Genomic DNA, 57,018 nt, shown 5'->3' with positions numbered 1-57,018 from the left:
AAAGGTAGCCTCGAATCCCGCGCCGTCTGGTTGGGTCAGGACTGCGGCACGGTGAAGCCAAGAGCCTAAAAGCTTCGTCGGATCGTCTTCGCGAGCAAGCCCACACATTGGTTTTGTGAACACCACAGATCCAGTGTGGGAGCGGGCTTGCTCCGGGCGGCGATCCGACGAAAGCGTCCATCCAGCCTCCCTAGATCCCCGGCCGACTCAACCATTCACACGCCGCCTCGACGGCCATCCGGCCAAAATCCTCCCCCGTACGACTGCGCACACTGACAAACCCCCCGGCCTGTTCTTTTTCGCCAACCACCACCAGGTACGGCACGGTCTGGCTGTGCTGGCGAATCTTGTAGCGGACTTTTTCGTTACGCAGGTCGGCCTTGGCACGCACACCCCGTTGGCGCAAGGATTCGGTCACCGCTTGTGCATAAGTCGCCTGGCGGTCATCCATGCTCACGACGACCACGTGGGGTGGAACGCGCCAGTGCTGCAGTTCCTGGTGGCTGGACCAGCATGTGCCGTAGATCCGTTGTTGCAACGTTCCGCTGATGTGATCGAGGGCAAACGCCTGCAAGACTTTGGTGGTGGGGACATGCGGTCCATGGCTCTGGTATTCGGTGTCCCCCAGGCGGTATAGCGGCACCTCTTCGCGCGGCGGCCGACGGCGGATCGAGTGATTGGTCGCTGCCAGTGACTGCATGCGCGTTTCGATGAGGGGCAGGTCTGCCGGGGTCAGCGGTCGCTCGACTGAAAACTCGTAAAAGAAACCGTCGCCCAATTCCTTTCCCGCGCGCATTTGCGCATGGGGGTGGAGTTGCTTGACCGCCATGGCCAGCATCAATGCACAGGAGCGCCGCAGGATCTCCAGGCCGTCCGGCTCCCGGGGGGTGACAATGCTGACCCGGGCATCCGCCTCGATCATGTATTCGCAGTCCACCAGTACACCATCGACTCGGCCCGCTACGGCTGCGCTGGCCAGTTCGGGGCCGATGCTGGCGGCCACCTCGTGCACGGACAGCGGCTGGTCGTACTCACGCAATGAACCATCGGGCAGGGTGATCTGGATCATGGTCGGCGTACTCTGGTGCTTCTAACGAGCGTTATCGCATAAACCGTAGGGGTGCTGTCATTAAGACGTTTGTCATGCCAGGCAATTTGTCCTGACACGATGGCTGGTTTTGGCCACCAGTGTGGTGATCGGCAAAATCTGTTCCGCGACCAACTCCAGCAACACGGGCATTGCGAATCAGTACGTTGCTCATGGTCAGAACTCGTTTTGCAGGGCTTTGTAGCCGCGCACCAGATCGACGTTGGTGCGCGCCACGTCTTCGGAAAACTCCGAGGCACTGACGCTCACCGGCGGATATTGCGAGAGGTCGGTGTTGGGACCGATCCGCGTGGTGGAAGGCACGTAGAAGGCCGCAGGCAGGTCACGCCCGTCGACCACCGAGTTGTGCCGTACCACGCAACCGTCACCGACCACGCAGTTGAACAGCACGCTGTTGAAGCCTATGAACACTCGATTGCCGACGGTGCAGGGGCCATGCACGATCGAGCGGTGGGCGATGGAACTGAATTCGCCAATGGTCACCGCCGCACCGGATTTTGAATGGATCACCACGCCGTCCTGGATGTTCGAATTGGCGCCGATGGTGATCGGCTGCATGTCGCCCGAGTCATCGACTTCGTCAGCGCGTATCACCGCGTAGGGGCCGACGAACACGTTCTCGCCGATCACCACTTTGCCGCAGATGATTGCCGTCTTGTCGACGTAGGCAGACTCGGCAATCAGCGGTAAATCGCCGGAAGGGTTCTTGCGGATCATGGCTTGCTCAACGCGTTGTACAGGGTGTTGAGGTTGTACTCGAACAACCCGGTGAAGGTGCTGGCCGGGCCGCTCGCCGCAAGGGCATCGGAGTACAGCGTGCCGCCGATCTGCGCACCGCTTTCATCGGCGATCTGCTTGAGCAGGCGGGCGTCCTTGATGTTTTCCATGAACACCGCCTTGACCTTGGCCTGACGAATCTGGGTGATCAGTGCGGCCACCTCGGCGGCCGAAGGTTCGCGCTCGGTGGACAGGCCTTGAGGTGCCATGAACTCGATGCCGTAGGCTTGGCCGAGATAACCGAAGGCGTCATGGGACGTCACGATCTTGCGGTTGCCCGCTGGCAATGAACCGAGTTTGGCCTTGGCTTCGGCGAGCAGGGCGTAGACCTGTTTCAGATACGCCTGGCTGTTGCGCTCATAGTCGGCGCTGTTCGCCGGGTCAGCGTCAATCAGCGCCTTGGTGATGTTGGCGATGTACAGCTCGGTGTTCGCCAGGTTATGCCAGGCATGCGGGTCGGGAACGGTTTCGCCGTCTTCATCCAGGCTCCGCGGTATGACTCCGTGGCTCGCGCTGATGACCGGCGCCTGGGTCTCGGTACTGGTCACCAGGCGATCCAGCCAGGGTTCGAAACCCAGGCCGTTCTTGATGATGAGCCTGGCCTTGAGCAGCGCTTTGGCGTCGTCCGGTGTCGGCTCGTACGTGTGGGCATCCGCGTCCGGGCCGACCATGTTGGTGATCTGAATGTGATCCTTGCCGATCTGACGGGTCATGTCGGCAAGGATGCTGAAGCTGGTGACCACCTGAAGTTTTTCAGCAGCAGACAGCGACATCGACACCATCAAACTGAGCAGCACGAGTAAAGCGCGCATCGGATAACACCTCATTGGGATGTGAGCAAAGGCGGGCGGCGCAGCAAGCCGTGCACCGGTCCGAATACCACGGACAACAGATACCCAGCGCCTGCGACCAACACGATTGCCGGGCCACTGGGCAGCGAGTAGTAGAACGAGATCAACAGGCCGAGCCACACCGAGAGGCTGCCGAGCAAAGCGGCGACGACGATCAGTACCGGCAAACGGCGACTCCAGAAACGCGCTGCAGCGGCAGGCAACATCATCAAGCCGACCACCATCAATGCGCCGATCGCCTGAAAACCAATGACCAGATTCAACACCACCAGTGTCAGGAACACGCCGTGGGCCAGTGGGCCAAGTCGGCTGACGGTTTGCAGAAAAAGTGGGTCGAGGGTGTCGAGCAGCAGCGGTCTGTAGATCAATGCCATGGCCATCAGACTCAGGCCCGAGACCCAAAGCATGCCGGTCAAAGTGGGGCCATCGACCGCCAGCGCCGAGCCAAACAGCAGGTGCAACAGGTCCAGGCGTTTGCCGGCAATGCCGAGAATCAACACGCCACTGGCCAGGGAAATCGGGTAAATCGCCGCGAGGCTGGCATCCTCTCGCAGGCCGGTGCGTCGGGTAATCCAGGCAGCGAGGCCCGCCATACTCAGGCCGGCACCGAGGCCACCGATGGTCAACGCCGGGAGGCTCAATCCGGCAAACCAGAAGCCCAGTGCCGCACCGGGAAGGATGCCGTGGGCGACGGCATCGCCGATCAGGCTCATGCGTCTGAGGATCAGAAACACGCCCAAGGGCGCCGTGCTGCACGCCAGGAGCAAACCACCGAGCAACGCCCGACGCATGAAGACGAACTCGTGGAACGGTTGCCAGAGATGCGTTGCAGCGATCATCAGGCCACCTGCGATTGAGGTTGTTGGCGGATCAGTTCGGAGCTCGGGCCGAATACACAACCGCTGCCTTTGATCAGCAATGTGTGTGGGATGTGCTCGCGGACAGCGGCGAGGTCGTGGCACACAACCACCAGCGTCCGGCCTTCGAAGTGCCACTGATGTATGTGCTTCCAGAGCAATGCCTGGCCGCGTTCATCGAGGGCCGCGTGGGGTTCGTCGAGCAACAGCAAGGGCGCTTCGGTCAGGCTCAATCGGGCGAGCAGGGCGCGTTGCAACTCACCGCCGGAAAGGGCCATCAGGGGGCGATCTTCGAGGCCGTTCAGGCACCAGTTTTCGAGGGCGGCTTTCAGTCGTTGGCTGCGGATTTCCGCTGATTGTCTGTTGCCCCAGAAACCGGCAGCGACCAATGCCTGAAGGCTGATCGGGAATTGTCTGTCCAGGTGTTGTTGCTGAGGCAGGAACGACACACCGCCCCTGCGTGGAACACCCAGCCGTACTTTTCCAGCCAAGGGTTTCTGCAGGCCGGCGATGACCTTCAACAGGCTGCTTTTACCGGACCCGTTCGCACCGATGATGGCGGTCAGGCTGCCCTTCGGCAGTTCGAAGTCCAGCGCCGGCGTGAGTGGCTGTCCCGGTGCGCCCCAACGCAAGGATTGGCAACCAATCATGCTGCCTCCCAGTTGAATCGGCTTTCCGCTACGGCGTCATGGGCGTGCAGGCTTTCGGCGTGGATCACGCGAATGTGGAAGGCGTTAATGCCCGTGGAACGCTTCAGGGCCAGATTCAAACGGCGTGCGGCGTCTTCGCAGAACATCAGGTTCTGACCGTTGGCCAGGGCGAAGGCCTGTTCGTCGGCGCGTTTTACCGCTGTTTGAACGGCTGTGCCGAGTGCGGCTTCGGCGTCGTTGATGACGGCGATCAGAGGCAACTCATCCAGAAAATCAGCCAGCCGTACGCGTAACTTTGCGCTGCTGCGTTGGCTGTGAGGTGTGGCGACGATGCCGTTGGTGGAGCCGAGCCACGCCAAAACGTCAGCGTGTTGCAGCGGTTTGTTGGCGAAATCATCGACGAATTGCTGCTGAATCAGCTGTCGAGAAAGGGCCGCAGAACACGGACAGGTTGAGGAATAAAGCAGGTCGATTTTTAGTTCCACGTGGAACATCGCATTTTTCAAACGCGCTTCGATGCTCACCGGATAACTTTTCCAGCCCGCCAGTGGGCTGATCAGCGCCGGTCTTTTCAGCAGCACATCGGCGTGAATGGTTAAGTGAGCGCTGCTGGACAGCCCTTCATGACTCTCAAGAAAGCGCTGCAAAACCCGGCGCAATAAGGCCGGTGAAAGGCTTTCCTGCTCCAACAGTTCAAGTGCCAGATAGAGCCGTGACATGTGAATGCCGCGCGCATTGCCGTCGTCGAGACTCACGCCGGCATCGGCCTTTGCATTCAATCGTTGGCCATCAAACAAAACAGGAAGAGCAATGCCGCACATGCCCACCCACTCCAGTGGCAGGGCTTGGCGTGAGGCCTGCGTGGCGATATCCGGCAGAGTCAGCGCATTCATGAGCAGGTCCATCGTGGGAGTTGATTTGACATGTTATAGTATAACAATTAAATCGACGATGCCTTTTTCATGAACAGGTCTTCATCGACCACCGTGGCACCAGCCTCAGCGGTGATCTCAGTCGTTGGCCCAGGGCAGTACCGTACTTGGCAGCCTGGCGGGTATCACCACGTTGCATCAGAGGCGCGTGGAGCAGGCTGGCCTAACACCCAGCGATCCGGCTGCAGGTGAACTTGGCGCTGCTGCCGCCGGAGCTGGAAAACCGGTTGATCGTGGTCCAGCCGACGCGCTGGTTGTAGCCAACCCACGCCTCGCCATCGGAAGCGATACCGGTGAAGAACGTGAACTGGCCGTAGCGGCTGTTGGTCTGCACCCAATAGCGTTTGCCGGCCGTTTCGAACCCACGCAGATAGATCGTGCTTCCGGCGGTGTTGACGCTGTAGGCGTTGCCATCCGCATCCACGCAGGCCAACAGGTTGGCGCTACGAGTGCACCTGGCCAGGCTCGGGACCTGGGCCATCGCGTCGGCAGCCACCAGCAGGGACAGCGTTATCAATGCGGGTTTAAGGGCGTTGCGCATGAGCTTTCTCACGAGGGGAGCGGCGTTCAGCATCCTGTCCTTTGCCCTACTGAGCAAGAGGGGATGGTCTATTTGAATTGTTACAGTATAACATTATGTAAGCCCGGCACAGCGACCGGGCATCCCTGTGAGGAATATGCAGATGTCCAATCGACTCCCCGTGACCGTTCTCTCCGGCTTTCTTGGTGCCGGAAAAAGTACACTTCTTAATTACATACTACGTAATCGCGATGGTTTGCGGGTTGCAGTCATCGTCAACGATATGAGCGAAATCAACGTCGATGGCACCGAAGTCCAGCGTGATGTCAGTCTTAATCGGGCTGAAGAACGGTTGGTGGAAATGAGTAACGGGTGTATTTGCTGTACGTTACGTGAAGATTTGCTGGAGGAAGTGAGTCAGCTCGCCAGGGAAGGTCGCTTCGACTATCTGCTGATCGAGTCCACCGGTATTTCAGAACCGCTGCCGGTGGCGGAAACCTTCACCTTCCGCGATGAAAGCGGCCAGAGCCTCAACGACATCGCACGTCTGGACACCATGGTCACGGTGGTCGATGGCATGAACTTCCTGCTCGATTACCAGGCTGCCGAAAGCCTGGCTTCCCGAGGCGAAACACTTGGGGAAGAAGACGAGCGTTCGATCACCGATCTGTTGATTGAGCAGGTCGAGTTCGCCGATGTGATTTTGCTCAGCAAGGTCGACTTGATCAGCAGCCACGAACGCGAGGAACTGATCGCCATACTTCAACGGCTCAACGCCCAAGCGGAAATCATTCCGATGGCAATGGGCGAAATCCCTTTGAATAAGATTCTAAACACTGGTCGTTTTGACTTCGAAAAGGCGGCCCAGGCACCGGGATGGTTGCAGGAACTGCGCGGCGAACACGTGCCGGAAACCGAAGAATACGGCATTGCTTCCAGCGCTTACCGGGCTCGCCGGCCGTTCCACCCGCAGCGTTTCTTCAACTTCATCGACGGGTCTTGGGACAACGGCAAGCTGCTGCGCTCCAAGGGCTTCTTCTGGCTGGCGAGCAAGCACATGGACGCCGGCAGTTGGTCCCAGGCCGGTGGTTTGATGCGCTATGGTTTTGCCGGGCGCTGGTGGCGTTTCGTACCGAAAAACCAATGGCCGCAGGACGCGGAAAGTACCGCCGGGATCATGAAAAACTGGTCCGCCGACAGCGGGGACTGTCGCCAGGAGCTGGTATTCATCGGCCAGAACATCGACTTTACGCAGCTCACGGCCGAACTGGACGCATGCCTGCTGACCGATGAAGAAATGGCGTTGGGCGAAGAGGGCTGGCGTTTGCTGCCTGATCCATTCGGCCCCTGGTACGAAGAGGTTGCCTGATCCTCTATGGGTGCTTCAAGGCTTGAGCCAGGTGCCTTGGCTGCGAGTCTCGCAGTACGGCTGTAAATACGCCGTGTCAGTGGCAACGCCGTAATAGTGAATATCCTGTCGGTAGGGCATATTGGCGACTCGGGCGTTGCTGCAGATACCAAATGCGCCGCCGGGGCACTGATCGACATACCGGACCTCGACTTTCTGCCCCGCCAGGTTCGGCTGGCAGAAGCCATCGGCGAAGAGTTTTGGCGGGATGTTGCGGTTCTGCTGGCAAACCTGGACATCAAGCCGCTCGGCCTGGCTGTGAACCACGCAAGCCTGGGCCTGTGCCTCGCCTGAAACGAGTGCCAGGAGCAATGACAAGCCAATCAACCGCATCCATCACCTCCTCAGAAATCATCGACCATGCTGCAGAATATCCCCACTCATGTCATTGCCGGCCCGTTGGGCGCCGGCAAGACCAGCCTGATCAAACACCTGCTGGCCCAGCGCCCGGCTGGCGAGCGCTGGGCGGTGTTGATCAACGAGTTCGGCCAGATCGGTCTCGATGCTGCGCTCCTGACCCGGGATGCAGATGGTATCGCACTGGGCGAAGTGGCCGGAGGCTGCTTGTGTTGCGTCAACGGCGCACCGTTCCAGATTGGTCTTGGGCGTTTGTTGCGCAAGGCACAGCCGGATCGGCTGTTCATCGAGCCCTCAGGGCTGGGGCATCCGGCACAGTTGCTCAGGCAATTGAGCGAAGCGCCGTGGCAAGGCGTGTTGGCTGTTCAGCCTTGTGTACTGGTGTTGGACGCCCAGGCGCTTGCTGCAGGCAAACCGCTGCCGCAGGCGCAACAGCAAGCGCTGAGCCATGCGGGATTGTTACTGCTGAACAAATCTGAAGGTCTCGAAGAAGAAAGTCGCCAGCGAATCGCCAGGCAATTGCCGCCGACTCCTCTGCACTGGACGCAACAGGCGGTTTTACCCTTGAGCGAGTTGCCGGGGCTGAAAGCCAAGGCGCTGGAGGGTGTGGACAACTTCGTTGTGCCCAAGGGATTGGCGCAGATGCCGGCTGTCTGGACTGATCCCGCGTTGCCCATCTGCTTGAGTCAGGAACAGGACGGTGGCTGGAGCATCGGTTGGCGCTGGCATTCGAGCCAGGTGTTTGATGCCGCCCTGGTCTGCCGCTGGCTGGAAAGCCATGGCTGGCAGCGGGCGAAGCTGGTTATCCACAGTGTGCAAGGGTGGGTCTCGGTGAATGCGGTGGATAACTCGGTGCTGGACTGGCGGCCCAGTGAATGGCGGCAGGATTCGCGTATCGAGCTGATTTTCAGTGAGCCGCAGAATGCAGAACGACTGCAGAGTGAGCTTGCAGCGTGTCGATCCGAACCGGGTTAATGGCTCAAGGTCGCCACTTGGTATGTTCCTGACGCCACTGGCTCAGCTCGATCACTTCTGCGCGAGGCTTCACCACCTCGACCGGAGGTTCGGTTTCGTCGAATGGAACCGGGTAGGGCGCCAGTTCAATCTGTGCGCTGTGAGCGCCGAACTGGGTGATGGTGCCGTTGTGGCGGGTTTCGCCGGTCACGGTGAATTCGAAGTTGTACACGCGGGCCAGGCGCCGCCGACCACTGGCATCCCGGATGAACGCTATTCTTTTCAAGGCCACGTTGCCGTCCAGCAATTCGATCCCGAGTTTGCTGCAGTGCTGTTTGACCCGCTCCAGCGCGCGTTCGCGCAAGCCGTGATTGTGCCAAAGCCATGCGCCGGCAGTGGCGAAAAGCATCAGCACGAATATATTTCCAAGGGTCAGCATCAACAGGGTGCTCCAACAAGATAGTGTCAGCTTAACTGCGTCGCTGGTCTGTCGTACAGGCTGCGTTTAGTCGCATACTGCGCGGCTAGAATTTCAATCGTTTTACGGAAATCCACCGCATGAAACGTACTCCGCATTTGCTCGCTATCCAGTCCCACGTGGTATTCGGTCACGCCGGCAACAGTGCCGCGGTTTTCCCGATGCAACGGGTCGGGGTGAATGTCTGGCCGCTCAACACCGTGCAATTCTCCAACCACACCCAGTACGGTCAGTGGGCCGGTGAAGTGCTGGCACCGCAGCAGATACCGGACCTGGTCGAAGGCATCGCGGCGATTGGCGAATTGGGCAACTGCGATGCGGTGCTCTCCGGTTACCTCGGCAGTGCGGCCCAGGGCCGGGCGATCCTGACGGGAGTGGCGCGGATCAAGTCGATGAACCCCAAGGCGCTTTACCTGTGTGACCCGGTCATGGGGCATCCGGAGAAGGGTTGCAGTGTTCCGGCGGAAGTCGGTGATTTTCTGTTGGAAGAGGCCGCCGCCGTGGCGGACTTCATGTGCCCGAACCAGCTGGAGCTGGACAGCTTCTCCGGACGCAAGCCGCAATCGCTGTTCGATTGCCTGGCCATGGCGCGCGTTTTGTTGGCGCGCGGCCCAAAAGCGGTCCTGGTCAAGCATCTGGACTACCCCGGTAAACCGGCAGAGGTCTTCGAGATGCTGCTGGTGACGACCGAAGGCAGCTGGCATTTGCAGCGCCCGTTGCTGGCGTTTCCGCGTCAGCCGGTGGGTGTGGGCGATCTGACGTCCGGGTTGTTCCTGGCGCGTGTGCTGCTGGGAGACAGTCTGGTAGCCGCGTTCGAGTTCGCGGCATCGGCGGTGCATGAAGTGCTGCTGGAAACCCAGGCGTGTGCCAGCTACGAGTTGGAACTGGTTCGGGCTCAGGACCGGATTGCCCATCCGCGGGTGCGGTTCGAAGCGAGCTCGATCAGCCTCTGATTCAGCGTTGCCACCATTCGTCGGATCGCCGCCCGGAGCAAGCCCGCTCCCACACAGGACAACTGTGGGAGCGGGCTTGCTCGCGAAGGCTATCTAAAGAACACCATCAGCCCGCCAGGCACACTCAGGCGTCGCCCTTGATTTCCTGATAGCGCTTTTCCAGCTCCTGACGAATCTGCCGACGCTGCTGGGCCTGCATATAGCGGCGCTTGTCTTCGCTGTTCTGCGGTTGCAGCGGCGGTACCGATGCAGGTTTACGCTGGTCATCCACCGCAACCATGGTGAAGAAGCAACTGTTGGTGTGACGCACCGAGCGCTCGCGGATGTTCTCGGTCACCACTTTGATACCCACCTCCATGGAGGTGTTGCCGGTGTAGTTGACCGAGGCGAGAAAGGTCACCAGTTCGCCGACATGGATCGGCTCACGGAAAATGACCTGGTCCACCGACAGGGTCACCACATAGCGGCCGGCATAACGGCTGGCGCAGGCGTAGGCCACTTCGTCGAGGTATTTGAGCAGGGTGCCGCCGTGAACATTGCCAGAGAAGTTGGCCATGTCTGGGGTCATCAATACCGTCATCGACAGCTGGGCGTTTCCGGGTTCCATAGCATTCTCACGGGTCAAGACCAGGTTTGAGGGATGCACCTCTGCGGGTGCCTCAGCGGTTTTTTCAAACCAACAGTTATCGGGACGCCGGGTGCGGAGTCGCCGTCACGCCGGATCGATCTGTTTCCATATATTGCACCGCCTTTCTGCCAGAAGTCGCGGTGTTACCCTGCAAAAAAGCTCTGCTTCAAGGGCATTTCCTACACGCAATCCAGATTTTTGTTCTGTTCGATCAGACTTTTCCTGCGTCCGGGGATCGAGCAATGCCATCCAGGGAGTCTCACACCATGCATGCCATCAGTTTCATTCAGGATCTGGCAGTGATCATGTTGATCGCAGGTGTGGTCACCGTGGTTTTCCACCGCCTGAAACAACCGGTGGTGCTGGGATATATCGTCGCCGGCTTCATCATTGGCCCGCACACCCCGCCATTCGGCCTGATCCATGACGAACAAACCATCAAGACCCTGGCCGAACTCGGCGTGATATTCCTGATGTTCTGCCTGGGCCTGGAGTTCAGCCTGCGCAAGTTGTTCAAGGTCGGCGCCACGGCATTCATCGCGGCGTTCCTGGAAATCGTGTTGATGATCTGGATCGGCTACGAGATTGGTCGCTGGTTCGACTGGAACACCATGGATTCACTGTTCCTCGGTGCGATCCTGGCGATTTCCTCGACCACCATCATCGTCAAGGCACTCAACGATCTGAAGTTGAAGAACGAGCGATTTGCACAGCTGATATTCGGGGTGCTGATCGTCGAAGACATTCTGGGTATCGGCATTATCGCATTGCTGTCCAGCATCGCCGTCAGCGGTACGGTCAGCTCCGGCGAAGTGTTTTCTACCGTCGGCAAACTGTCGCTGTTCATGATCGTCGCATTGGTCATCGGCATTCTGATGGTGCCGCGGTTGCTGGCCTACGTGGCCAGATTCGAGAGCAACGAAATGCTGCTGATTACCGTGCTGGGCCTGTGTTTTGGCTTTTGCCTGCTGGTGGTCAAGCTTGAATACAGCATGGTCCTCGGGGCGTTCCTGATCGGCGCGATCATGGCTGAATCCCGACAACTGCTGAAAATCGAGCGCTTGATTGAACCGGTTCGCGATCTTTTCAGTGCGATTTTCTTTGTAGCCATCGGGCTGATGCTCGATCCGGCGATCCTGCTTCAGTACGCCTGGCCGATCGCCGTAATCACCGTAGCCGTGGTGCTCGGCAAGATGTTGTCCTGTGGCCTTGGTGCGTTTATCGCCGGTAATGACGGACGCACCTCGCTGCGAGTCGGGATGGGTCTTTCACAGATTGGCGAGTTCTCTTTCATCATTGCGGCACTCGGCATGACGTTGCAGGTCACCAGTAACTTTCTATACCCCGTGGCTGTGGCGGTTTCGGTGATCACGACCTTACTGACGCCTTATCTGATCCGCGCGGCTGATCCATTGTCTATCAAGCTCGCCGGCGCCATGCCGGAACGCCTGGGACGGGTGTTGGGGATGTACGGCGAATGGCTGCGCAGCATCCAGCCTCAGGGTGAGGGCGCGTTACTGGCATCCATGATTCGGAGGATTTTGCTGCAGGTGGGAGTCAATCTGGCGCTGGTAATCGCGATCTTCTTATCAGGTGCGTTCTTCGCCGAGCGTATGTCGGCTTACCTGCAAGGCTGGATCAGCGACCCGAGCTGGCAGAAGGCATTGATCTGGGGCGGGGCGCTGTTGTTGTCGCTGCCTTTTTTGATTGCGGCGTACCGCAAGCTCAAAGCACTGTCGATGTTGCTGGCGGAAATGGGCGTTAAGCCAGAGATGGCCGGGCGCCACACGCAGCGAGTGCGCCGGGTGATCTCCGAAGTGATCCCGATCCTGTCGCTGCTGGTGATCTTTTTGCTGCTGGCAGCCTTGTCGGCCAGTATTCTGCCGACCAACAAGTTGCTGGTACTGATCGCCGTGGTCGCGGCCGCCGTGGCGGCGCTGCTGTGGCGCTGGTTCATTCGTGTGCACACGCGGATGCAGGTGGCGTTGCTGGAAACCCTCGACAATCACAAGGAGTCGTCCAGGCATTGACCACCTTGCGGCGTTGGTGGGATCAGCTTTCCAGCCAGACGTCCCGCGCCCAGTGCCACACGGACTCCCAGGTTTCTTCGGCGATCAGCTCTTCTTCGGCCTGCCAAAGCACCACGGTGCCGTCCTCTTCGACCAGGTAGTAGTCATCACCGACTTGGCAGATAGGAATCATGCTGCGATCAACGCCAGCGTCCCAGGCGTTGGCGGCAACGTCGGGCAGGTAGGTGTGGGATTGCGGGTCGGTCACGGTGACCGGTTCCAGGCTACCGTAGACCACGTCGCTGACGGTCAGCAGAAACTCTCTGAAGACGAACGGAATGTCGATGAACAGTTGTTCTTCGATTTCGACCAGCAGGTCTTCGTCGGGCAGTTCCAAGGGGACCGGTACCGGTTCGTTGGCTTCACGCAGTTGTTCGATGATTTCTTCCACGTCCGGGATCCTCTTGCTTGTATGGCGCGGTTTATATGGGGCGGTTTATACAGTAGCTCGCTATAGATGCAACCGTGAAATAGAAAACCCCGGCCGAAGCCGGGGTTTTGTTTACAGCAGCTGAAGTTCTGCGCGGGATCAGCCGTTCTGGCGGATACCGGCCACCAGCCAAGGCTGGTTTTCGCCTTGGGCGCGTTCCATGTTCCAGCTTTCGCTGAAGACTTCGCCCTGGTCGAAACGCGAGGTTTTCGACACGCCAGTGAAGGTCAGGGTGGCGATGGTCTTGTCGGCGCGATCGTCCACACCGTCCAGTTGTACATTGAGGTTATCAATGTAGGTGGACTGGAAACCGTCGCCCAGGTCGGCACGTTCGCGCTTGAGGAATTCCAGCATTTGCGGAGTGACAAATTCGGCGATCTTGTCCATTTCGTTGGCGTCCCAGTGCTGTTGCAGGGACTGGAAGTGATTGCGTGCCGCTTCGACGAAGTTCCTTTCGTTGAACCAGGCTGGAGCATTGATCACTGGACGGGCGGCAACAGGCGCTGCCGAACCACCGAAGATGGAACCGCCGGCCGGCTTTTGTTCGAACGCTTCACGCTGCATCGGCGCATGGCCGGCCGGAGCGTAATGCTCCTGCTGCTTGCGACGACGGGCGGCGATAAAGCGGAAGACCAGGAACGCGATGACGGCCATGATCAGGATGTCGAAGATCTGCATGCCCTGGAAGCCGCCACCCATGAACATGGATGCCAGCAGGCCACCGGCGGCGATACCGGCCAGAGGGCCGAGCCAGCGCGAAGCGCCACCGGCCTTGGCAGCGGCGCCAGCGGCACCGGCAGCACCAGCGGTCGCCGCGGCGCCGCCCATGCCTGGAGAAGAAGGAGCCATCTGGCTGGTCTGGTGCGTCGGCGCAGCGCCTGCGCTTTTGCCACCACCGAAGCGCTTGGCGGCATTGACGTCGAGACTCATCGTCAGGCCGATGCACAACGCCATGGCGATGCTAAGAAAACGTTTCATAAAGGGAATTCCCATTTGTGGAAGGCACGCGCGCCATGTTGCACAGCTGAAGTGTTACTGGCTAGCGGCAGAGTGTTTCGGGCTTTTGCCTGACAGGTCGTGTTCAGCTTCAGTCAGCGCAATAAGGCCTTTTGATTTTGATATGTCAGATGAGTGGAAAAGTTTTGTAGGACGTTCGCCTAGCGTCGTAGGGCCAGCATGACGACCCCGGCCGTGATCAGACCGATTCCGCCCCATTGGCGCAGGTCGAGTTTTTCTCCCAGCAGAACCACGCCCAGTATGGCGACCAGCACCACGCTGAGTTTGTCCACTGGAGCGACCAGTGAGGCCGGACCGACCTTGAGTGCGCGGAAATAGCAGATCCACGACGCCCCGGTGGCCAGGCCCGACAACAACAGGAACAGATAACTCTTCGCAGAGATCGATCCCAATGACTGATATTGGCCCGTGGCGTACAAAATCAAGGCCAGGCTGACCAATACCACGATCGTACGCAGCAGGGTGGCGAAGTCGGAATTGACGTTTTCGATGCCGACTTTCGCGAAAATGGCGGTCATCGCCGCGAAAGCCGCGGATAACAGGGCCCAGAATGTCCAGGAAGAAAAAAAGCCCGAGCCCATGACGGTTCCTTGATTGCTTACATGAAACTGGAGACTACACAGAACCTTGTGGGAGCGGGCTTGCTCGCGAAAGCGGAGTGTCAGGCAACCTCAATAGAGACTGACCCACCGTATTCGCGAGCAAGCCCGCTCCCACATTGATCCTTCTGCGAGCTTTAGATCGCTTCCAGCTTGGCATAACCCAGCATCAGCCACTTGCTGCCTTCGCTGAAGTTCACCTGTACCCGGGCCTGGGCCCCGGCGCCTTCGAAGTTGAGGATCACGCCGTCACCGAATATCGAGTGGCGCACAGTCTGGCCCAGGCTGAAGCCGGTCTGCGGAATCTCGCTGCCGCTGAACAGGTTGCTGCCACTCATCGACTGGTTGCCACCGAACGGACGGCTGACGCTATTGGACAACCGCACTTCCTGGATCAGGCCTTTCGGAACTTCGCGTACGAAGCGCGACACCTTGTTGTAGGTCTCGCTGCCATACAGGCGGCGGGTTTCGGCGTAGGTCATCACCAGATTCTGCATGGCCCGAGTGATGCCGACATAGGCCAGACGACGCTCTTCCTCAAGGCGGCCGGGTTCTTCCAGGCTCATCTTGTGCGGGAACAGGCCTTCCTCCATGCCCACCAGGAACACGTAAGGGAATTCCAGGCCCTTGGCGCTGTGCAGGGTCATCAATTGAATACTGTCTTCGTGCTCGTCGGCCTGGGTGTCGCCGGCTTCCAGCGACGCATGACCGAGGAAGGCCGCGAGCGGCGTCAGGTCTTCGTCTTCTTCGCTGTTTTCGAAGTTGCGCGCGGCGCTGACCAGTTCCTCAAGGTTTTCTACCCGGGCCTGGCCTTTCTCGCCTTTTTCCGCTTCGTGATAGGCGATCAGCCCCGACTGCTCGATGACGGTCTGGGTCATCAGATGCAGCGGCATTTCCATGCACTTGGCAGCGAGGTTCTCGATCAGCTCGATAAACGCGCCGAGGGCACCGGCTGCACGACCGGTCAGGCCTTTGTTGGCTACCAGTTGGCGCATCGCTTCCCACATCGACACGTCGCTGTGGCGCGCATGGTCGCGGATCGCTTCGACGGTTTTCTCGCCGATGCCGCGGGCTGGCACGTTGATGACCCGTTCCAGTGCCGCGTCGTTGCCCCGTCCTTCAAGTAACCGCAGGTAAGCCATGGCGTTCTTGATTTCGGCGCGTTCGAAGAAGCGCTGACCGCCATAGATACGGTAGGGAATGCGCTCGCGCAGCAAGGCCTCTTCCAGAACCCGCGACTGGGCGTTGGAGCGGTACAGAATCGCGATATCGCTGCGAGACAAGCCGGTTTTCAGCGCGCTTTCGATGGTTTCGACAACGTAGCGTGCTTCGTCGTGTTCGTTGAAGGCGGCGTACAGGTTGATCGCTTCGCCGTCGCCGCCGTCTGTCCACAGCTCCTTGCCCAGGCGCCCGGTGTTGTTGGCGATCAAGGCGTTGGCTGCCTTCAGGATGCCGGCGGTGGAGCGATAGTTTTGCTCCAGGCGAATGGTTTCGGCGTCCGGGAAGTCTTCGGAGTACTGGTAGATGTTCTCGATTTTCGCGCCGCGCCAGCCGTAGATCGACTGGTCGTCGTCGCCCACCACCATCAGGCTGTCGCCACCCTTGGCCAGCAGGCGCAACCAGGCGTACTGCACGGCGTTGGTGTCCTGGAACTCGTCCACCAGGATGTGCCGGAAGCGCTTTTGATAGTGAGCGAGCAGGCCTGGGTGATCGCGCCACAGATCGAGGGCGCGCAGCAGCAATTCGGAGAAGTCGATGACACCCGCACGCAGGCAGGCGGCCTCGTAGGCTTCATAGATGCCGCGCATGGTCGCCAGGAACAGGTCACCGCTGGCTTGAATGTGTTGCGGACGCAGGCCTTCGTCTTTCTGCCCGTTGATGAACCACTGGGCCTGACGGGCCGGCCAGCGTTGCTCATCCAGGCCGAGCTCGCGGATCACCCGCTTGACCAGCCGTTGCTGGTCGTCGCTGTCGAGAATCTGGAAAGTCTGGCTTAAGCCCGCTTCCTGCCAGTGCGCCCGCAACAAGCGGTGCGCCAGGCCGTGGAAGGTGCCGACCCACATGCCGGCCGGGTTGATACCCATCAACTGCTCGATGCGCTGGCGCATCTCGGCAGCAGCCTTGTTGGTGAAGGTCACCGACAGGATGGAGTGGGGCGAGGCGTTTTCGACCTGGATCAGCCAGGCGATACGGTGCACCAGCACTCGGGTTTTACCGGAACCAGCACCGGCCAGGACCAACTGACGACCCACGGGGGCCGCTACGGCCTGGCGTTGGGCATCGTTGAGGGAGTTCAGCAGAAGGGAGAGATCATCGCGCATCAGGGCATTCTAGGGGGACGCGACACACCGGGCAAACTCCGCTTCGCTTTAGCCGATGAAAGTTATGCGAAGGACGACCGGTCGGTCATCGGCTGCAGGCGTTGGCGGGGCGAGTCTTCAGCGTTTTCAGGGGGCGTCGGCGACTGAAAAATTTGGCGATTTATTGATCAGCAGCAGTTTGGTCCGGGCAATTGCTTGTGTATGCTCCGAGCAGTTTCGGGCTCATGCTCATCATTATAAGAACAAGAACATCGCCTATGACCCTCAGCTTCGACCTGTCGGGCCCCATTGTGGAACCCCGGGAGATCCGTAAACAGTACGCCATGGAAATGGCGGTCGAACGCACGCGCCTGTTGTATCAGGGCTCGCTGCTGCCCACGTTGTTCATGCTGATCAATGGCCTGGTCTGCGCCGGTTTGCTCTGGAGTCCGCAGCGCTACTTCCTGGTCAGTGTCTGGCTGGTGTGGTTGTTGTCACTGGTGGCATTACGGGTGATTCAGGTCGCAGCCTTCGACTCGGCAATTCCCAATCGACAGGCCCATCCCATTTGGCGAAGGATGTTCTGGCTGGGCTCCGGCCTCACCGGCCTGACCCTGGCCGGTGCCGGCATCGCCCTGGCTCCCGCCGACAACTTCATTCAGCAAGCCTGGGTCTTCGGCCTCATCGGCGCCGCAGCGCTTTCGGCCAGCGTGGCTTATGCGGTCAGTTTGCCGGCCTTTCTGTCTTTTACCTTGCCCTGCCTGTTGCCGGCCATCGCCTATATGTTTTTTGGGGGGGGCGAGCAGCAGCAAGGTTGGGGCTGGTTCGGGCTGATTCTGCTCGGTGCATTGAGCGTGGTTGCCTGGCAGGTCAATCGATTGATCGATCGGGGCTTGATGCGACGCTTTCAGAATCAGGCACTGATCGAGCATTTGCAGCAGGCGCAAAGCTGCAGTGATCAGCTCAATCAGAAGCTGGCCAAGGAGATCGAACAGCGCCGACGGGCCGAGGACGAGTTGCGGGAGATTCAGATCGACCTGGAAAACCGTGTCGCTCAGCGCAGCCTGGAGCTGGACGCTGCCAACCAGGCGCTGAGCAAGAGTGAGGCGCGTCTGGCGCTGGCATTGAAGGCCAGCGAGTTGGGGTTGTGGGACTGGAATCTGCAAACCGACGAAGTCCATCACACGCAGATTCAGGAATTGTTCGGCCTGGAGCCGGAGCAGGTCACCGCATTACTGCGTCACCTCAAGCCGCGCCTGCATCCCGAGGATCTTCCTGCGCTGAAAAGGGCGCTGGTCGAGCATATGAAGGGCCGCACCGAGGACTATCAGATCGAGTATCGCGTACGGCATGGCGACGGCCACTGGGTCTGGATCGAGGACCGTGGGCGGGCGGTCGAGCGCGCCAAAAACGGCCGGGTGATTCGCATGGTTGGCACTCGCCGCGACATCAGCGTCAGCAAAGGCCTGGAAGAACAGCGGCAACTGGCGGCGACCGTTTTCGAGGCGGCCAGCGAAGGGATCGTGATTTTCGATCCGAACTACGCCCTGATCGCGGTCAATCAAGCCTTCAGTCGAGTGACCGGCTATGACATCGAAGACATGATCGGCCGCAATGTCGTTGAGTTGCCCTGCAGCCGCGATGCGCGTCGGCATTACGCCGCAATACATCAGGCGCTGGAACAGCAAGGCAGCTGGCAGGGCGAATTGGTGGAAACCCGCAAGAACGGCGAGATGTATCCGCAATGGCTGCAACTGAATGCTGTGCGCGATACCCGGGGAAATGTCAGCCATATTGTGGGCTTCTTCGCTGATCTCTCCGCCCGCCGGGAATCCGAAGAGCGGATGCGCTATCTGACCCATTACGACGAACTTACCGGTCTGGCCAACCGCTCGATGTTCCGCGAACGACTCAGCGAGGCTCACCAACGAGTGCGACAGGGCGGTTATCGCAGCCTGGCGTTGCTGCACATCAATCTCGATCGGTTCAAGCAACTCAACGACAGCCTTGGGCATGAAGTCGCCGACCAGTTATTGCAGAAAATGGCCCGGCGACTGGTGAATGCATTGCCTGAGGCAGACACCATCGCGCGCCTTTCCGGTGACGAATTTGCCGTGCTGTTCAATTCCTATGGCAACCTTTCGAGCCTGGCCCGGGTGGCGACTCGTCTGGCGAGCAAGTTGCGTTTGCCCGTCACCATCGACGGCCATGAGCTGGTGGTCAGTGCGTCGATGGGTATCAGCCTGTTGCCGGACAGCGCCCGGGAAATATCTGCATTGGTCAGTCAGTCGAACATGGCCATGCAACACGCCAAACACCTGGGTGGTAATAACTTCCAGTTTTACACCGACAGTCTGCAAGCCAGCACGCTGGAGCGCTTGCAGCTGGAAAACCATTTGCGCAAGGCCGTCGAAGAGCAACAGCTGAAGGTGTTTTACCAACCCAAGCTGTGCCTTGCCACGGGCAAGCTCAATGCCGCCGAAGCCTTGGTGCGCTGGGATCATCCGACCATGGGCCGTGTGCCGCCGGGGGATTTCATCGGCCTGGCTGAAGAGACTGGATTGATCGGCCCGATCGGTGAGTTCGTGTTGCGTCAGGCCTGCTGGCAAGCCTGTGAGTGGCAGCGGCAGGGGCTTGAGCCGATCCGGGTGTCGGTCAATTTGTCGGTACACCAGTTGCGCCAAGGCAAGCTGGTCAGTCTGGTGCGACAGGTCCTGGAGGAAACCGCGCTGGCACCGCACCTCCTGGAGCTGGAACTCACTGAAAGCCAGTTGCTCGACAGCGTCGAACATATCATCGCTACTTTCCAGCAATTGCGAGATCTAGGGGTGAAGCTGGCCATCGATGATTTCGGCACGGGGTATTCGTCCCTGAGTTACCTCAAGCGGATTCCGGTGGATTACGTGAAGATCGACCAGGCGTTTATCCGCGGATTGGGTGAGGGCACTGAAGACGCGGCGATTACCCGGGCAATCATTGCCATGGCACACGGCTTGTCGTTGAAGGTCGTGGCGGAAGGGGTCGAACGACGCGAGCAGCTTGAGTTTCTCAAGAATGAGCTCTGTGACGAGGTGCAAGGCTATCTCATCAGCCGGCCGGTCGAGGCGGATGGGCTTGCGGCGCTGCTGCGCGAACAATCCATGGATTGAAAAGGTGCTTCCCGCCGGTTGTTTTCCAGAGCCGACGGGAAGTCGATGTGTACTTAGCTGGAAATCATGACTTCATCGATATGGTGCAGCAACTCTCCTTCGTAGAAGATACTAACGCCACTGACGTTAGAGTCTCCCATTGTTTTATATTCGATGAATTTGTCAGTTAAGACATGCAGTGTAATATCCTGAGGTATTGCAAGTACCAGATCCAGTCGCAGATCAAAGGACTTATCCTGAATATCGCTGAGTTCCAGTTTTGGTATAACGCGGGGATCGGCAACGGTTACGGTGCCATTGACGCGGAAAGACTGGCTCCCAGGCATTCGGTCGATTTGTGCGGTCCAGTCTTTGGTTTTAATACTCATGGTTTGTAACTCCAGTAATTAGTTATATTGCTTCCTGCCGAATTAATATATCCATCTGAAGTTGCGAGCGATAAGTTTTTTAGTTTGGCTTTGTAAGGTTGTGTGTTCCGGTATTTATCATCTGAATATCGATATGCAAGCATTAATGGTGGGGGCGCTGCCCGTCCAGTGATGTCGCGATGGTGCGCCTGAGCGTCGAGCGCGAGTGCTACATGAGGCGCGGGCACCTGAAATCGAGGGATCCGGTTACGCATTGAGCAGGCAAAAAGCCGATTCATGTAGTATAACTACAAGCGTGCTACATCCCCGGCACCTGCCAATAACAAAGAGTCCAGCCCTTTGAATCTGCTGCAACACATCGCCCAGTCTCGCCACCTGTTACGCAAGTCGGAGCTCAAGGTCGCCGACCATGTGCTGCTTGATCCTGCGGCCGTGATGCACAGCTCCATGGCCGACCTGGCCCACAGCGTGGGCATCAGTGAGCCGACCATCGTGCGTTTTTGCCGTGCCATCGGTTGTTCCGGCTTTCAGGACCTGAAGCTGAAGCTGGCCCAGAGCCTGGCGGCAGGTGCGAGTTTCGGCCAGTTTGCGATCCATGAGGATGATTCGGTCGCCGACTACAGCCTGAAAATCTTCGACACCACCCTGCATACGTTGATGGAGGTTCGCGAGAAACTCGATCCGCTGGAATTGCAGAGGGCCGTGACGCTCATGTCCCAGGCCCAGCGTGTCGAGTTCTATGGCTTCGGCGCCTCCGGTGCGGTCGCAGCGGACGCCCAGCACAAGTTCTTCCGCTTGCTGCTGACGGCAGCGGCGTATTCTGACCCGCACATGCAGGCGATGTCGGCCGTGACGCTCAAGCCAACCGACGTGGCGATCTGCATTTCCCAGTCCGGGCGCTCCAAGGACCTGCTGATCACCGCCAACCTGGTGCGCGAAAGCGGTGCTTCGCTGATCACCTTGTGCCCGAGCCAGACACCATTGGCCGAGCTGTCGACGGTCAATCTGGCGATCGATGTGCATGAAGACACTGAAATCTATACGCCGCTGACGTCGCGTATCGCCCACCTGGTGGTGATCGACGTGCTGGCAATGGGCGTGGCCATGGCGCGTGGTCCGAGCCTGGTCAACCACCTCAAGAGCGTCAAGCGCAGCCTGCGCAGCTTGCGGTTGTCGCCCAAGTCGGTGAAAGCGCTGGACGACTGATGTCGTCGTAAGGTCGTTCCGACCTTATTCGCGAGCAAGCCCGCTCCCACATTCGACCGAGTTCTGCCAGATGGATACGGTCAAATGTGGGAGCGGGCTTGCTCGCGAAGGCGTCCTCGAATACGCCGCACGTTTCATCAGTCTGTAACGCCCGAGCCGCCAAACCGTCATCCTCGGCGCCTATCTTGAAACTCCCGTACTCGCCTTGGGAGACTCGAAATGGCCATGCCTTACGAAGAACGCAACAGCGCTGTCAAAACCCGTCGTCAGCAAGAAGATCAGCGCCGCATGGAATTCCGTCGCGCCATTGAAGATCGCTGCGAACGCCGTCAGCTTCTGGCCGAAATTGGCGATTTTCCGGAGTTGGAACTCAACTTCTGGCAGGCAACTCCCTCGACTTCCCGTCGAAACGCTCAACCAGCGCGCTGATTTGAATCCGTTCACTACGGATAAATGCCAGGAAGGCGTGAGCCACCGGTGACAGGCGTTTCGCCTTGGCCTGCACCAGGCACCAACTGCGAAACAGTGGCAGCTCTTCGACGGGTAGCTCGATCAGCCCACCGGTTGCCAGCTCAAGGTTCAGGGCGTGGCGCGTCAACAGCGCAACGCCCAGGCCTGCCAGTACACATTCACGCTGGGCTTCGGCAGACGAGACTTCCTGGGTCTGGTTGAAGTGCACGCGTTTCTCTTTGAAGTATTCTTCGCACGCCAGCCGCGTCCCGGAGCCTGGCTCACGCAACAGCAGTGTGTAGGGCTCGAGATCCTGCAGGCGCAGCGGCCCCATATGACACAGCGGGTGATCCGGTGGCGCCACGGCGACGATCGGGTTGTTCAGGAACGGCAGGAATTCCAGGCCCATGTCCTGAGGCACCATGGACATGATCACCAGGTCGTCGCGGTTGTCCGACAAACGCCGAATAACCTGGCCGCGATTGACCACCGTCAGTTGCAGGTTCACCTCCGGGTGTTGGCGTTTGAAGGCGGCAAACAAGTGCGGCACGAAATATTTGGCGCTGGATTCCACCGCCAGTTTCAGTTGCCCCTGCAGCGAGCCCTGCATGTCCGACAACTGCATGTCGAGGTTTTCCAGGCGTCCGAAAATATCCCGGCTGGCCCGCTGTAACGCTTCAGCCGCTTCGGTCATGTAGAGTTTTTTGCCGACGTAATCGAACAAAGGCTGGCCAATCAGCTCTTCAAGTTGACGAATCTGCAGGCTGACGGCAGGTTGTGTGAGCGACATTTCCTCGGCCGCGCGACTGTACGACCGCAAATCACAGACCTCGTTGAAGATCTGCAATTGCCGTAAAGTCATACGCATCAATGACTTACGCATTATCTGGTCACTCTCGCCGCTGGCTGGAGAATCAACTATAAGTCTTTACTTATGCGCGACCCAATAATTATTCATTTTTGTTAATCCCTTGTGGGCGCTAGTGTGGACCTGCGACCAAATTGAAACATTTGGTCACGCGTCGACCTGGTCTAGCAGGTCGTGGGTACCACCGGCTCAAGGGAATTTCCAAGTGATAACAAAGATCCTGATCGCCAACCGTGGTGAGATTGCCGTACGAATCGTGCGTGCCTGCGCCGAAATGGGCATTCGCTCGGTCGCGATCTATTCCGACGCCGACCGTCATGCCTTGCATGTGAAGCGTGCGGACGAGGCCCACAGTATTGGTGCCGAGCCCTTGGCCGGTTACCTGAACCCGCGCAAGCTGGTGAACCTGGCCGTGGAAACCGGCTGCGATGCATTGCATCCCGGTTACGGATTCCTTTCGGAAAACGCCGAACTGGCGGAGATCTGCGCTGAGCGCGGTATCAAATTCATCGGCCCGTCGGCGGAAGTCATTCGCCGCATGGGCGACAAGACTGAAGCGCGCCGCAGCATGATCAAGGCCGGCGTGCCGGTCACCCCGGGCACCGAAGGCAACGTGTCGGGCATCGAAGAAGCCCTGACCGAAGGCGACCGCATCGGTTACCCGGTGATGCTCAAGGCTACCTCCGGTGGCGGCGGTCGCGGCATTCGTCGTTGCAACAGCCGTGAAGAACTCGAACAGGCTTTCCCGCGAGTGATTTCCGAAGCCACCAAGGCGTTCGGTTCGGCGGAAGTGTTCCTGGAAAAATGCATCGTCAATCCGAAACACATCGAAGCGCAGATTCTCGGTGACAGCTTCGGCAACGTGGTGCACCTGTTCGAGCGTGACTGCTCGATCCAGCGCCGCAACCAGAAGCTGATCGAGATCGCCCCGAGCCCGCAACTGACCCCGGAACAGCGCGCCTACATCGGCGACCTGTCGGTACGCGCAGCCAAGGCCGTGGGCTACGAGAATGCCGGCACCGTGGAGTTCCTGCTCGCCGAGGGCGAGGTGTACTTCATGGAGATGAACACCCGGGTGCAGGTGGAACACACCATCACCGAAGAAATCACCGGCATCGACATTGTCCGTGAGCAGATCCGCATCGCCTCCGGCCTGCCGCTTTCGGTGAAACAGGAAGACATCCAGCACCGCGGTTTCGCGCTGCAATTCCGGATCAACGCCGAAGACCCGAAAAACAATTTCCTGCCGAGCTTCGGCAAGATCACCCGTTATTACGCGCCCGGCGGTCCTGGCGTGCGTACCGACACGGCGATCTACACCGGTTACACCATTCCACCGTTCTACGATTCCATGTGCCTGAAACTGGTGGTGTGGGCGCTGACCTGGGAAGAGGCGATGGACCGTGGCTTGCGCGCCCTCGACGACATGCGTCTGCAAGGGGTCAAGACCACCGCCGCGTATTACCAGGAAATCCTCCGCAATCCGGAATTCCGTAGCGGCCAGTTCAACACCAGCTTTGTTGAAAGCCACCCTGAACTGACCAACTACTCGATCAAGCGCAAACCCGAAGAGCTGGCCCTGGCCATCGCCGCCGCCATCGCCGCCCACGCAGGCCTGTGAGGAATAGAACAATGAGCAAGCAAATCCACGTTACCGACACGATCCTGCGCGACGCCCACCAATCGCTGCTCGCGACCCGCATGCGCACCGAAGACATGCTGCCGATCTGCGACAAGCTCGACAAAGTCGGCTACTGGTCGCTGGAGTGCTGGGGCGGCGCGACGTTCGACGCCTGCGTACGCTTCCTGAAAGAAGACCCGTGGGAGCGTCTGCGCCAATTGCGCGCCGCGCTGCCTAACACCCGTCTGCAAATGCTCCTGCGTGGCCAGAACCTGCTGGGCTACCGCCACTACAGCGACGACGTGGTCAAAGCCTTCGTTGCCAAGGCTGCAGTCAACGGTATCGACGTGTTCCGCATTTTCGACGCCATGAACGACGTGCGTAACCTGCGCGTGGCCATCGAAGCGGTGAAAGCGGCGGGCAAACACGCCCAAGGCACCATCGCCTACACCACCAGCCCGGTGCACACCATCGAGGCCTTCGTGAACCAGGCCAAGCAAATGGAAGCCATGGGTTGCGACTCGGTGGCGATCAAGGACATGGCTGGCCTGCTGACCCCGTACGCCACCGGTGAACTGGTCAAGGCACTGAAAGCCGAGCAATCGCTGCCCGTGTTCATCCACTCCCATGACACCGCTGGTCTGGCTGCAATGTGCCAGATGAAGGCTATCGAAAACGGCGCCGACCACATCGACACCGCGATCTCCAGCTTCGCCTGGGGCACCAGCCACCCGGGTACCGAGTCGATGGTCGCCGCCCTTAAAGGCAGCGAGTTCGACACCGGCCTGAACCTGGAGCTGCTGCAAGAGATCGGTCTGTATTTCTACGCCGTGCGCAAGAAGTACCACCAGTTCGAAAGCGAATTCACTGCCGTCGACACCCGTGTCCAAGTCAACCAGGTACCGGGCGGGATGATTTCCAACCTGGCCAACCAGTTGAAAGAGCAGGGCGCCCTCAACCGCATGAGCGAAGTGCTGGCCGAGATTCCGCGGGTTCGCGAAGACCTCGGCTTCCCGCCGCTGGTGACCCCGACGTCGCAGATCGTCGGCACCCAGGCGTTCTTCAACGTGCTGGCCGGCGAGCGCTACAAGACCATCACCAACGAAGTGAAGCTCTACCTGCAAGGTGGCTACGGCAAGGCGCCGGGCACGGTGAACGAGAAGCTGCGTCGCCAGGCCATCGGCAGCGAAGAGGTTATCGACGTTCGCCCGGCCGACCTGCTCAAGCCGGAAATGGCCAAGCTGCGCGCCGATATCGGTGCACTGGCCAAGTCTGAAGAAGACGTGCTGACCTACGCCATGTTCCCGGACATCGGCCGCAAGTTCCTCGAAGAGCGTGCGGCTGGAACCCTGACACCTGAAGTGCTGTTGCCGATTCCGGAAGCCGGCAAGGTGGCTTCGGCAGGCGGCGAAGGCGTGCCGACCGAGTTCGTCATCGACGTTCACGGCGAAACCTACCGCGTCGATATCACCGGTGTTGGCGTCAAGTCCGAAGGCAAGCGTCACTTCTACCTGTCCATCGACGGCATGCCGGAAGAGGTGGTGTTCGAGCCGCTCAACGAGTTCGTCGGCGGCGGCAGCAGCAAGCGCAAGCAGGCCAGCGCACCAGGCCATGTCAGCACCACCATGCCAGGCAACATCGTCGATGTGCTGGTCAAGGAAGGTGACACCGTCAAGGCAGGCCAGGCCGTGCTGATCACCGAAGCGATGAAGATGGAAACCGAAGTCCAGGCCGCCATCGCCGGCAAAGTCACCGCCATTCACGTGGCCAAGGGCGACCGGGTCAATCCGGGTGAAATCCTGATCGAGATCGAAGGCTGAGTTAACAGCCTCGATTCAACGCTTTAAACCTCGGGGGGGCATGTGCTCCCCTTTTTTTATGCCTGCAACTCCTTTCCTGGAAGCGCGCATTTTTTCTGATGTCTTCCCGACAGCACCTAAGCGTCACTGCTAAAACTGCATTATTTTGCAGTTTTACGGCAGGGGATTACCTTTCGTGTGCATTTTATTGCGTATGGCAATGCTGTTGATTTGCCTCTGATGCATTATATTGCGTTTATACTTGGTGGAGCTCTTCAAAAAGTGCATTTAAATGCAGGTGGAAAAGCATGTACAACCTGACATTGCAGATTTTTACGGCGGGTGAATGGTCCGACGCTATGGTCTTGAGCTTTGATAACCCTGAAAAGGGTTTCGAAAGCCGGTGCAATTTTGGTTACGAAACGGGTTATCTCGTCGATAACCATGAAGCCATCGGATCCCCGTTCTCCAAGGCTGTGAGTGCAAGAATCCCATTGGATTGGGAAGGTCGGCGATCCAACGCGCCAGCATTCGTGCATGACATTGCACCTGCCGGAGCTGCAAAACGATTTCTTCTCGCACGCGTAGGGCAAGACAAACCCGCTGACATCAGTGCCGACCTTTACCTGTTGGGCAGGAGTACACCGGCACCTATCGGCAACATGCGAATCAAAGAATCTGCCGAGGCGGTTGATGAGCGTGAGCCTATTGGGTTTGAGCGTCAGGATGTCATCAGTCGAGACAACCGTTTTCTCGAATACGCCTATGAGCTGGGCGCTGCGATTGGCGGTGCGACAGGCGCCGGAGGTGAGGCACCGAAGCTTTTGTTGGCCGAAAACAAGACCGGCCTCTTGTATCCGGACGCAGTGCTGGAAGACCGGGATGTCACCCAACATTGGTTTGTGAAGTTTGCCCGCAATAAAGGTAACCAGACTGATCAAGATATCCTGCGAAGCGAATACCACTACTACAAAGCTCTCCAGGCGCTGGGTATCGAAACAGTCGTTGAGGAAGGATTGGCGTTAGAGGAAGCGACCAAACCCAGCTTGTGGATGCAGCGTTTTGATCGTCAGGTAACAGTCCAGGGTGTAGAGCGTTTGGCGGTAGAGTCGATTTATTCGCTGGCGAATGTCACCAAGCCTGGAAGTGCGATGAACCACATGGAGGTTATCCGCATGCTTGCCGGGCTCTGGCGCGAAGTAGGGCAGGCGGATCGGATTCCGGATCTTGTTGCCGATTACCTGCGTCGGGATCTGCTCAACAAAATCCTCGGTAACTCGGATAACCATGGCCGCAACACCGCAATTATCCGGGATATGGACTCGTTTCGTTTGGCGCCGATTTATGATTTGGCGCCAATGGTGATGGATGACGAAGGTGTGACCCGCACGACCAAGTGGCCAAAAGAGTTGGAGAGGGCAGGCGAAGTCGATTGGCGCGGAGTCTGTCGAGCATTGGCGAATATCGCTGATCCGGAAGATCCATTGGCAGCGTTGGCTGACGCGCCAGACTCTTTCGAGCGCTTGCGGGAGGAGGCACAACGTTTGGTGGCACTTCCCGATATTTTGACCGCCAGTGGATTGCCCGCCACGACGATGAATCACCCGCGCATTGCATTGAAAAATCTGGAGCAACGTTTGAAAGAGTGGGATCTGAAATGAGCATGACCGTTGCCGAGCGCACGGTGCTCATAGAAAACATTCAAGAAGGACTCACCCAAGGCTCGATTGAAATAGGCGAAGCCGTCCGGCGCCTGCGAGTGGAAGTGACCGGCCTGCATCAGACTCAATTTGCCAAGATGTGCAAAATCTCGGTTCGCACTTTGGTGCATATCGAGCATGGGGAAGGAAATCAGACGCTGAAGTCACTTAATGCAGTATTCCGCCCGTTTGGATTGAAGATGGGAGTGGTACGCGTTCGACGTGATATCAGCTGAATCAGCACCGATCATTTGTAGGCGCCGGCTTGCCGGCTCCTACAGAGATCAGGTGTTGCTGATCCTCAATTGATTAGCCGCGGCACTCGGAAAGCGTTTTTACCTGTCCCGAATCACTCTGGTTCTCATCGCTCAGCCAGCGCTCAAACCCCGCCTCAATCGCCGGCCATTCCGAGTCCAGAATCGAATACCACGCCGTATCCCGATTTTGCCCCTTGACCACCATGTGCTGGCGGAACACCCCTTCGAAACTGAAGCCCAGTCGCTCAGCCGCGTATTTGGAGCGGGCGTTGCCGTTGTTGCACTTCCATTCCAGGCGACGGTAGCCGAGGGCGAAGGATTCCCTGGCCAGCAGATAAATCGCTTCGGTGCTTTTCGGCGAACGCTGCATCGGCGCGCCGAAGGTGACGTGGCCGATTTCGATGCGGCCCTGGGACGGGACGATCGACATCAGGCTGAGGATGCCTTGCACTTCACCACTGCTACGGTCGATCACGCTGAAGAAGTAGGGGTCACTATTGGCCGCATGGTTATTCAGCCAATCGTTGAACGCGCTGCGCTCCGGGAACGGCCCGTAGGGCAAGTAGTCCCAGAGTTTCGGGTCGGCGCCGGGGCCTTGCAGGGCTTTGAACAGGTCATCGCCATGGCGCGCCGGGTCGAGTTTTTCCAGGCGGATGAAACGCCCTTCGAGGGTTTGTACCGTGGGGGCCGGGACGCCTTTCCAGTCGCTGAGTGAAGTCGACATGTTGTTCTCCTTGAACCTTAAATGGCTTTACGAAACTGGATGAAACCGGGACGTTCGGCGATGCGCTCGTAGAGCCGGATCGCAGTGGCGTTGGTTTCGTGGGTCAGCCAATGGACCTTGCAGCAACCATCGGCCTTGGCGGTGGTGTAGACGAATTCGATCAACTGGCGACCGACACCGGTGCCACGGGTTTCGGGTGCCACCAGCAAGTCTTGCAGGTAGCAGGAGTTTTCGATGCTCCAGTTCGAACGATGGTAGATGAAATGCACCATGCCCACCGCTTTGCCGTCGGCCCAGGCGAGGGCTGCATGAGTCGTCTCGCTCGGGTCGAGCATGCGCTGCCAGGTACTTTGGGTGACCGCTTCAGGCAGTTCCGTATTGTAGAAGCGCAGGTAGGCCTGCCATAGCGGCAGCCACGCGGCGTAGTCGTCGGCGCTGACCTGGCGGATCTCGATCTGACTCATGTTCATTCCTTAACGCATCAAGTGGGCGAGGGCCTGATCGTGCACATCAGGGCTGGCACTCAGCCCCTCGCGCACGCCGGCAATGTCTGCGGGGCTACGGTTCTGGCTGAGCTTGCGTTTTCCTTCCAGGCGCTGGATCGGCAAGGCAAAACCGACGATGGCCTTGAGCATGCCGTCGATGTAGTCGGCGGGGGCGTCGGCGACTTTCCATGGCTGGGCGCGGCCGGCCTCATGGCGATCGGTGAGGGTGCTAACGATGTCGAGCAGCCGTCCGCCATCGCTGAATGTTTCGGCGCGGCCATAGGCGTGGACGGCGACGTAGTTCCATGTCGGCACGACTTTTCCGTGCTCGGCCTTGCTCGGATAAAAGCCAGGGCTGACGTAGGCATCGGCACCGGAGAAAATCAGCAGGGCTTCAGCACCGTCGCGCAGGTCTTTCCACTGCGGATTGGCCTTGGCCAGATGCCCGTACAGCGTGCCGTTCGGACCCTGTTCGCGATGGAGCAACACCGGTACGTGGCTGGCTTGCAAGCCGTGCTCGCCGTGAGTCACCAATATGGCGAGGCGAGTAGCGAGGATCAATTCGTGTAATTGGGACAAGTCATCAATGGCAAAGGCGCGTGGCGTGTACATGGAAATTTTCCTTGGCGAATGCCTGCATCCTAGGCAGGCTATTGGTCTGTTGTAAGAGCCATTAATGACCAATTTCATAGGTCCATTGCCATGTCGGATTCTCAGCCGCTGTCCATGTCGTTCAATCCTGCGGGGATTGAACTTGATCGCCGTCTGGGGCTGAGCCGCCAGCTCTATCAGGCGCTGCGCATCCGCGTGCTCGACGGTCGGCTCGCCAGTGGCATGCGTCTGCCGGCCAGTCGTGACCTGGCGGCGGCATTGGCGATTTCCCGCAACAGTGTGGTCCGTGCCTACGATCAGCTGTATGCGGAAGGCTTCATCGAGGGACGGGTGGGCGACGGGACTTATGTCGCCCAATTGCCGCAAAGTGCATTACCGGCAAAAAAACTATCCACAAAAGTATCCACAGGGTTGTCAACAGGCTTACCCACAACCTTATCCACAAATTGGCTGGATTTACCTGTGGATTCATCCAGCAAAGTTATCCACAGCGGTGCATTGGGGCGGGTTGAAAAGAACCATTTGGCACTGCCGCCAAGCGGTCCGCCCCGGGCATTTCGGGTCGGTGTTCCGGCCTTCGACCTGTTTCCGTTTGAGGTCTGGGCCAAGCTGAATGCGGCTTTCTGGCGCAAACCGGATCTGCAGCAGCTGTGTTATGGCGATCCGGCGGGCGATGCGCGCCTGCGCGGGATGATCGCCGCGTACTTGCGCAGTTCGCGGGGTATGCAGTGCACGGCTGAGCAAATTGTGATCACCAGTGGTGCACAGCAGGGGATCAGCCTTTGTGCACAGCTGCTGGTGGAGCCGGGCGACGGCGTGGCGATCGAAAATCCGGGCTACCGTGCGGCGGGTCATGCGTTTGCCGTAGCAGGGGCGTGCTTGCACGGGGTCGCGGTCGATAGTGAGGGCATCAATTGTGGCGAACTGACGCAGCTCAGTGATTGCCGCCTGACATACGTAACACCATCGCATCAGTATCCCACCGGTGTGGTCATGAGCCTGGCGCGACGTCTGGAGTTGCTGGCCTGGGCCGAGCGTACCCAAGGCTGGATCGTCGAGGACGATTACGACGGCGAGTATCGATACAGCGGCGCGCCGCTGGCACCCTTGGCGGCACTCGATCGGCACGGGCGGGTGTTGTATGTGGGGACGTTCGGCAAGGTCGCGTTTCCGGCATTGCGTCTGGGTTACCTGGTGTTGCCGCCAGGTTTGGTGAATGCGTTCGCGCAAAGGCGCGCAGTGGATGTGCGGCATTCGGAAGTGAGCACTCAGGCGGTAATGGCCGAGTTCATGGCTGCCGGGCATTTTCAGCGGCACATCCGGCGTATGCGCCGTGCCGCGTTGAGTCGGCGCAACTGCCTGCTGACGCATTGGCCGACAAACATCGAGGGTGTCGGCAATCTGCCCAATGTCATGGCCGGATTGCACCTGACAGTCCCGGTGAGCAGCGTTGCACGCGAGCGCGAGCTGATCGAAAGGGCCGAAACCGTCGGCGTTGAAGTCAATGGATTGAGCAGCTATTGGTTACCCGATTCGCAGACTCCGCTGGATCAGCGAGCCGGTCTGGTTCTCGGTTTTGCTGCCGTGCCAGAGCCGGCGATAAAAGCGGCTCTGACACGGTTGAGCAAGGTCTGGCGCGACTGAACTTTTTACTGTGCAGGCGGCATCTTCGGTTCGGGTTGCAGAAACAGATCCCGCACCTGTGGATCTACGATTCGGCGCAGTGCGTTGTCCACCGCATCGAAGACTTCCAGTTCCTGACGGGACGTGACTGGCAGTTCGCGCAAATACTCATCGGCAAACTTGAGGTGCGCGGCCGTGAACCCTTCATCAGGATCGGTCAGTCTGTCGTAGTGAAAGTGCGCTACCCACAATGGCTTATTGCGCGCCCGGTCGTGGATTTTGTATTCCTGAAAGTAGTCCTTGCGTTGTTTGGTCCTGATGCGCCCGCGCGGGTCTTTGATGATCTCAAGCAGCTCGTGTTCCTGTAACCATTTCAGGTAGGTTTCCCGGGGTTTGCGCTTCATGAGCATGCCACCGTATACGGCGATACCTTCGCGTCTGGCTTTCGCGGCGCCCTCTCTCAATTCAAGGCCGAGATTAGCCACCGGAAACTCGTTTCTTTTACGAGCCAAAACGTTATCAACTTCGTTGGCAGCCTGTTCGAGACGTGCCGCCTGTTGATCGAACAGGTCTTTCATGTCCGCCGGAACGCGCGAAGGGCGTTCGGCGTCTGCGCGTATACGGCGGATGAACTCGTTGATATCTACACTCAGGCTCAATCCGTTGGCCACGATGCTGGCGTCATCCCGTACAGCCGGTTTCACTGGACGACCGCTGGTCCTGTCGACGATGGGGATTTCTGCGCTGGCCTCCATGTCCGTTGACGGCGCCTTTTTCGTTTCCTGGACGCGTGGCCGAGCCTTGCTCACCTTGCCAATGGCTCTCGAAGTGGAAGGGCCGGTTTCGAGCCTGGCCATCGCTGCGACCGGGACCTCATCAGGCTCCGGCAGCAAGCTGAGCAAACGGTTACGCGCTGTTTGGTGGAACTGCGTGACCAACTGCTGTACCCGTATGAATCGTCCTGATTCCAGGTCATCAGACGAAGTGGCGAAGAGTACTTGCAGGCGTTTTTCGCAATCGGCCAGTCGATCGACCAGATGGGTGAGCTGATCGATGTTGGGCGGTGTAGCACTGCGCCGTTCAGCCAGAGCGTGGGCGGCTTCGGCTGCATTATCGAAAATGTCTTCGACCTGCCGGCGTACCTCACTGATGTCGCTACCCGCCCTGTCACGCAGGCAGAGCTCACTGGACATACTGACTTCATTGGCCTCCAGGTCGAAACGCGAGAGAGACGGGCTCAGTTTCGACAGGTCGATGGCAACTTTGCGGGTGATGCCGCTGTGGTTCGTCAACCTGTCCAGAGAAACCTGCAGTCGGTCGAGGCGGTCAATGATTTCGTTGCTCACTCCGATGGCTTTTTCCGCGGCCAGCACCTGCTCGGCACGTGGCATTCCCTCTGAACCTTCTGCCTGGTTGAGCAGGGGAGTGACGATTTTCGCGTACGCGAGCAACTTCATTCGCATCCATCCATTGAGAAAGCGATGCTGCTCAATGGTCAGGCGCATCAGTTGCGATTGATACACCACGCCGTTGCCACCTGCGATGCGCCACTTTTCAAGGTCTTGCAACGCCTGGCCATAGACGTTGGCCAGTTCATTGGTCTTTTCCGTGTAGGAAGCGATGGATTCTTCGGAGTCGGGGGCTGAGACCTCATTGCTCTCCATGGCGTTCAGAGCCTCATCCACGCTGGCTTTGAGAGTGGCTTCCCGGCTGAAGAATGATTTCAACGCGGTCCATGCCTCATCCTTTTGCGCAAGTTTTGCGCGACGCAGAGCCTCGATGCGACCTGTCGGACCGCCGCCGCGCAGGCGCAACTTGAGGTCCCAATGCCAGCGTCCCGCGCTTTCGTCGTATTGCACGCAAAAGCCGGAGCGCGTCGGGTCGTTCGGATCGACGATGAAAATCGGTGCATCGGTTTCGGCACTGACTTGAAACCATCGCGCGCCGACCTGTGCATACAGCTTTCCCGAGAATTCATAGAGGTGTTCGGCATTGGCCTGAGCGTCACCGTGCAAAGAGGGCGCCGGCACCTGGAAGCTATCGATGTTCTTTAAAAATGCTGCCTTTGCGTTGAGGCGGCCGAGGGTGGCGGTGGCGGGTACCAGAGCCGAAGAGTGGGTGTTGAGCTGTTGACCGCTGAGCGGGGTCGGGTCCTGCGTGACCGATACAGCCTTTTTTGCGGCAGGGTTGATCAGCGGCGGCTCACCCATGAGCTGGCTTCCTGGCTCGGGGACTTTATCGAGTATGCTTGAAGGTCGTATGCGTCGAGTGGCGATCCGATGGGTGAGCAGAATGCCGAGGGTCAGCAGGAGGTCGCCGGCCGACGTCAATTCGTCGACCTGGTCGCCGTGTTCATGGGCGTCTCGAACCTTCTGGATCTGATCGATAATTTGCCAGACCCAAACGGCGGCGGCTGCCGGGCCGCTGAAGAAGTTCGACGCGACACTGAAAATCGCCCAGCCGGTTTCGACCAGCAGTGCCCAGCGCCGCTCGGCATTGGAGGTGGATTGGCGGTCGGCGAGTTCGATCATGGCCTCGCTGTTATGGGCGAACAAGGTCGCAGGAATATCGCCGCTCAGAGGGGTATTCGTCAGTTCCACACCAGCACTCAGGTCGAGGTGTGCAAGCGGCTCGGTGGCCATGTCGACAAGGGTCCAGAGCGAAGGAATCCCGCTGGGAAATACATACTTGGCGTATTCCAGGCTCAGGTCTGAAGTCGGCAACCAGGCCAGTATCGAATCACGTAACTCACCCGGTTGGTAAAACGCGTACAACATGTTCTGCTCGGAGGGAAACTGCAGCAGTGGCAGGGCCAGCAAGGGGCGGTAAAGCAGGCACGGGCCACTGCGCCTGTCGCGCGGGCCGATGATGTACATGTTGGCGACAGTATCCGGCGTGGTACCCAGACGAAAATGAGGCACGAAAGCCAATGGACGGATCTGAATCGGCCATAGAGCGGCTGGCGAATTGCTTTTGATCGCAGCCATCAGTTGGCAGACCTGGCGATAGCCGATCTCATCGACCCCGCCCTGGCGCTTGAGTTTGTATTCCAGCGCCAGTAAGGGCAGGAGCAACGGCAGTTGCCGACAGTAGCGGATCCTGTGGCGCCGGGCCTGCTCCGGGTCGTCGATCAGTGTGCGCTTGACCAGTTGGGGATAGGTTTGACCAGCGTCGGTTTTGTTGGCCATTCGCGTCAGGTATGTGTCGGTCATCCAGTCGGGCACGGCTGTTCCGTCGCTATAGGTCACCGTCGCGAGGTAAGGCTGAGCGTTGTGCAGGGCGAATTCGGCCAGGGTTTCGACGCTACGGTGAAATGGATCCGGCGCCGTAATGAGGTTGGTTTCGTAGGCAGGAAAGAGGGTAATGCGAACGTCATCCAGGCGCAGGTTGTGGGTGTCGCTGCCCATTCGATCGGCAACGATGGCGGCCTGCATTTGCTGCAGGGCATACGTTTGAATAGGCGGAATATCCTTGGCGTCGAAGGCGTCACGGTCGGTTGCGTCTCGCAGGGTACCCAGTTCAGTCAGGTAATCGCTGTAAGCCTGGATATCGTTCAGCGAACCCGTCATAAGCCATTCGGGAAGGGCGTCTACCATTTGTTTGATTCGTGCGTTGTCCCCGGTGTTGGCGATGGCGTCTGTATTCTGCCTATAGGGGATGCCGGCCAGTGGTGAACGGCTTGTGGGGTCCAGTGCATCGATGACGTCGATCTGATAGCCCACCATTGCCCAGACCATGGCATCGAAAATGTTTCCCTCGGGCTCGTAGAGCCTCCACCTCAAGGTCTGGCCCCTGACATCGAGATCGATCCGTTCGGGGAGCACGGCACCCAATTGCGCCATGGACTCAAACGCTTCATAGCCACCGCTGATGGTGTACATCAGCAGCAGATCGCGGCTGCCCCGTTTTGCGCTCAACACCAGAGCGCCCGAGAGCATCAAATGCCGGGAACTGCTGCTTTCGGCCATCACAAAGTCGAGATCGAAATCAATCAGGCAGGCACGAACACCAGACAGCCCGCTGTCATCGACCAGGCGGGAATCCTTGTCGGGATATTGCGAAACAAGCCGCGCCAGTGTGCATTGGTCAGCGTCCCAGCCGCTGGCTGACTGGACGTTGAGCGCGTCTTTGAGGGCATCGGAGAGCATTTGCCAGCGAGGTATCCGGTCCACGGATCCGTTCCAGTAATCCAGCTGGCTTTGTGCGAAGGCCATGAACACCGAAGGGGCAAGTTCATTGAGCAGATGGGTGAGTGCGTCCATGCTGACGGGGAGGTGAATGGGGTCGCTGGCATGAGGGGTCTGGGTCAGGAAATGCTCACCTTCGATCAGGTCGGCCGAGGTTGCCGTCAGTGCCATGCGAACCAGTAAGTGGGGCAGGCTTTCGAAGAGGTTGCGCACGCTAATGAGATCATCACCCCGCTCTCGCCACAGCGGTGATGCCAGCAGAGCAGTGTGAGGGTCGATCTTTTGTTCGGGAAACCGTTTTTCCAGAGCTTTTTGCAAGAATTGAACAACAGCTTCTTGCAGGGGCGGGCCACCGCTGGTCAGGTCTACCAGAAGGCTTTTATTCAAAAGAGCCGGTGGCTGGCGGTTGGCAGGTGTAGCGGTATTTTCACTCATTGGGGAGTCCTGTTGGAGAAGGCAGCAGTTGCCGGTCCTGGCGAAAGTACCCAGCTGCCCGTCGCCCCAGGTGGTAGATAAATATCGCAGGCAAAAAAAGACCCGCGCGATGGCGGGTCTTCATTTTCAACGTCTGTGTCAGGTCCCGGACTTGATCTTGGTCCAGGCCCGGGTCCGCGCGCGTTCGGCATCGCGCGGCAGCGGTTGCAGGGTGTAGAGCGTGCCCATCGCCGCTTCGGTCGGGTACAGGTTCGGGTTATTGCGGATCGCCGGATCGACCAGCTCCGTGGCGTCCTTGTTCGGGTTCGGGTAACCGACGAAGTCGCTGACCGGCGCGATCACCTGGGGTTGCAGCAGATAGTTGATGAAGGTGTAGGCGTCTTCCGGGTTCTTCGCGCCCTTCGGGATGGAGAGCATGTCGAACCAGATCGGCGCGCCTTCCTTGGGCAGGCGCATGTCGACGACCACGCCGTTCTTGGCTTCCTTGGCGCGGTTGGCGGCCTGGGAGAAGCTGCCGGAGTAACCGACCGCCACGCAAATGTCGCCGTTGGCGATGTCGGCCATGTACTTGGAGGAGTGGAAGTAGGTGACATATGGGCGAATCTTCATCAACAGCGCTTCAGCCTTGTCGTAGTCCGCAGGCTTTTTGCTGTTGGGGTCCAGGCCCAGGTGTTGCAGGGCCAGCGGCAGGATCTCCGACGGCGAGTCGAGCAGGGCGACGCCGCACTGCTTGAGCTTGCTGATGTTCTCTTCCTTGAAGATCAGGTCCCAGCTGTCCACCGGGGCGTTGTCGCCGAGCACCGCCTTGATCTTGGCCGGGTTGAAGCCGATCAGGATGGTGCCGTACATGTAGGGCACGGCGAACTTGTTGCCAGGGTCGTTGGCCTCGATCAGCTTCATGAGCTTTGGATCGAGGTGATTCCAGTTCGGTAGCTTGCTGCGATCCAATGGCTGGAACACGCCGGCTTCGATCTGCTTGGCGAGGAACACGTTGGACGGCACCACCACGTCGTAGCCGGAGTTGCCGGTCAGCAGCTTGGCTTCGAGGGCTTCATTGGTATCGAAGATGTCGTAGACCAGTTTGGTCTGGGCGTTCTGCGCCTTGAAATCTTCCAGGGCCTTGGGGGTGATGTAGTCGAACCAGTTGTAAACGCGCAGCGTGCGTTCTTCAGCGTGCACGGCACCACCGAGCAGCGTGGCGCACAGCGCGGGAGCGATAAAGCGCTTGAGTCTGTTCATTGTTGTTTTCCTCACTGAGCGCTTTCAAAGCCTTCAAGTACGTTCACGGCGTTGATGCCGATTTCTTCCACCGCATAGCCGCCTTCCATCACGAACAGCGTCGGTTTACCGAGCGCCGCAATGCGCTTGCCCATGGCCAGGTAGTCCGGGCTGTCGAGCTTGAATTGCGAGATCGGATCGTCCTTGAAGGTGTCGACGCCCAGGGACACGACGATGATGTCGGCACCGTAGTTGTCGATCTCCTTGCAGGCCTGCTCCAGCGCCGCGCTCCAGGTGTCCCAGCCCGATCCTGCGGCCAGCGGATAGTTGAAGTTGAAGCCTTCGCCGGCACCTTCGCCCAGCTCGTCTTCATAGCCGAGGAAGAACGGAAACTCGGCTTCCGGGTGACCGTGGATCGAGGTGAACAGCACATCGCTGCGCTCGTAGAAAATCGACTGGGTGCCGTTGCCGTGGTGATAGTCGACGTCGAGGATTGCGACCTTTTTATGGCCTTGATCAAGGAACGCCTGGGCTGCGATGGCGGCGTTGTTGAGGTAGCAATAACCGCCCATCAAATCGCTGGCGGCGTGGTGTCCCGGTGGACGGCACAGGGCGAAGGCACTGCGGGCGCCGCGCTGGATTTCCGCCTGGGCGGTCAGCGCCACTTGCGCTGCGCTGTACGCCGCCTGCCAGGTGCCCGCGGTGATTGGGGCGCCGCCGTCGAAGCTGTAGTAACCGAGTTCGCCATGCAAGCTGGTGGGCTTGACGCGGCGCAGGGTGCGCGCTGGCCAGGTGTAAGGCAGCAAGTCACCGTCGGTGTTGAATTCGGTCCAACGGGCCCAGGCGCCTTTGAAAAAGTCGAGGAAGTCGCGGCTGTGGATGCGCTCGATGGGCCCGAGGCCAAAATCCTTCGGCGTTTCGACAGGACCGAGTTTCTGCTTTTGCACCCGAGCCAGGACGTGGTCGGCACGCGATGGCATCTCGAAGCAGGGCTTGAGCTGGCCATCGATCAATTCACAACGGCCGTGGTGCAGGTGGTGATCATCCGAGTAGATCGTCAGCATTTCTTGTTCTCCGCAGGCTGATTCGGTTAAACACAGTCTTGCGGTGCGCAGGGTTTAGGAGAACGGCAGGAAAGGCCAAAAGGGGATCGATGTGGCCAAAACATTTGACCGAAATTCGCCCCTTGTTGGCGCAAGGGTTGTCAATGCGGCCTGAACTGACTCGGCGCAACACCGCTCCAGCGCACAAAGGCATGGCGAAAACTGGCGGTCTCGCTGAAGCCCAGGGCCTCGGCGATTTGATAGATCGGCAGTTGGTCCTCACAAAGCATTTGCTTGGCCTGCTCAAAACGCAGTTCGTCGAGCAACTCCTGATAACTGCAACCCATGTCCTTGAGATGCCGGCGCAAGGTCCGCGCCGAGCAATTCATCTGCTCGGCCAGACCCTCCAGCCCCGGTGCCGCATTCAATTGCGCGCTGAGCAATTGGCGAATCCGCCCGAGCCAGGCCTGGCGCCCGGTGAACTCGATGTTCTGTTTGCGGCAGCGTTCGGCCATGGCCTGATGGGTGATCACATCGGCCAGCGGCAACGGCTGGTCGAGCCAGCGCTTGTCAAAGGCGAAGGCGTTGTTGCGCGCGCTGAAGTGCACAGGGCAATCGAAGTGTTCGGCGTAGCTTGTTTCGTAGTCGGGCGCGGCATGTTCGAAGCGTGCGCCGAGCAAGGGCAGAGGATGGCCAAGCAGGTCGTCGCAGGTGACCTTCAGCGACACCAGGCAGAACTCGGCGTTGAACACCGCCATGGCCGGGCTCTCGCGGTAATCGGCGGCGGCGAACCAGATGCGCTCGCCATCGTCTTCAAGGCTCAGTTCGAAAAGTGTTCCCAGCAGCGCCGGATAACGCATCGCCAGACGTAAAGCGTCACCGAAGGTGGCACTGGTGAGCAGGGCGTAACCGAGTATGCCGTAGCAGGAGACGTGCATCCGTCGGCCCAGTTCCAGGCCGATGTCGCGCTTGAGGGCGACGGCATTGGCACAGACCTGCATTTCCTGATTGGTGGTGATGCGCGTGTCGGCGCGGTTCAGATCCGCCGCACTGATGCCGCTTCCGGCCAGCAGCGCTTCGCTGGACAAGCCTTGTGCCTTGAAGGCATCGAGGACCAGGGAAACGGCATTGAGCGTGGTGAGGTGGGAGTGGAGCATAAGGACTTCCAGCCTTGGGATGGCTGGAGCGCAGCAAGTTACATGCCGAGCGAGGAACCTGTAGGAGCGAGCTTGCTCGCGAAAAACCTGAGAGCGCCGCGGGGTGCCAGGCTTCCAGCGTTATCGTTAACGACCATCGCAAGCAAGCTCGCTCCTACAGGGATTTGTACTGTGTCAGCTCAATTCGCCGCAGAGGTCGAGTTCAACGAGACGGCGAACCTCGGCAGTTTCGAGTCCGGCTCCCAACAACCCATGCAACTTGCCGAACGCCGCTTCACGGGTCATGCCGCCACCGGATAGCACGCCAACTCCACGCAACCGGCTGCCTGCCTCGTAGACATCCAGCTCGACGCCACCTTCATGGCATTGGGTAACGGCAACCACCACCACGCCCTTGTCCCGGGCACGGCCGAGGCTGGCGAGAAACCCGGGGTTGTCGCTCGGACCGGTGCCGCTGCCGTAGCATTCCAGCACCAGGCCCTGAATGCCGCTGTCGAGCAAACCATCCAGCACCTCGGCGCTAATGCCGGGAAACAGTGGCAGCACCGCGACGTTCGCCAATTGTCCGGGGTGGTTGTAATTCAACGGTGTTGGTAGCGAAGGCGCTTTCACGCCACCGCCCTGACGTTCCAGTCGCTTGAACGGATGACGGCCAAAACTGCGTACCTTGGCGCAACGGGTCGGGTCCAGCAGTTCGCCATGGAAGTACAGATGCACGCCCGGCGCGAGGCCCTGGCCCAGTGCAACCAGCGCGCCGCCGAGGTTTTCCCAGGCGTCGCTATCGGTGACGCCGGCCGGCAGCATGGAACCGGTGAAGCACACGCGGGCATGCAGGCCGAGCAACTGGAAGCTCATGGCGGCGGCACTGTAGGCCAGAGTGTCGGTGCCATGCAGGATCAGCACGCTGTCGCAGCCCTGAACATCCACCGCATCGACCACGGCTTCACGTAACTGCTGCCAATACGTCGGGGTCATGTTGGCGCTGTCGATCAGCGGCGACATCTCGCGAAAGCGCCACTGTGGCACCACCAGCTCGGGTTGGCTGTGCAGATACTCTCGCATCCGCGCTTCGAAACCGGATGCCGGGGCCAGGCCATGGGCGCCGGCCTGCATGCCGATGGTGCCGCCGGTGTAGAGCACCATGACGTGCTGGGCGGCAGGGTAGGTCGAGGCATTCATGGGAGGTTCTCCAATAAACTATGACAGCTTGTGACCGAGCATGACGCCGGTCGCAAGCTGTGTCACGTCGGGCGCAGGGGATGCGCCCGGTTTTTACCGATCAGCGTTGCGCTGCGGGTACGCCTTGCGGCTCAGCTTGAGCCTTGGTGGCGGCGGCTGGCGGGTTCGCCGGCCAGGCTTTCAGGTCCAGATCCAGATCCGGGAATTTGCTCGAATCGAATATCGGCGTGGTGATACCAGCAGCGCGCTGGTCATCGTAGTCACGCAGGATGCGCATGCCGACCTTGAACAGCAGGAACAGCGCGATCAGGTTGACGAACGCGAGCATGGTCATGGTGATGTCGGCGAAAGCGAACACCGTGCCGAGGTTTTCGATGGCGCCCCAGAAAATCAGGACCAGTACCAGTGCGCGATAACCCATCAGTGCCTTGCGGTTTTCACCGATCAAAAAGCGCAGGTTGCTCTCGCCCAGGTAGTAGTTGTAGAGGATCGAGGTGAACACGAACAGCGCCAGGGCAACGGAGATGAACATCCGGCCCCAGTCACCGACCACGGCGGCCAGCGAGTTCTGGGTGAGGGCAATGCCGTCGCCTTCGAAGCCCGGGGTGTAGAAGCCCGAGAGCAGGATCAGCAGCGCGGTGCAGGTGCAGATCACGAAGGTATCGAGGAACACGCTGAACGCCTGTACCACACCTTGTGCCACCGGGTGCTCGACCGCCGCAACCGCCGCCACGTTCGGCGCACTGCCAAGGCCCGCTTCGTTGGCGAACACGCCACGCTTGACGCCCATGATAATCGCGCTGCCAATCAGGCCGCCAAAGGCCTGGTCCAGACCGAAGGCGCTCTTGACGATGGTCATCAGCATGCCCGGCACCTGGTCGAACTGCAGCACGATCACATAGATGGTCACACCGATGTATACCAGGGTTTTCACCGGTACCAGCAGGTCAGCGACCTTGGCGATGCGCTTGATCCCGCCGATGAACACCAGGCCCAGCAGTACGGCCAGGCCGATGCCGGTGTAGGTCGTGTCCAGACCGAACGCGTTGTTCAGCGAGTGCGTTACGGCATGGGATTGCAGGCCGTTGAAAGCGAAGCCGAAGGTGATCAGCAGCAGGAACGCCATGATCATCCCCAACCAGCGTTTTTGCAGGCCATGCTGGATGTAATAGGACGGGCCGCCACGGAACGTGCCGTCCGCATCGGTGCGTTTGTAAAGCTGGCCAAGGGAACATTCGAAGAAGCTGCTGGACATGCCGACCAGTGCGGTCACCCACATCCAGAACACCGCCCCCGGCCCACCGAGAGTCACGGCGATGCCGACACCGGCAATGTTGCCCGCGCCGACGCGGCCGGCGAGGCTGAGCATCAGGGCCTGGAACGAACTGAGTTGCCCGGCGCTGCTTTTGAGGCTGTCGCGGAACACCGCGAACATGTGGAAGAAGTGGCGCAGTTGAACGAAACGCGAGCGGATCGTGAAGTAGCTACCGAGCCCGACAATGAGCGCGATCAGTACTTTCCCTGAGAGGAAGTCGTTAATGACTTCGAGCATGGATTATTCCTCGCTGTTTTTTGTGTAGGCAAATGCTGGCCGGGTAGACACATCGAGTTACACCCCTTGGCGCACGGCACTAAGGGCGGTTCGAAGTTCGTCCCGGTTTCATATTGCGGGTTTGTTATTAGTTCGGGTTTCGCATGGGTTGTGGTCTCGCTACCGACGACCGCTCACGCGAAGAGGGGCGGCACTATACCGATGACAGTGCCGTCCGTCTGCACGGTTGTGGTGCGTTCGGTAAAACGAATCCTTTGAAACACCTGACATTCTTGTTGTCAGGCTATGTGGGAACTGCTCTTGGTGGGAGCGGGCTTGCTCGCGAAAGCGGTGTATCAGACACGTCATTGTTGAATGTGCTGCCGCCTTCGCGAGCAAGCCCGCTCCCACACTGGTCAGTCTCCGGACATACGGTTTTTACCGGCAAACAGTTAAAAAAAAGGGCCTGGAGATTGATCTCCAAGCCCTCAAAAGGTGAGAGGTGTCTAGTCCCTCGACCTGGTGAGCGGTGCTTCAGGTGATGCGTCGGGTTATGCCTTCAGAGGCACCAGACGCGGAGCAATCATGTTTTCCGGGCGCAGGATGTCGGCGAGCATGGCTTCGTCGAGCAGACCTTCTTCGCGCACCAGTTCCAGCACGCCGCGGCCGCTTTCAAGGGCGATACGGGCGATGCGGGTGGCGTTTTTGTAGCCGATGTACGGGTTCAGTGCGGTGACCAGACCGATCGAGTGTTCGACCAGTTCACGGCAGCGCGCTTCGTTGGCGGTGATGCCGACGATGCAGTGCTCGCGCAGCATGTCCATGGCGCGTTGCAGCAGGCGGATCGAGTCGAGGATCTTGAAGGCGATCAGCGGCTCCATCACGTTCAGTTGCAGTTGGCCGCCTTCGGCTGCCATGGTCAGCGCTAGGTCGTTACCGATGACCTGGAACGCAACCTGGTTCACGGCCTCCGGGATTACCGGGTTGACCTTGCCTGGCATGATCGAGCTGCCTGGCTGACGTGCCGGCAGGTTGATCTCGTTGATGCCGGTGCGTGGGCCGCTGGACAGCAGGCGCAGGTCGTTGCAGATCTTCGACAGCTTGACCGCAGTGCGTTTGAGCATGCCGGAGAACAGCACGAAGGCACCCATGTCGGAGGTGGCTTCGATCAGGTCGGCGGCTGGAACGAGCGGTTGACCGCTGATCAGGGCCAGACGCTGTACTGCCAGGGCCTGATAGCGCGGGTCGGCGTTGATGCCGGTGCCGATCGCGGTGCCGCCCAGGTTCACTTCGGTCAGCAGTTCCGGAGCCAGCGTCTTCAGACGGGCCAGGTCTTCGCCCATCGTGGTGGCGAAAGCGCGGAACTCTTGACCCAGGGTCATCGGAACGGCGTCCTGCAGCTGGGTACGACCCATCTTCAGGACGTGGTTGAATTCTTCACCCTTGGCCGCGAATGCTTGAATCAGGCTGTCGAGGCTGGCGAGCAGAGCATCGTGACCGAGCAACAGACCCAGACGGATCGCCGTCGGGTAGGCGTCGTTGGTCGACTGCGCCATGTTCACGTCGTCGTTCGGGTGCAGGTACTGGTATTCGCCTTTCTGGTGACCCATGGCCTCCAGCGCGATGTTGGCGATCACTTCGTTGGCATTCATGTTGGTCGAAGTGCCAGCGCCGCCTTGAATCATGTCCACCACGAACTCTTCGTGGAAGTCGCCGCGGATCAAACGTGCACAGGCTTCGCTGATGGCTGCGTGCTTGGCTTCGCTCAGGTGACCCAACTCGCGGTTGGCGTCAGCGGCGGCCTGTTTGACCATGGCCAGACCGACAACCAGTTTCGGGTAGTGCGAAATCGGAACGCCCGAAAGGCGGAAGTTATTCACCGCTCGCAGGGTCTGGATACCGTAATACGCTTGAGCCGGTACTTCGAGAGCGCCAAGCAGGTCATTTTCTGTGCGGAATGATGCAGCGGAGGACATGATAGAAATCATCTCAATATGGACCCGGTCTGTGCCGGAACGCTGTGAATGCTAGGCTTGTACGAAATTTTGGGCCAATGCTGTTAAACACTGGCCTATGCACATTCGGCATAATGCCCGTGTGACGCCGTGTTGACGGCAAGCGTGTGACCTAAATTGGTGCGTGTCCGGGAGGGCGTGATGAATCTGGAAAGCAAATGGCTGGAGGACTTTAGTGCCTTGGCCGCCACCCGCAGCTTCTCCCAGGCAGCCGAGCGGCGTTTTGTGACGCAGCCTGCGTTCAGTCGACGGATTCGCAGCCTTGAAGCCGCGCTGGGACTGACCCTGGTTAACCGTTCGCGTACACCGGTGGAGCTGACAGCGGCGGGACAATTGTTCCTCGTCACTGCGCGCACCGTGGTCGAACAACTGGGTGAAGTGTTGCGTCATCTTCATCACCTTGAAGGTGGTCAGGGCGAAGTCATGCAAGTTGCAGCCGCTCACTCATTGGCACTCGGATTCTTTCCGCGCTGGATCGCCCAACTACGCAACGAAGGCTTGAACATCGCCACGCGGTTGGTGGCGACCAACGTCGGCGACGCGGTGCATGCGCTGCGCGAAGGCGGCTGCGATCTGATGCTGGCGTTCTACGATCCGGATGCGGCGATGCAGATGGACCCGGAGATCTTCCCGTCACTGCACCTGGGGCACACCGAAATGCTGCCGGTGTGTGCGGCGGATGCCGATGGCAAGCCGCTGTTCGATCTGGAAGGCGAGGGCAGCGTGCCGCTGTTGGCCTACAGCGCCGGTGCGTTCCTCGGCCGCTCGGTGAACATGCTGCTGCGGCAACGGGCGCTACGTTTCACCACCATCTACGAAACCGCCATGGCCGACAGCCTGAAAAGCATGGCCCTGGAAGGCCTTGGTATCGCCTGGGTGCCGCAACTGAGCGTGCGCGCCGAACTGGCGCGCGGTGAACTGGTGGTCTGTGGCGGCCCGCAATGGCATGTGCCGCTGGAGATTCGTCTGTATCGCTGCGCGTTGGTGCGCAAGGCGAATGTGCGGTTGTTGTGGCGCAAGTTGGAGGGTGGGGCGGCGCAAGGTACAACCGGTTCTTGAACACGATGAAAGCCCCTGTAGGAGCGAGCTCGCTCGCGATGAACCTGAGAGCGCCTCGGGCTGTCAGGCTTCCAGCGTCATCGTTAACGACCATCGCGTGCGAGCTCGCTCCTGCAGGAAGATTTGTGAGGTTCGCTGGCTGACCTTCAGGTCAATAAAACCGGGACTTTGCGCCGTATGACAGATGGTCGTGACGGGGGCTGTTTATCTGCCGTATTGCGGTATACTGCGCGGCCTTCGGCCGGTTACGACCGGCCATAATTCGTACAATCAAGCCACGCATCCTGCGTGGCTTGTTGTTTTTTGACGCGCCTGCGGGCGCCCAGAGAGAAGAGGCACGACGATGAGTGCACTGGTTGGCGTGATCATGGGCTCCAAGTCCGATTGGTCCACCCTTAGCCACACCGCCGATATGCTGGAAAAGCTCGGCATCCCTTACGAGGTGAAAGTGGTCTCTGCCCACCGCACCCCGGACCTGCTGTTCCAGTACGCTGAAGAAGCCGAGGCGCGTGGCATCGAGGTGATCATTGCCGGTGCCGGTGGCGCAGCCCACTTGCCTGGCATGTGTGCGGCCAAGACCCACTTGCCGGTACTGGGCGTGCCGGTGCAGTCGGCGATGCTCTCGGGCGTTGATTCGCTGCTCTCGATTGTGCAGATGCCAGCCGGCATCCCGGTCGCCACCCTGGCCATCGGCAAGGCGGGCGCGATCAACGCCGCGCTGCTGTCGGCGAGTATCCTTGGCGCCAAGCACCCGCAGTTCCACACGGTGCTGAAAGCTTTCCGTGCTGAGCAGACAGACAGCGTCCTGGAAAATCCAGACCCACGCATCGCCTGAGGTTGTTGACGATGAAGATCGGTGTAATCGGTGGCGGCCAGTTGGGTCGCATGTTGGCGCTGGCGGGCACTCCGCTGGGTATGAACTTCGCTTTTCTGGACCCGGCGCCGGATGCTTGCGCAGCCGCGTTGGGCGAACACCTGCGGGCCGATTACGGCGATCAGGATCACCTGCGTCAGCTTGCCGATGAAGTCGATCTGGTGACTTTCGAGTTCGAAAGCGTCCCGGCGGAAACCGTCGCGTTCCTCTCGCAATTCGTCCCGGTCTACCCGAGCGCCGAAGCCCTGCGCATCGCTCGCGATCGCTGGTTCGAGAAGAGCATGTTCAAGGACCTGGGGATTCCTACCCCGGCGTTCGCCGACATTCAGTCCCAGGCCGACCTGGATGCCGCCGTGGCCTCCATAGGTCTGCCGGCGGTGCTGAAGACCCGTACCCTGGGTTACGACGGCAAGGGTCAGAAAGTCCTGCGCACGGCAGAAGATGTGATTGGCACCTTCGCCGAACTGGGCAGCGTGGCCTGCCTGCTGGAAGGCTTCGTGTCGTTCACCGGTGAAGTCTCGCTGATCGCCGTGCGTGCCCGTGACGGTGAAACCCGCTTCTATCCGCTGGTACACAACACCCACGAAAGCGGCATTCTCAAGCTGTCCGTGGCCAGCACCGATCACCCGTTGCAAGCCCTGGCCGAAGATTACTCCAGCCGTGTGCTCAAGCAGCTGGATTACGTCGGTGTGATGGCGTTCGAGTTCTTTGAAGTCGACGGTGGCCTCAAGGCCAACGAAATTGCCCCGCGCGTGCACAACTCAGGGCACTGGACCACCGAAGGTGCCGAGTGCAGCCAGTTCGAGAACCACCTGCGGGCCGTTGCCGGTCTGCCGTTGGGTTCGACTGCCAAGGTCGGTGAAAGCGCGATGGTCAACTTCATCGGTAAAGTGCCGGAGACCGAGAAAGTCCTGGCCATCGCCGATTGCCATCTGCATCACTACGGCAAGGCGTTCAAGGTCGGCCGCAAGGTCGGTCATGCCAACCTTCGTTGTGCAGACCGCGAGACGCTGACGGCCCAGATTCTCAAGGTTGAAGCACTGATCGCCGAATAGTTTTTATCTGGTTGCGGCGGAACCTTCCGGTTGCGCCGTTCTCTCATGGCAGGTTGCGAAAGTCTGACTAGGCTTTCGAATAGCTACTTCATTGAGAGGGGAATGCCATGGGAATTATCGGAACCATCTTTATCGGCTTGATCGTCGGTCTGCTGGCACGGTTCCTGAAACCGGGCGATGACAGCATGGGCTGGATCATGACGATTCTGCTCGGTATCGGCGGTTCGCTGGCGGCCACTTACGGCGGTCAGGCCTTGGGCATCTACCAGGCTGGCCAAGGTGCAGGTTTCATCGGTGCACTGGTGGGTGCCATTGTGTTGCTGGTGATCTACGGACTGATCAAAAAGAACTGATCCAGGCGACAAAGCCCTCTCCGCCAATCCGGCCGGGAGGGCTAGAATGCTCGGCGTTTCCTGTTCTTCCAATTACCGAGCACCTTCATGCGCCGTCTTTTGTTGACTCTTGTTTTACTGGGTTCGGGCCTTGCCCATGCCGGCGAACTGCCGGAAACCGACTGGCTCGAATTGATGCCCAAGTCGGACCAGAAGGCCCTCGAGGCCATGCCTGAAATCGACCACAACTCCCCTGAAGCCAATGGCACTTTCACCGACAAGGGTGGGATGAAACAGGCCAAAGGCTTGCCGGCGGTGATGTACTCGACCAAGACCGTTGCGTCGATGAACGACAAGAACATCCGCATCGGCGGTTATCCAGTGCCGCTGGAGTCCGACGCCAAGGGGCACAGTACATTGTTCTTCCTGGTGCCGTACCCGGGCGCCTGTATCCACGTGCCACCACCGCCGCCCAACCAACTGGTGCTGGTGCGTTATCCCAAAGGCCTGAAGCTGAACGACATCTACACGCCGTTGTGGGTGACCGGTACGCTGAAGATCGAGAAGGTCAGCAATGACCTGGCCGATGCAGCGTATGCGCTGGATGCGGAGAAGGTCAGAGTCGTAAAAGAGTCCGACTTGTAGAGATGCAAATGTGGGAGCGGGCTTGCTCGCGAAGGCGGTGTAACAGCCAACGATGATGTTGAATGTTATGACCCCTTCGCGGGCAAGCCCGCTCCCACATTGGTTTTAGGTGTTACTTAGAGCGGCGCGCTGTTGACGCTCACGCCCAGCGTATGGCTTGCCCCTGGTTTCAGGTTCACTACATCGCCCATCACGTTCGCCGTCTCGATGCACAGCATGCGCTGCCAGCCGTCGTCGGCCATGTCGCTGAACGCAGCGGCGCGGTCGACCCACGGGTTCCAGATCACCGCCGTACGCGATCCACTGCTGGTCAGTACGATGCGTCGCTCCCATGCAGGATCGACGATGCTCAGCTGCGGCGGGGCGTCGAGGTAGATGCGATCGGTCTCGCCGGTAAAGCGCAGGTCACCGGTCTGGGTAACGGTTTTCCAGTTGTCCAGGGTTTCGATGTAGTTGAGGCCGTCCACGCCTTCGACGTGCACGTCACGTACATCGCTGACGGCAAAATAACTGTGCAGCGCCTGGCTGATGCTGACGGTTTCAGCACCCCGGTTGTGGCTGATCAGATGGATGTGCAATTGCTCGTCGAGGCGAATGCTCAGCGTCAATTCCACCTGGTGTGGCCAGCCGGGAAAGCCGCCTTCGGGGTAGGGCAGGAGGAATTCGACCTTCAGGCTTTCGCCTTCGGCTTCGATGCCACCCAGTTCCCAATCCATCGCTCGCACGAAACCGTGAGCCGCCGGTGCTTCCTTGCTGACGCGCATTGCCTGAACGCTTTGCGGATTGCGCTCAAAGACGCCAAACCACGGCCAGCACACCGGCACGCCGGCACGGATGCTCTTGCCGGTCTTGAACACGGCCTCGTCGTTGAGCCAGATCAACGGCGGCTGGCCGGCCAGTTGATAACTGAGGATGTGCGCGCCTTGCTGGGCTACCAGCAATTCGGCCTGACCGTGGCGGATGCGCCAGCAGTTCAGTTCATCCAGCTTTACGGCTTCAACATTGGGCGTGCTCATGGGACAGCTCTCGATCAGTAACGTGGACAACTATCGACCGCAAAACGGCTACCAGGTTTAAAAGCTCTTATCGAGCCCTTGGCGGAACCGAACGGGTGCGACCGCTGCCGTCGATGGCAACGAACACAAACACCGCTTCCGTTACTTTACGCCACTCGCTGGACAGTGGATCGTCGCTCCAGACCTCGACCATCATCTTGATCGAGCTGCGGCCGATTTCCAGGGCCTGGGTATAAAAGGACAGCTGCGCGCCCACCGCCACCGGAACCAGAAACGCCATGCGGTCGATCGCAACGGTGGCAACGCGCCCGCCGGCGACCTTGCTGGCCATCGCGGTACCTGCCAAATCCATCTGCGCCACCAGCCAGCCGCCGAAAATATCGCCAAAGCCATTGGTTTCGCGAGGGAGCGCGGTAATTTGCAAGGCCAGGTCGCCTTGCGGGATCGGATCTTCTTGTTCGAGCTCTATCATGCCGGGGGTGCCTCTGACCCGTGACTCTTCGTTGGTATTGCTGGTGGTAGCCGTCTTCGGGAAAAACGATTCACCACCGAACATACTACGTTCGTCACGTTTTCCATAAGGCGCCTAAAGGGAAACTCTGCGAAATCGCCTATGAACCTGACAGGCGTTTTCGCACAGCAACCCCTCAAAAACCGGAGCAAGGCTGCGAGTATATCGGTCGGTAGACTCCACGACGACCGTCCGGTTCTCATTTTGACCGTCAAAAACGCACCTCTATGTGCTTTTTCGAACAATTTGCTATCGTGCCGGACCTGCCCAAACCTCCGCCAGCGTTGTTGAGGTTGCAGATCCGACTATAAGAGAAGCCCTTGCCATGACCACAGCGCCCTCGAGCATCGCGCAGCCAGACCAACCCGCACGTCCGCTGACCCGCAGCGACTACAAGACTCTATCGCTGTCTGCCCTGGGCGGTGCGCTGGAGTTCTACGACTTCATCATCTTCGTGTTCTTTGCCACGGTGGTGGGCAAGCTGTTCTTCCCGGCGGACATGCCTGAGTGGCTACGCCTGATGCAGACATTCGGCATCTTCGCCGCCGGCTACCTGGCACGGCCGTTGGGCGGCATCGTGATGGCGCACTTCGGCGACCTGCTTGGGCGCAAGAAAATGTTCACCCTGAGCATTTTCATGATGGCCGTGCCGACGCTGATCATGGGCTTGTTGCCGACCTATGCGCAGATCGGCATGTGGGCACCCATCCTGTTGCTGTTGATGCGGGTGATCCAGGGCGCGGCCATTGGCGGTGAAGTGCCGGGGGCGTGGGTCTTCGTTTCCGAACACGTTCCGCAGCGGCATGTCGGCTACGCCTGCGGCACCCTGACCAGCGGTCTGACGGCGGGCATTTTGCTCGGCTCGCTGGTCGCCACGGCGATCAACAGCCTCTATACCCCGGTGGAGGTGTCGGATTACGCCTGGCGGATTCCGTTCCTGCTTGGCGGTGTGTTTGGTCTGTTCTCGGTGTACCTGCGTCGCTGGCTGCATGAAACCCCGGTGTTCGCCGAGCTGCAACAGCGCAAGGCCCTGGCCGAAGAGGTGCCGCTGCGTGCGGTGCTTCGTGACCATCGTGGTGCCATCGCCATTTCGATGCTGCTGACCTGGCTGCTGTCTGCCGCCATCGTGGTGCTGATCCTGATGACCCCGACCGTGTTGCAGACGGTCCACCATTTCCCGGCGACTACCGCCCTGCAGGCCAATAGCGTGGCGATCGTGTTCCTGAGCTTTGGCTGCATCATCGCTGGCGCACTGGCGGACCGATTCGGCGCAGGACGGGTCTTCGTGTTCGGTTGTACGGCATTGCTGGCCAGCTCCTGGACCTTCTATCACAGCCTGGCCGATCATCCCGACTGGCTGTTCCCGATGTATGCCCTGACCGGTCTGCTGGTCGGCACCATCGGCGCGGTGCCCTACGTGATGGTCAAGGCCTTCCCGCCCGTGGTGCGCTTCAGCGGTTTGTCGTTCTCCTACAACGTGGCCTACGCCATCTTCGGCGGCCTGACGCCGATGATCGTCAGCCTGTTGCTCAAGGAGAGTGCGATGGGGCCTGCTTATTATGTGGCGGTGCTGTGTGGGGTCGGGATTCTGGTGGGGGCCTGGCTCTGGAAGAAGGGCCGTTGATCCGTTAGTAGTGGCAACGGTGCGCGCTGCTTTTCCGGCTAAATCCCTCCAATTCCTACATTTATAGTTACAACTGAAAGGCCAGCCTTCCAAGTGGAGTGCTGGCCTTTCATCCAATTGTCATATTTCAGCCATAGAGTGTTCACACGGCCTGCTGATACTTGGCCCCGACTTAACACACCCTATCTGCTAGGAGTAAGGCATGAAACTGAAGCGTTTGATGGCGGCAATGACTTTTGTCGCTGCTGGCGTTGCGACTGCCAACGCGGTTGCCGCTGTTGACCCTGCTATCCCGAGCTACACCAAGACCACTGGTGTATCGGGCAATCTGTCCAGCGTCGGCTCCGATACCCTGGCCAACCTCATGACCCTCTGGGCTGAGAACTACAAAAAAGAATACCCGAACGTAAACATCCAGATTCAGGCTGCTGGCTCCGCCACTGCGCCACCTGCGCTGACTGAAGGCACCGCTAACCTGGGCCCGATGAGCCGCAAGATGAAGGACACCGAGCTGGCTGCCTTCGAGCAGAAGTACGGCTACAAGCCAACCGCTATCCCGGTTGCCGTGGACGCCCTGGCGATCTTTGTACACAAAGACAACCCGATCCAGCACCTGACCATGGAACAAGTTGACGCAGTTTTCTCGTCCACTCGTCTGTGCGGCGCTAAAACCGACGTGAAAACCTGGGGTGACCTGGGTGTGACCGGTGACCTGGCCAACAAGCCGGTTCAATTGTTCGGTCGTAACTCGGTATCCGGCACCTACGGTTACTTCAAGGAAGAAGCCCTGTGCAAAGGCGACTACAAGCCTAACGTCAACGAGCAACCAGGTTCGGCTTCGGTCGTTCAGTCGATCAGCTCCTCGCTGAACGGCATCGGTTACTCGGGCATCGGCTACAAAACCGCTAGCGTGAAGACTGTGGCCCTGGCCAAGAAAGGCAGCCAGGACTTCATCGAAGACACCGAAGAAAACGCCCTGAACGGCAAGTACCCGCTGTCCCGCTTCCTGTACGTCTACGTGAACAAGGCCCCGAACAAGCCTCTGGCCCCGCTGGAAGCCGAGTTCGTGAAACTGGTTCTGTCGAAACAGGGCCAGGAAGTTGTAGTGAAAGACGGTTACATCCCACTGCCGGCCAAAGTAGCTGCCAAAGCTCTGGCTGACCTGGGTCTGGCGGAAGGCGGCGCTGAAGTCGCAAAAAAGTAACAAATTGAGTCCGAGGTGAACCCCTCGGACTCACATGGGGGCGGCAGGAGCCGCCCCCATACACCTCAAATTCTCTATCCACTGCTGGTTACCGCTAGCGGCGGATTTGTTGCGTCACTGCATTGTCATCTTTCTGTCATACAGGATCGCTAGGGTGTGCGCATGAATGATCTGGCCAATTCCAACATGACTACTAATCCCCCCAAGCGAATTGACTTCAATACGCCTGAGCTACAACGCAAGCGCCGCATTCGCGCGCTCAAAGATCGCCTGACCCGCTGGTACGTCCTCGTTGGCGGCCTTGCTGTGCTTGGCGCAATCACCTTGATCTTCTTCTTCCTTGCCTACGTCGTTGCGCCCCTGTTCCAGGGTGCCAGCCTGAATGCCAAGGACGCCATCACGCCAGCCTGGATGCAAGACGCCGGCAAACCGCTGATGATTTCTCTGGAAGAGCAGAACCAGGTTGCGATGCGGGTTTCCGACAAGGGCCAGGCATTGTTCTTCGACATCGACAGTGGCGCCGAACTCAAGCGCGTCGATCTGCCGATTCCAACCGGTACCACCGTGACCTCCATCGGCGAAGACCAACCAGGTCACCCGCTGGTTGCCGTGGGTCTTTCCAACGGTCAGGCACTGGTGTTCCGTCACACCTATAAAGTCAGCTACCCGGAAGGCAAGAAGACCATCTCGCCAGCGGTCGAATACCCATACGGCGAAACACCAATCGCGGTGAACGAAGCGGGCGGTGCGCTGGAGCACGTCAGCCTCAATGCCAACGATTCGACCCTGATGCTGGTTGGCGCCACCGGTTCGCAACTCAATGTTCTGTCGCTGACCAGCGAAGAGAACATGATGACCGGCGAAGTCACCAACGAGCAGAAGCGCATTGACCTGCCGCAGATGAACGAGCCGGTGAAGAACATCTTCGTCGACCCGCGTCAGCAGTGGCTCTACGTGGTCAACGGGCGTGCCCAGGCCGACGTCTTCAGCCTGCGCGACAAGAGCCTCAATGGTCGCTACAAACTGCTTGAAGACGGTGAAGCGCAAGTCACTGCCAGCACTCAGCTCGTGGGCGGTATCTCGCTGATCATCGGTGACTCCAAGGGTGGTCTGGCCCAGTGGTTCATGGCCCGCGATCCGGATGGCGAACAGCGCCTGAAGCAGATCCGCACCTTCCAGATGGGCACCACGCCTATCGTTGAAATCACCGCCGAAGAACGCCGCAAGGGCTTCGTTGCCCTCGACGCTTCCGGCAAGCTTGGCGTGTTCCACAGTACTGCCCACCGCACCTTGCTGGTGGAGCCGGTTGCAGAAGGCCAAGGCATTTTCGGTCTGTCGCCACGGGCCAACCGCGTGATCGTGGAAGCCAGCGGCAAGTTGCACCCGCTGCTGCTCGACAACCCGCACCCGGAAGTGTCGTGGAGCGCGCTGTGGAGCAAGGTCTGGTACGAGAACTACGACGAGCCTAAATACGTCTGGCAATCGACCGCCGCCAACACCGACTTCGAACCAAAGCTGAGCCTGTCGCCGCTGACCTTCGGTACCCTGAAAGCCGCGTTCTACGCCATGCTGCTGGCCGCTCCATTGGCCGTTGCCGCTGCGATCTACACCGCGTACTTCATGGCCCCTGGCATGCGCCGCAAGGTCAAGCCGGTGATCGAGCTGATGGAAGCGATGCCGACGGTGATCCTTGGCTTCTTCGCCGGTCTGTTCCTCGCACCTTATGTGGAAGGGCATTTGCCGGGCATCTTCAGCCTGCTGATGCTGCTGCCGATCGGCATCCTGGTTGCCGGTTTCACTTTCAGCCGCCTGCCTGAGTCGATCCGCCTGAAAGTCCCGGATGGCTGGGAAAGTGCGCTGCTGATTCCGGTGATCCTGTTTGTGGGCTGGCTCTCGCTGTACATGAGCCCGTTCATGGAAAACTGGTTCTTCGGTGGCGACATGCGCATGTGGATTTCCCACGACCTGGGCATCACCTACGACCAACGCAACGCCCTGGTGGTCGGCCTGGCCATGGGCTTCGCGGTCATCCCGAACATCTATTCCATCGCCGAAGACGCCGTGTTCAGCGTGCCTCGCGGCCTGACCCTGGGCTCCCTGGCCCTCGGTGCCACACCATGGCAGACCATGACCCGCGTGGTGATCCTCACCGCCAGCCCGGGCATCTTCTCGGCGCTGATGATCGGCATGGGCCGCGCGGTCGGTGAAACCATGATCGTGCTGATGGCCACCGGTAACACCCCGGTCATGGAAATGAACCTGTTCGAAGGCCTGCGCACCCTGGCCGCCAACGTCGCGGTGGAAATGCCCGAATCGGAAGTCGGCGGCAGCCACTACCGCGTGCTGTTCCTCTCGGCGCTGGTGCTGCTGTTGTTCACCTTCGTCATGAACACCCTCGCAGAACTGATCCGTCAGCGTCTGCGCAAGAAATACTCGTCGCTTTAAGAAAGGTAGAAGTCTGTGAAACAGAACTCCCTGAATGGATGGTTCAAGAGCGGCGCCCCCGGCGTCTGGATCAGCGGTGGCGCGGTGTCCATCGCGGTCATCATGACCATTGGCCTGCTGGCAGTGATTGCCGTGCGCGGCCTGGGTCACTTCTGGCCGGCGGATCTGATCCACGCCAGCTACGACGTACCGGGCCAGGGCCAGCACCTGGTCATCGGTGAAGTGGTACAGAAGGAAGAGGTGCCCCGTGCCCGTCTGAAAAGCGCCGGCCTGCCGGTGCCCGACGAAGGCCCGGAGTTCATGACCCGCGAGCTGATCAAGGTCGGCAACCGTGACCTGAACGGCAACGACTTCACCTGGACCGTCGGCGAGTGGCTGACCAACCAGACGACACCGCCAGAGCTGATGGCGATCGAGCGTCGTGAGTGGGGCAACTTCTACGGTTACCTGGTCAACGTCAAACAGGATGGCAAGGTCATCGCTGAGGGCGAAGCCGCATGGCCTGAGTTGCAGGCCCGCGTCGACCGCGTGAACAAGCTGGCTGCACAGCTCAAGAACCTGGAAAAAACCGACATCGGCGCGATCAACGCCGGTCTCGAGCGCATCCGCTTGCACGGTCGCAAGCTTGAGCTGGAAGGCAAGCTGGACGCCACCGCACAAGCGGACATGGAATCCGAGCGCGCCGAACTCAATGCTCGCTATCAGGATGTCGAAGCGCGCCTGAGCGACCTGCACGCGCAGTTCAACCGCGACAGCCTGACCGCCCGCGATGCGAACGGTAAGGAAGTCGAAATCGGCATCGGCAAAGTGGTTCACGCCTACCAGCCGAACGCCATGAGCACGACCACCAAGATCGGTTTCTACTTCAGCAAGGTCTGGGAGTTCCTGAGCGACGACCCGCGCGAAGCGAACACCGAAGGCGGGATCTTCCCGGCCATCTTCGGCACCGTGATGATGACCTTGATCATGGCGATGATCGTGACCCCGTTCGGCGTGCTGGCGGCGGTATACCTGCGTGAGTACGCCAAGCAGAACACGCTGACCCGGGTGATCCGCATCGCGGTGAACAACCTGGCAGGTGTTCCGGCCATCGTTTACGGCGTGTTCGGCCTGGGCTTCTTCGTCTATGTGCTGGGCGGCTCGCTCGACCGTCTGTTCTTCCCGGAAGCCTTGCCGGCGCCGACCTTCGGCACACCGGGTCTGCTCTGGGCCTCGCTGACCCTGGCGCTGCTGGCGGTGCCGGTGGTGATCGTGGCCACCGAAGAAGGTCTGGCGCGGATTCCTCGCACCGTACGTGAAGGCTCGTTGGCCCTCGGCGCGACCAAGGCGGAAACCTTGTGGAAGATCGTGCTGCCGATGGCCAGCCCGGCGATGATGACCGGCATGATCCTCGCCGTGGCCCGCGCTGCGGGTGAAGTGGCGCCGCTGATGTTGGTGGGTGTGGTGAAACTGGCGCCGTCGCTGCCGGTGGACGGCAACTACCCGTACCTGCACCTGGACCAGAAGATCATGCACCTGGGCTTCCACATCTATGACGTCGGCTTCCAGAGCCCGAACGTCGAAGCCGCGCGGCCGCTGGTGTACGCCACGGCGCTGCTGCTGGTGCTGGTGATCGCCACGTTGAACCTGTCGGCCGTTTATATCCGTAACCACCTGCGCGAGAAGTACAAGGCGCTGGATAGCTGATCATCACCGAACTGTAGGAGCGAGCTTGCTCGCGAAAAAGGTACAGCCGACG

General features: G+C 59.5%; 50 protein-coding genes (1 of these 50 cut by a window edge). 22 read left to right on the top strand and 28 right to left on the bottom strand.

The genetic code is table 11. From position 1 onward, the window contains the following. Positions 1-69: the end of a DUF3617 domain-containing protein gene (locus AC06G5_RS30055; protein WP_413422899.1), read on the top strand. It extends 453 nt beyond the left edge of the window; only the last 69 of its 522 coding nucleotides appear in the window; its start codon lies beyond the left edge, outside the window; the stop codon is at positions 67-69. A gap of 121 nt (positions 70-190) precedes the next feature. Here AC06G5_RS30055 and AC06G5_RS30050 read toward each other — a convergent pair whose 3' ends face one another. From AC06G5_RS30050 to AC06G5_RS30020, 7 genes are all read right to left on the bottom strand, one after another. Next, positions 191-1,069: a His/Gly/Thr/Pro-type tRNA ligase C-terminal domain-containing protein gene (locus AC06G5_RS30050; RefSeq protein ID WP_413703802.1), complete on the bottom strand. Its 879-nt coding sequence runs from the start codon at positions 1,067-1,069 to the stop codon at positions 191-193. 195 nt (positions 1,070-1,264) lie between these two features. Continuing rightward, positions 1,265-1,825 carry a gamma carbonic anhydrase family protein gene (locus AC06G5_RS30045; RefSeq protein WP_008018335.1) on the bottom strand — a complete coding sequence of 187 codons (561 nt, stop codon included), beginning with the start codon at positions 1,823-1,825 and terminating at the stop codon, positions 1,265-1,267. Continuing rightward, on the bottom strand, positions 1,822-2,697 hold the full coding sequence (locus AC06G5_RS30040; protein WP_480458738.1) for a metal ABC transporter substrate-binding protein: 876 nt from the start codon (positions 2,695-2,697) through the stop codon (positions 1,822-1,824). The genes AC06G5_RS30045 and AC06G5_RS30040 overlap by 4 nt, the downstream gene beginning before the upstream one ends. 11 nt (positions 2,698-2,708) lie before the next feature. Next, on the bottom strand, positions 2,709-3,575 hold the full coding sequence (locus AC06G5_RS30035; RefSeq protein WP_413703803.1) for a metal ABC transporter permease: 867 nt from the start codon (positions 3,573-3,575) through the stop codon (positions 2,709-2,711). Continuing rightward, on the bottom strand, positions 3,575-4,243 hold the full coding sequence (locus AC06G5_RS30030) for a metal ABC transporter ATP-binding protein (RefSeq protein WP_480458736.1): 669 nt from the start codon (positions 4,241-4,243) through the stop codon (positions 3,575-3,577). Before AC06G5_RS30030 ends, AC06G5_RS30035 begins: the two co-directional genes overlap by 1 nt. Then, a complete protein-coding gene (gene folE2, locus AC06G5_RS30025; protein WP_413422888.1) occupies positions 4,240-5,136 on the bottom strand; it encodes a GTP cyclohydrolase FolE2 in 897 nt (298 codons plus the stop codon). Before folE2 ends, AC06G5_RS30030 begins: the two co-directional genes overlap by 4 nt. Before the next feature lie 202 nt (positions 5,137-5,338). Further along, a complete protein-coding gene (locus AC06G5_RS30020; RefSeq protein WP_413422886.1) occupies positions 5,339-5,716 on the bottom strand; it encodes a glutamine synthetase in 378 nt (125 codons plus the stop codon). Between the two features lie 142 nt (positions 5,717-5,858). Between AC06G5_RS30020 and zigA the strand changes: the two genes are divergently transcribed. Continuing rightward, positions 5,859-7,064, top strand: coding sequence for a zinc metallochaperone GTPase ZigA (gene zigA, locus AC06G5_RS30015; RefSeq protein ID WP_480458734.1), 1,206 nt, complete (start codon positions 5,859-5,861; stop codon positions 7,062-7,064). Positions 7,065-7,079: 15 nt separating this feature from the next. Here zigA and AC06G5_RS30010 read toward each other — a convergent pair whose 3' ends face one another. Then, positions 7,080-7,436 (bottom strand): NADH:ubiquinone oxidoreductase, encoded by a 357-nt coding sequence (locus AC06G5_RS30010; RefSeq protein ID WP_413422882.1) that lies wholly within the window; start codon positions 7,434-7,436, stop codon positions 7,080-7,082. A 27-nt stretch (positions 7,437-7,463) separates the two neighbouring features. Here AC06G5_RS30010 and AC06G5_RS30005 point away from each other — a divergent pair, with 27 nt between their 5' ends. Then, the gene (locus AC06G5_RS30005) at positions 7,464-8,435 is read left to right on the top strand and encodes a CobW family GTP-binding protein (RefSeq protein WP_413703806.1); all 972 of its coding nucleotides are present in this window, start codon (positions 7,464-7,466) and stop codon (positions 8,433-8,435) included. A gap of 4 nt (positions 8,436-8,439) precedes the next feature. On the opposite strand, the gene AC06G5_RS30000 is transcribed toward AC06G5_RS30005, so the two are convergent. Then, positions 8,440-8,853 carry a DUF3301 domain-containing protein gene (locus AC06G5_RS30000; RefSeq protein ID WP_085716156.1) on the bottom strand — a complete coding sequence of 138 codons (414 nt, stop codon included), beginning with the start codon at positions 8,851-8,853 and terminating at the stop codon, positions 8,440-8,442. Positions 8,854-8,972: 119 nt separating this feature from the next. Here AC06G5_RS30000 and pdxY point away from each other — a divergent pair, with 119 nt between their 5' ends. After that, positions 8,973-9,845, top strand: a complete 873-nt coding sequence (gene pdxY, locus AC06G5_RS29995) for a pyridoxal kinase PdxY (RefSeq protein WP_413422878.1) — start codon at positions 8,973-8,975, stop codon at positions 9,843-9,845. Between the two features lie 124 nt (positions 9,846-9,969). On the opposite strand, the gene AC06G5_RS29990 is transcribed toward pdxY, so the two are convergent. Next, entirely contained in the window at positions 9,970-10,452 is a 483-nt protein-coding gene (locus AC06G5_RS29990; protein ID WP_007934430.1) for an acyl-CoA thioesterase, read from the bottom strand. 287 nt (positions 10,453-10,739) lie between these two features. Here AC06G5_RS29990 and AC06G5_RS29985 point away from each other — a divergent pair, with 287 nt between their 5' ends. Further along, on the top strand, positions 10,740-12,503 hold the full coding sequence (locus AC06G5_RS29985; RefSeq protein ID WP_413422876.1) for a cation:proton antiporter: 1,764 nt from the start codon (positions 10,740-10,742) through the stop codon (positions 12,501-12,503). Positions 12,504-12,525: 22 nt separating this feature from the next. On the opposite strand, the gene AC06G5_RS29980 is transcribed toward AC06G5_RS29985, so the two are convergent. From AC06G5_RS29980 to uvrD, 4 genes are all read right to left on the bottom strand, one after another. Further along, positions 12,526-12,933, bottom strand: a complete 408-nt coding sequence (locus AC06G5_RS29980) for an SMI1/KNR4 family protein (protein ID WP_057396553.1) — start codon at positions 12,931-12,933, stop codon at positions 12,526-12,528. Between the two features lie 138 nt (positions 12,934-13,071). After that, positions 13,072-13,950 (bottom strand): Tim44 domain-containing protein, encoded by an 879-nt coding sequence (locus AC06G5_RS29975; protein ID WP_413703807.1) that lies wholly within the window; start codon positions 13,948-13,950, stop codon positions 13,072-13,074. A 179-nt stretch (positions 13,951-14,129) separates the two neighbouring features. Further along, entirely contained in the window at positions 14,130-14,570 is a 441-nt protein-coding gene (locus AC06G5_RS29970) for an EamA family transporter (RefSeq protein WP_007989639.1), read from the bottom strand. Positions 14,571-14,725: 155 nt separating this feature from the next. Then, positions 14,726-16,909 carry a DNA helicase II gene (gene uvrD / locus AC06G5_RS29965; RefSeq protein ID WP_095964375.1) on the bottom strand — a complete coding sequence of 728 codons (2,184 nt, stop codon included), beginning with the start codon at positions 16,907-16,909 and terminating at the stop codon, positions 14,726-14,728. Between the two features lie 257 nt (positions 16,910-17,166). Here uvrD and AC06G5_RS29960 point away from each other — a divergent pair, with 257 nt between their 5' ends. Next, positions 17,167-20,037 (top strand): putative bifunctional diguanylate cyclase/phosphodiesterase, encoded by a 2,871-nt coding sequence (locus AC06G5_RS29960; protein WP_413428439.1) that lies wholly within the window; start codon positions 17,167-17,169, stop codon positions 20,035-20,037. A gap of 53 nt (positions 20,038-20,090) precedes the next feature. On the opposite strand, the gene AC06G5_RS29955 is transcribed toward AC06G5_RS29960, so the two are convergent. Then, positions 20,091-20,405 (bottom strand): hypothetical protein, encoded by a 315-nt coding sequence (locus AC06G5_RS29955; RefSeq protein WP_413428440.1) that lies wholly within the window; start codon positions 20,403-20,405, stop codon positions 20,091-20,093. A 339-nt stretch (positions 20,406-20,744) separates the two neighbouring features. On the opposite strand from AC06G5_RS29955, the gene hexR reads away from it, so the two are divergent. Both hexR and AC06G5_RS29945 read left to right on the top strand, forming a co-directional pair. Then, positions 20,745-21,611 (top strand): transcriptional regulator HexR, encoded by an 867-nt coding sequence (gene hexR, locus AC06G5_RS29950; RefSeq protein WP_007954250.1) that lies wholly within the window; start codon positions 20,745-20,747, stop codon positions 21,609-21,611. Positions 21,612-21,830: 219 nt separating this feature from the next. Next, positions 21,831-22,040, top strand: coding sequence for a PA3496 family putative envelope integrity protein (locus AC06G5_RS29945; protein ID WP_008018316.1), 210 nt, complete (start codon positions 21,831-21,833; stop codon positions 22,038-22,040). Here AC06G5_RS29945 and AC06G5_RS29940 read toward each other — a convergent pair. Continuing rightward, a complete protein-coding gene (locus AC06G5_RS29940) occupies positions 21,982-22,944 on the bottom strand; it encodes a LysR family transcriptional regulator (RefSeq protein WP_008018315.1) in 963 nt (320 codons plus the stop codon). The two genes, AC06G5_RS29945 and AC06G5_RS29940, sit on opposite strands and share 59 nt — an antisense overlap. A gap of 190 nt (positions 22,945-23,134) precedes the next feature. On the opposite strand from AC06G5_RS29940, the gene AC06G5_RS29935 reads away from it, so the two are divergent. From AC06G5_RS29935 to AC06G5_RS29920, 4 genes are all read left to right on the top strand, one after another. Next, the gene (locus AC06G5_RS29935; RefSeq protein WP_007971702.1) at positions 23,135-24,550 is read left to right on the top strand and encodes an acetyl-CoA carboxylase biotin carboxylase subunit; all 1,416 of its coding nucleotides are present in this window, start codon (positions 23,135-23,137) and stop codon (positions 24,548-24,550) included. Between the two features lie 11 nt (positions 24,551-24,561). After that, positions 24,562-26,370, top strand: coding sequence for a sodium-extruding oxaloacetate decarboxylase subunit alpha (gene oadA, locus AC06G5_RS29930; protein ID WP_413428441.1), 1,809 nt, complete (start codon positions 24,562-24,564; stop codon positions 26,368-26,370). Positions 26,371-26,657: 287 nt separating this feature from the next. Continuing rightward, positions 26,658-28,010 carry a HipA domain-containing protein gene (locus AC06G5_RS29925; RefSeq protein ID WP_413703808.1) on the top strand — a complete coding sequence of 451 codons (1,353 nt, stop codon included), beginning with the start codon at positions 26,658-26,660 and terminating at the stop codon, positions 28,008-28,010. Continuing rightward, positions 28,007-28,285, top strand: a complete 279-nt coding sequence (locus AC06G5_RS29920; protein ID WP_085716166.1) for a helix-turn-helix domain-containing protein — start codon at positions 28,007-28,009, stop codon at positions 28,283-28,285. Before AC06G5_RS29925 ends, AC06G5_RS29920 begins: the two co-directional genes overlap by 4 nt. 73 nt (positions 28,286-28,358) lie before the next feature. Here AC06G5_RS29920 and AC06G5_RS29915 read toward each other — a convergent pair whose 3' ends face one another. The 3 genes from AC06G5_RS29915 to AC06G5_RS29905 are packed head-to-tail and all read right to left on the bottom strand — an operon-like array spanning position 28,359 to position 30,127. After that, positions 28,359-29,030, bottom strand: coding sequence for a GNAT family N-acetyltransferase (locus AC06G5_RS29915; RefSeq protein ID WP_413423260.1), 672 nt, complete (start codon positions 29,028-29,030; stop codon positions 28,359-28,361). Positions 29,031-29,047: 17 nt separating this feature from the next. Further along, positions 29,048-29,494, bottom strand: a complete 447-nt coding sequence (locus AC06G5_RS29910; RefSeq protein WP_413423262.1) for a GNAT family N-acetyltransferase — start codon at positions 29,492-29,494, stop codon at positions 29,048-29,050. A gap of 9 nt (positions 29,495-29,503) precedes the next feature. Continuing rightward, complete coding sequence (locus tag AC06G5_RS29905) at positions 29,504-30,127, bottom strand: FMN-binding negative transcriptional regulator (protein WP_413423264.1); 624 nt, start codon at positions 30,125-30,127, stop codon at positions 29,504-29,506. 90 nt (positions 30,128-30,217) lie between these two features. Here AC06G5_RS29905 and pdxR point away from each other — a divergent pair, with 90 nt between their 5' ends. Continuing rightward, complete coding sequence (gene pdxR, locus AC06G5_RS29900) at positions 30,218-31,771, top strand: MocR-like pyridoxine biosynthesis transcription factor PdxR (protein WP_413423266.1); 1,554 nt, start codon at positions 30,218-30,220, stop codon at positions 31,769-31,771. 5 nt (positions 31,772-31,776) lie between these two features. Here the strand turns inward: pdxR and AC06G5_RS29895 are convergent, their stop codons facing one another. The 7 genes from AC06G5_RS29895 to aspA all read right to left on the bottom strand — a co-directional run bounded on the left by AC06G5_RS29895 (position 31,777) and on the right by aspA (position 44,476). Continuing rightward, positions 31,777-36,372 carry a dermonecrotic toxin domain-containing protein gene (locus tag AC06G5_RS29895; protein WP_413703809.1) on the bottom strand — a complete coding sequence of 1,532 codons (4,596 nt, stop codon included), beginning with the start codon at positions 36,370-36,372 and terminating at the stop codon, positions 31,777-31,779. A gap of 138 nt (positions 36,373-36,510) precedes the next feature. Next, complete coding sequence (locus AC06G5_RS29890) at positions 36,511-37,611, bottom strand: polyamine ABC transporter substrate-binding protein (protein WP_413423270.1); 1,101 nt, start codon at positions 37,609-37,611, stop codon at positions 36,511-36,513. Between the two features lie 11 nt (positions 37,612-37,622). Next, positions 37,623-38,654, bottom strand: a complete 1,032-nt coding sequence (locus tag AC06G5_RS29885; protein WP_413423272.1) for a histone deacetylase family protein — start codon at positions 38,652-38,654, stop codon at positions 37,623-37,625. A 140-nt stretch (positions 38,655-38,794) separates the two neighbouring features. Continuing rightward, the gene (locus AC06G5_RS29880; RefSeq protein WP_413423274.1) at positions 38,795-39,790 is read right to left on the bottom strand and encodes an AraC family transcriptional regulator; all 996 of its coding nucleotides are present in this window, start codon (positions 39,788-39,790) and stop codon (positions 38,795-38,797) included. 174 nt (positions 39,791-39,964) lie between these two features. Next, positions 39,965-40,969, bottom strand: a complete 1,005-nt coding sequence (locus AC06G5_RS29875; RefSeq protein WP_480458726.1) for an asparaginase — start codon at positions 40,967-40,969, stop codon at positions 39,965-39,967. Positions 40,970-41,069: 100 nt separating this feature from the next. Then, the gene (locus AC06G5_RS29870; RefSeq protein ID WP_413423278.1) at positions 41,070-42,521 is read right to left on the bottom strand and encodes an alanine/glycine:cation symporter family protein; all 1,452 of its coding nucleotides are present in this window, start codon (positions 42,519-42,521) and stop codon (positions 41,070-41,072) included. Between the two features lie 530 nt (positions 42,522-43,051). Further along, positions 43,052-44,476: an aspartate ammonia-lyase gene (aspA, locus tag AC06G5_RS29865; protein ID WP_003229645.1), complete on the bottom strand. Its 1,425-nt coding sequence runs from the start codon at positions 44,474-44,476 to the stop codon at positions 43,052-43,054. 180 nt (positions 44,477-44,656) lie between these two features. Here aspA and AC06G5_RS29860 point away from each other — a divergent pair, with 180 nt between their 5' ends. The 5 genes from AC06G5_RS29860 to AC06G5_RS29840 all read left to right on the top strand — a co-directional run bounded on the left by AC06G5_RS29860 (position 44,657) and on the right by AC06G5_RS29840 (position 48,480). After that, positions 44,657-45,574 (top strand): LysR substrate-binding domain-containing protein, encoded by a 918-nt coding sequence (locus tag AC06G5_RS29860; RefSeq protein WP_008045548.1) that lies wholly within the window; start codon positions 44,657-44,659, stop codon positions 45,572-45,574. Between the two features lie 343 nt (positions 45,575-45,917). Beyond that, positions 45,918-46,409, top strand: a complete 492-nt coding sequence (gene purE, locus AC06G5_RS29855; protein ID WP_413423281.1) for a 5-(carboxyamino)imidazole ribonucleotide mutase — start codon at positions 45,918-45,920, stop codon at positions 46,407-46,409. Between the two features lie 11 nt (positions 46,410-46,420). After that, complete coding sequence (locus tag AC06G5_RS29850) at positions 46,421-47,503, top strand: 5-(carboxyamino)imidazole ribonucleotide synthase (RefSeq protein WP_413423283.1); 1,083 nt, start codon at positions 46,421-46,423, stop codon at positions 47,501-47,503. A 107-nt stretch (positions 47,504-47,610) separates the two neighbouring features. After that, positions 47,611-47,856, top strand: a complete 246-nt coding sequence (locus AC06G5_RS29845; RefSeq protein WP_003229635.1) for a GlsB/YeaQ/YmgE family stress response membrane protein — start codon at positions 47,611-47,613, stop codon at positions 47,854-47,856. Between the two features lie 87 nt (positions 47,857-47,943). Further along, on the top strand, positions 47,944-48,480 hold the full coding sequence (locus AC06G5_RS29840) for a DUF3299 domain-containing protein (protein ID WP_413423285.1): 537 nt from the start codon (positions 47,944-47,946) through the stop codon (positions 48,478-48,480). Positions 48,481-48,596: 116 nt separating this feature from the next. On the opposite strand, the gene AC06G5_RS29835 is transcribed toward AC06G5_RS29840, so the two are convergent. Continuing rightward, complete coding sequence (locus tag AC06G5_RS29835) at positions 48,597-49,496, bottom strand: D-hexose-6-phosphate mutarotase (RefSeq protein WP_413423287.1); 900 nt, start codon at positions 49,494-49,496, stop codon at positions 48,597-48,599. 67 nt (positions 49,497-49,563) lie between these two features. Next, positions 49,564-49,968 carry an acyl-CoA thioesterase gene (locus tag AC06G5_RS29830; RefSeq protein ID WP_007942704.1) on the bottom strand — a complete coding sequence of 135 codons (405 nt, stop codon included), beginning with the start codon at positions 49,966-49,968 and terminating at the stop codon, positions 49,564-49,566. Between the two features lie 364 nt (positions 49,969-50,332). On the opposite strand from AC06G5_RS29830, the gene AC06G5_RS29825 reads away from it, so the two are divergent. The 4 genes from AC06G5_RS29825 to pstA all read left to right on the top strand — a co-directional run bounded on the left by AC06G5_RS29825 (position 50,333) and on the right by pstA (position 56,966). After that, a complete protein-coding gene (locus tag AC06G5_RS29825; RefSeq protein WP_413423289.1) occupies positions 50,333-51,631 on the top strand; it encodes an MFS transporter in 1,299 nt (432 codons plus the stop codon). Positions 51,632-51,833: 202 nt separating this feature from the next. Then, positions 51,834-52,835 (top strand): phosphate ABC transporter substrate-binding protein PstS family protein, encoded by a 1,002-nt coding sequence (locus tag AC06G5_RS29820; protein WP_413423291.1) that lies wholly within the window; start codon positions 51,834-51,836, stop codon positions 52,833-52,835. 162 nt (positions 52,836-52,997) lie between these two features. Beyond that, positions 52,998-55,280: an ABC transporter permease subunit gene (locus tag AC06G5_RS29815; protein WP_480458723.1), complete on the top strand. Its 2,283-nt coding sequence runs from the start codon at positions 52,998-53,000 to the stop codon at positions 55,278-55,280. A 15-nt stretch (positions 55,281-55,295) separates the two neighbouring features. Further along, the gene (gene pstA / locus AC06G5_RS29810) at positions 55,296-56,966 is read left to right on the top strand and encodes a phosphate ABC transporter permease PstA (protein WP_008018292.1); all 1,671 of its coding nucleotides are present in this window, start codon (positions 55,296-55,298) and stop codon (positions 56,964-56,966) included. Positions 56,967-57,018 lie beyond the last annotated feature (52 nt).

The organism is Pseudomonas sp. WT-JTC, from assembly GCF_056711565.1.
The sequence above is the reverse complement of the archived record's forward strand: the minus strand, read 5'-3'. Positions and strand labels throughout refer to the sequence as shown.

Excerpts from the sequence above, each read along its gene's own strand:
- AC06G5_RS30050 (WP_413703802.1), bottom strand. The coding sequence starts at position 1,069 with ATGATCCAGATCACCCTGCCCGATGGTTCATTGCGTGAGTACGACCAG.
- AC06G5_RS30045 (WP_008018335.1), bottom strand. The coding sequence starts at position 1,825 with ATGATCCGCAAGAACCCTTCCGGCGATTTACCGCTGATTGCCGAGTCT.
- AC06G5_RS30040 (WP_480458738.1), bottom strand. The coding sequence starts at position 2,697 with ATGCGCGCTTTACTCGTGCTGCTCAGTTTGATGGTGTCGATGTCGCTG.
- AC06G5_RS30035 (WP_413703803.1), bottom strand. The coding sequence starts at position 3,575 with ATGATCGCTGCAACGCATCTCTGGCAACCGTTCCACGAGTTCGTCTTC.
- AC06G5_RS30030 (WP_480458736.1), bottom strand. The coding sequence starts at position 4,243 with ATGATTGGTTGCCAATCCTTGCGTTGGGGCGCACCGGGACAGCCACTC.
- folE2 (WP_413422888.1), bottom strand. The coding sequence starts at position 5,136 with ATGAATGCGCTGACTCTGCCGGATATCGCCACGCAGGCCTCACGCCAA.
- AC06G5_RS30020 (WP_413422886.1), bottom strand. The coding sequence starts at position 5,716 with ATGCGCAACGCCCTTAAACCCGCATTGATAACGCTGTCCCTGCTGGTG.
- zigA (WP_480458734.1), top strand. The coding sequence starts at position 5,859 with ATGTCCAATCGACTCCCCGTGACCGTTCTCTCCGGCTTTCTTGGTGCC.
- AC06G5_RS30010 (WP_413422882.1), bottom strand. The coding sequence starts at position 7,436 with ATGCGGTTGATTGGCTTGTCATTGCTCCTGGCACTCGTTTCAGGCGAG.
- AC06G5_RS30005 (WP_413703806.1), top strand. The coding sequence starts at position 7,464 with ATGCTGCAGAATATCCCCACTCATGTCATTGCCGGCCCGTTGGGCGCC.
- AC06G5_RS30000 (WP_085716156.1), bottom strand. The coding sequence starts at position 8,853 with ATGCTGACCCTTGGAAATATATTCGTGCTGATGCTTTTCGCCACTGCC.
- pdxY (WP_413422878.1), top strand. The coding sequence starts at position 8,973 with ATGAAACGTACTCCGCATTTGCTCGCTATCCAGTCCCACGTGGTATTC.
- AC06G5_RS29990 (WP_007934430.1), bottom strand. The coding sequence starts at position 10,452 with ATGGAACCCGGAAACGCCCAGCTGTCGATGACGGTATTGATGACCCCA.
- AC06G5_RS29985 (WP_413422876.1), top strand. The coding sequence starts at position 10,740 with ATGCATGCCATCAGTTTCATTCAGGATCTGGCAGTGATCATGTTGATC.
- AC06G5_RS29975 (WP_413703807.1), bottom strand. The coding sequence starts at position 13,950 with ATGAAACGTTTTCTTAGCATCGCCATGGCGTTGTGCATCGGCCTGACG.
- AC06G5_RS29970 (WP_007989639.1), bottom strand. The coding sequence starts at position 14,570 with ATGGGCTCGGGCTTTTTTTCTTCCTGGACATTCTGGGCCCTGTTATCC.
- uvrD (WP_095964375.1), bottom strand. The coding sequence starts at position 16,909 with ATGCGCGATGATCTCTCCCTTCTGCTGAACTCCCTCAACGATGCCCAA.
- AC06G5_RS29960 (WP_413428439.1), top strand. The coding sequence starts at position 17,167 with ATGACCCTCAGCTTCGACCTGTCGGGCCCCATTGTGGAACCCCGGGAG.
- AC06G5_RS29955 (WP_413428440.1), bottom strand. The coding sequence starts at position 20,405 with ATGAGTATTAAAACCAAAGACTGGACCGCACAAATCGACCGAATGCCT.
- AC06G5_RS29945 (WP_008018316.1), top strand. The coding sequence starts at position 21,831 with ATGGCCATGCCTTACGAAGAACGCAACAGCGCTGTCAAAACCCGTCGT.
- AC06G5_RS29940 (WP_008018315.1), bottom strand. The coding sequence starts at position 22,944 with ATGCGTAAGTCATTGATGCGTATGACTTTACGGCAATTGCAGATCTTC.
- oadA (WP_413428441.1), top strand. The coding sequence starts at position 24,562 with ATGAGCAAGCAAATCCACGTTACCGACACGATCCTGCGCGACGCCCAC.
- AC06G5_RS29925 (WP_413703808.1), top strand. The coding sequence starts at position 26,658 with ATGTACAACCTGACATTGCAGATTTTTACGGCGGGTGAATGGTCCGAC.
- AC06G5_RS29920 (WP_085716166.1), top strand. The coding sequence starts at position 28,007 with ATGAGCATGACCGTTGCCGAGCGCACGGTGCTCATAGAAAACATTCAA.
- AC06G5_RS29915 (WP_413423260.1), bottom strand. The coding sequence starts at position 29,030 with ATGTCGACTTCACTCAGCGACTGGAAAGGCGTCCCGGCCCCCACGGTA.
- AC06G5_RS29910 (WP_413423262.1), bottom strand. The coding sequence starts at position 29,494 with ATGAGTCAGATCGAGATCCGCCAGGTCAGCGCCGACGACTACGCCGCG.
- AC06G5_RS29905 (WP_413423264.1), bottom strand. The coding sequence starts at position 30,127 with ATGTACACGCCACGCGCCTTTGCCATTGATGACTTGTCCCAATTACAC.
- pdxR (WP_413423266.1), top strand. The coding sequence starts at position 30,218 with ATGTCGGATTCTCAGCCGCTGTCCATGTCGTTCAATCCTGCGGGGATT.
- AC06G5_RS29895 (WP_413703809.1), bottom strand. The coding sequence starts at position 36,372 with ATGAGTGAAAATACCGCTACACCTGCCAACCGCCAGCCACCGGCTCTT.
- AC06G5_RS29890 (WP_413423270.1), bottom strand. The coding sequence starts at position 37,611 with ATGAACAGACTCAAGCGCTTTATCGCTCCCGCGCTGTGCGCCACGCTG.
- AC06G5_RS29885 (WP_413423272.1), bottom strand. The coding sequence starts at position 38,654 with ATGCTGACGATCTACTCGGATGATCACCACCTGCACCACGGCCGTTGT.
- AC06G5_RS29880 (WP_413423274.1), bottom strand. The coding sequence starts at position 39,790 with ATGCTCCACTCCCACCTCACCACGCTCAATGCCGTTTCCCTGGTCCTC.
- AC06G5_RS29875 (WP_480458726.1), bottom strand. The coding sequence starts at position 40,969 with ATGAATGCCTCGACCTACCCTGCCGCCCAGCACGTCATGGTGCTCTAC.
- AC06G5_RS29870 (WP_413423278.1), bottom strand. The coding sequence starts at position 42,521 with ATGCTCGAAGTCATTAACGACTTCCTCTCAGGGAAAGTACTGATCGCG.
- aspA (WP_003229645.1), bottom strand. The coding sequence starts at position 44,476 with ATGTCCTCCGCTGCATCATTCCGCACAGAAAATGACCTGCTTGGCGCT.
- AC06G5_RS29860 (WP_008045548.1), top strand. The coding sequence starts at position 44,657 with ATGAATCTGGAAAGCAAATGGCTGGAGGACTTTAGTGCCTTGGCCGCC.
- purE (WP_413423281.1), top strand. The coding sequence starts at position 45,918 with ATGAGTGCACTGGTTGGCGTGATCATGGGCTCCAAGTCCGATTGGTCC.
- AC06G5_RS29850 (WP_413423283.1), top strand. The coding sequence starts at position 46,421 with ATGAAGATCGGTGTAATCGGTGGCGGCCAGTTGGGTCGCATGTTGGCG.
- AC06G5_RS29845 (WP_003229635.1), top strand. The coding sequence starts at position 47,611 with ATGGGAATTATCGGAACCATCTTTATCGGCTTGATCGTCGGTCTGCTG.
- AC06G5_RS29840 (WP_413423285.1), top strand. The coding sequence starts at position 47,944 with ATGCGCCGTCTTTTGTTGACTCTTGTTTTACTGGGTTCGGGCCTTGCC.
- AC06G5_RS29835 (WP_413423287.1), bottom strand. The coding sequence starts at position 49,496 with ATGAGCACGCCCAATGTTGAAGCCGTAAAGCTGGATGAACTGAACTGC.
- AC06G5_RS29830 (WP_007942704.1), bottom strand. The coding sequence starts at position 49,968 with ATGATAGAGCTCGAACAAGAAGATCCGATCCCGCAAGGCGACCTGGCC.
- AC06G5_RS29825 (WP_413423289.1), top strand. The coding sequence starts at position 50,333 with ATGACCACAGCGCCCTCGAGCATCGCGCAGCCAGACCAACCCGCACGT.
- AC06G5_RS29820 (WP_413423291.1), top strand. The coding sequence starts at position 51,834 with ATGAAACTGAAGCGTTTGATGGCGGCAATGACTTTTGTCGCTGCTGGC.
- AC06G5_RS29815 (WP_480458723.1), top strand. The coding sequence starts at position 52,998 with ATGAATGATCTGGCCAATTCCAACATGACTACTAATCCCCCCAAGCGA.